The 52974-nt window shown below is 70.5% G+C and carries 68 protein-coding genes (2 of these 68 running past the window's edge); 48 read left to right on the top strand and 20 right to left on the bottom strand.

Annotation, left to right across the window (positions count from 1 at the left end):
• Together IH48_RS0115530 and IH48_RS0115525 are read right to left on the bottom strand one after the other, a co-directional pair.
• Positions 1 to 415 carry the 5' portion of a cytochrome P450 gene (locus tag IH48_RS0115530; RefSeq protein WP_030903915.1) on the bottom strand. It extends 842 nt beyond the left edge of the window, so the window shows 415 of its 1257 coding nt (coding positions 1–415); it begins with the start codon at positions 413 to 415; its stop codon lies beyond the left edge, outside the window.
• Positions 416 to 460: 45 nt separating this feature from the next.
• On the bottom strand, positions 461 to 658 hold the full coding sequence (locus tag IH48_RS0115525; RefSeq protein WP_030903913.1) for a ferredoxin: 198 nt from the start codon (positions 656 to 658) through the stop codon (positions 461 to 463).
• Between the two features lie 127 nt (positions 659 to 785).
• Between IH48_RS0115525 and IH48_RS0115520 the strand changes: the two genes are divergently transcribed.
• Positions 786 to 1310 (top strand): MarR family winged helix-turn-helix transcriptional regulator, encoded by a 525-nt coding sequence (locus tag IH48_RS0115520; RefSeq protein WP_158710300.1) that lies wholly within the window; start codon positions 786 to 788, stop codon positions 1308 to 1310.
• 85 nt (positions 1311 to 1395) lie between these two features.
• Here the strand turns inward: IH48_RS0115520 and IH48_RS0115515 are convergent, their stop codons facing one another.
• The gene (locus IH48_RS0115515) at positions 1396 to 2061 is read right to left on the bottom strand and encodes a LuxR family transcriptional regulator (RefSeq protein ID WP_030903908.1); all 666 of its coding nucleotides are present in this window, start codon (positions 2059 to 2061) and stop codon (positions 1396 to 1398) included.
• A gap of 67 nt (positions 2062 to 2128) precedes the next feature.
• Here IH48_RS0115515 and IH48_RS0115510 point away from each other — a divergent pair, with 67 nt between their 5' ends.
• From IH48_RS0115510 to IH48_RS0115490, 5 genes are all read left to right on the top strand, one after another.
• On the top strand, positions 2129 to 2995 hold the full coding sequence (locus IH48_RS0115510; RefSeq protein ID WP_030903906.1) for an aldo/keto reductase: 867 nt from the start codon (positions 2129 to 2131) through the stop codon (positions 2993 to 2995).
• Between the two features lie 12 nt (positions 2996 to 3007).
• Entirely contained in the window at positions 3008 to 3793 is a 786-nt protein-coding gene (locus tag IH48_RS0115505) for a metallophosphoesterase family protein (protein WP_234434257.1), read from the top strand.
• 23 nt (positions 3794 to 3816) lie between these two features.
• Positions 3817 to 4410: a TetR/AcrR family transcriptional regulator gene (locus tag IH48_RS0115500; protein ID WP_030903902.1), complete on the top strand. Its 594-nt coding sequence runs from the start codon at positions 3817 to 3819 to the stop codon at positions 4408 to 4410.
• Between the two features lie 160 nt (positions 4411 to 4570).
• On the top strand, positions 4571 to 6061 hold the full coding sequence (locus IH48_RS0115495; protein WP_078849744.1) for a DHA2 family efflux MFS transporter permease subunit: 1491 nt from the start codon (positions 4571 to 4573) through the stop codon (positions 6059 to 6061).
• Positions 6062 to 6236: 175 nt separating this feature from the next.
• A complete protein-coding gene (locus tag IH48_RS0115490; protein ID WP_030903897.1) occupies positions 6237 to 7199 on the top strand; it encodes a hypothetical protein in 963 nt (320 codons plus the stop codon).
• Here IH48_RS0115490 and IH48_RS0115485 read toward each other — a convergent pair.
• From IH48_RS0115485 to IH48_RS0115470, 4 genes are all read right to left on the bottom strand, one after another.
• Positions 7135 to 8052 (bottom strand): helix-turn-helix domain-containing protein, encoded by a 918-nt coding sequence (locus IH48_RS0115485; RefSeq protein WP_234434256.1) that lies wholly within the window; start codon positions 8050 to 8052, stop codon positions 7135 to 7137. The two genes, IH48_RS0115490 and IH48_RS0115485, sit on opposite strands and share 65 nt — an antisense overlap.
• Positions 8053 to 8267: 215 nt before the next feature.
• Positions 8268 to 8978: a hypothetical protein gene (locus IH48_RS0115480; protein WP_051839811.1), complete on the bottom strand. Its 711-nt coding sequence runs from the start codon at positions 8976 to 8978 to the stop codon at positions 8268 to 8270.
• Between the two features lie 46 nt (positions 8979 to 9024).
• Positions 9025 to 9417, bottom strand: a complete 393-nt coding sequence (locus tag IH48_RS0115475) for a Rid family hydrolase (protein WP_030903890.1) — start codon at positions 9415 to 9417, stop codon at positions 9025 to 9027.
• 14 nt (positions 9418 to 9431) lie between these two features.
• Positions 9432 to 9797, bottom strand: coding sequence for a winged helix-turn-helix transcriptional regulator (locus tag IH48_RS0115470; RefSeq protein ID WP_030903888.1), 366 nt, complete (start codon positions 9795 to 9797; stop codon positions 9432 to 9434).
• 77 nt (positions 9798 to 9874) lie between these two features.
• Between IH48_RS0115470 and IH48_RS0115465 the strand changes: the two genes are divergently transcribed.
• Positions 9875 to 10801, top strand: coding sequence for an NADP-dependent oxidoreductase (locus IH48_RS0115465; protein WP_030903886.1), 927 nt, complete (start codon positions 9875 to 9877; stop codon positions 10799 to 10801).
• Between the two features lie 28 nt (positions 10802 to 10829).
• Here IH48_RS0115465 and IH48_RS0115460 read toward each other — a convergent pair whose 3' ends face one another.
• Positions 10830 to 11213, bottom strand: coding sequence for a MerR family transcriptional regulator (locus IH48_RS0115460; RefSeq protein ID WP_030903884.1), 384 nt, complete (start codon positions 11211 to 11213; stop codon positions 10830 to 10832).
• Between the two features lie 110 nt (positions 11214 to 11323).
• Between IH48_RS0115460 and IH48_RS33350 the strand changes: the two genes are divergently transcribed.
• Positions 11324 to 12259, top strand: a complete 936-nt coding sequence (locus tag IH48_RS33350; protein WP_199809950.1) for an SDR family NAD(P)-dependent oxidoreductase — start codon at positions 11324 to 11326, stop codon at positions 12257 to 12259.
• 17 nt (positions 12260 to 12276) lie between these two features.
• Here the strand turns inward: IH48_RS33350 and IH48_RS0115450 are convergent, their stop codons facing one another.
• The gene (locus IH48_RS0115450) at positions 12277 to 13338 is read right to left on the bottom strand and encodes a M91 family zinc metallopeptidase (RefSeq protein ID WP_158710299.1); all 1062 of its coding nucleotides are present in this window, start codon (positions 13336 to 13338) and stop codon (positions 12277 to 12279) included.
• 266 nt (positions 13339 to 13604) lie between these two features.
• Here IH48_RS0115450 and IH48_RS0115445 point away from each other — a divergent pair, with 266 nt between their 5' ends.
• The 32 genes from IH48_RS0115445 to rplQ all read left to right on the top strand — a co-directional run bounded on the left by IH48_RS0115445 (position 13605) and on the right by rplQ (position 33438).
• Positions 13605 to 14753: a cytochrome P450 gene (locus IH48_RS0115445; RefSeq protein WP_030903879.1), complete on the top strand. Its 1149-nt coding sequence runs from the start codon at positions 13605 to 13607 to the stop codon at positions 14751 to 14753.
• Between the two features lie 153 nt (positions 14754 to 14906).
• Positions 14907 to 16322 carry a DUF4157 domain-containing protein gene (locus IH48_RS34400; protein ID WP_051839809.1) on the top strand — a complete coding sequence of 472 codons (1416 nt, stop codon included), beginning with the start codon at positions 14907 to 14909 and terminating at the stop codon, positions 16320 to 16322.
• Between the two features lie 566 nt (positions 16323 to 16888).
• Positions 16889 to 17197, top strand: coding sequence for a 30S ribosomal protein S10 (gene rpsJ, locus IH48_RS0115435; RefSeq protein WP_030903875.1), 309 nt, complete (start codon positions 16889 to 16891; stop codon positions 17195 to 17197).
• A 14-nt stretch (positions 17198 to 17211) separates the two neighbouring features.
• Positions 17212 to 17856, top strand: coding sequence for a 50S ribosomal protein L3 (gene rplC, locus IH48_RS0115430; protein WP_030903873.1), 645 nt, complete (start codon positions 17212 to 17214; stop codon positions 17854 to 17856).
• An 8-nt stretch (positions 17857 to 17864) separates the two neighbouring features.
• A complete protein-coding gene (rplD, locus tag IH48_RS0115425; protein ID WP_030903871.1) occupies positions 17865 to 18521 on the top strand; it encodes a 50S ribosomal protein L4 in 657 nt (218 codons plus the stop codon).
• Positions 18521 to 18934 carry a 50S ribosomal protein L23 gene (gene rplW, locus IH48_RS0115420; protein ID WP_030903869.1) on the top strand — a complete coding sequence of 138 codons (414 nt, stop codon included), beginning with the start codon at positions 18521 to 18523 and terminating at the stop codon, positions 18932 to 18934. Before rplD ends, rplW begins: the two co-directional genes overlap by 1 nt.
• 47 nt (positions 18935 to 18981) lie before the next feature.
• Positions 18982 to 19818, top strand: coding sequence for a 50S ribosomal protein L2 (gene rplB, locus IH48_RS0115415; RefSeq protein ID WP_030903865.1), 837 nt, complete (start codon positions 18982 to 18984; stop codon positions 19816 to 19818).
• Positions 19819 to 19832: 14 nt separating this feature from the next.
• Positions 19833 to 20114, top strand: coding sequence for a 30S ribosomal protein S19 (rpsS, locus tag IH48_RS0115410; protein WP_030903863.1), 282 nt, complete (start codon positions 19833 to 19835; stop codon positions 20112 to 20114).
• A gap of 43 nt (positions 20115 to 20157) precedes the next feature.
• Entirely contained in the window at positions 20158 to 20505 is a 348-nt protein-coding gene (rplV, locus tag IH48_RS0115405; RefSeq protein ID WP_030903860.1) for a 50S ribosomal protein L22, read from the top strand.
• Complete coding sequence (gene rpsC / locus IH48_RS0115400) at positions 20505 to 21356, top strand: 30S ribosomal protein S3 (protein WP_030903857.1); 852 nt, start codon at positions 20505 to 20507, stop codon at positions 21354 to 21356. The genes rplV and rpsC overlap by 1 nt, the downstream gene beginning before the upstream one ends.
• A gap of 5 nt (positions 21357 to 21361) precedes the next feature.
• Positions 21362 to 21781, top strand: coding sequence for a 50S ribosomal protein L16 (gene rplP, locus IH48_RS0115395; RefSeq protein ID WP_030903854.1), 420 nt, complete (start codon positions 21362 to 21364; stop codon positions 21779 to 21781).
• Entirely contained in the window at positions 21781 to 22008 is a 228-nt protein-coding gene (gene rpmC / locus IH48_RS0115390; protein WP_030903853.1) for a 50S ribosomal protein L29, read from the top strand. Before rplP ends, rpmC begins: the two co-directional genes overlap by 1 nt.
• Positions 22008 to 22295: a 30S ribosomal protein S17 gene (rpsQ, locus tag IH48_RS0115385; RefSeq protein WP_030903851.1), complete on the top strand. Its 288-nt coding sequence runs from the start codon at positions 22008 to 22010 to the stop codon at positions 22293 to 22295. Before rpmC ends, rpsQ begins: the two co-directional genes overlap by 1 nt.
• Before the next feature lie 107 nt (positions 22296 to 22402).
• On the top strand, positions 22403 to 22771 hold the full coding sequence (gene rplN / locus IH48_RS0115380; protein ID WP_003966950.1) for a 50S ribosomal protein L14: 369 nt from the start codon (positions 22403 to 22405) through the stop codon (positions 22769 to 22771).
• A gap of 2 nt (positions 22772 to 22773) precedes the next feature.
• Positions 22774 to 23097 (top strand): 50S ribosomal protein L24, encoded by a 324-nt coding sequence (gene rplX, locus IH48_RS0115375; RefSeq protein WP_030903850.1) that lies wholly within the window; start codon positions 22774 to 22776, stop codon positions 23095 to 23097.
• Positions 23097 to 23654: a 50S ribosomal protein L5 gene (gene rplE / locus IH48_RS0115370; RefSeq protein WP_030903848.1), complete on the top strand. Its 558-nt coding sequence runs from the start codon at positions 23097 to 23099 to the stop codon at positions 23652 to 23654. The genes rplX and rplE overlap by 1 nt, the downstream gene beginning before the upstream one ends.
• A 5-nt stretch (positions 23655 to 23659) precedes the next feature.
• Positions 23660 to 23845, top strand: a complete 186-nt coding sequence (locus tag IH48_RS0115365) for a type Z 30S ribosomal protein S14 (RefSeq protein ID WP_003948630.1) — start codon at positions 23660 to 23662, stop codon at positions 23843 to 23845.
• 241 nt (positions 23846 to 24086) lie between these two features.
• Entirely contained in the window at positions 24087 to 24485 is a 399-nt protein-coding gene (gene rpsH, locus IH48_RS0115360; RefSeq protein WP_030903845.1) for a 30S ribosomal protein S8, read from the top strand.
• Positions 24486 to 24509: 24 nt separating this feature from the next.
• Complete coding sequence (gene rplF, locus IH48_RS0115355; protein WP_030903842.1) at positions 24510 to 25049, top strand: 50S ribosomal protein L6; 540 nt, start codon at positions 24510 to 24512, stop codon at positions 25047 to 25049.
• 3 nt (positions 25050 to 25052) lie between these two features.
• Positions 25053 to 25436: a 50S ribosomal protein L18 gene (gene rplR / locus IH48_RS0115350; RefSeq protein WP_030903839.1), complete on the top strand. Its 384-nt coding sequence runs from the start codon at positions 25053 to 25055 to the stop codon at positions 25434 to 25436.
• Positions 25437 to 25482: 46 nt separating this feature from the next.
• A complete protein-coding gene (rpsE, locus tag IH48_RS0115345; RefSeq protein WP_030903837.1) occupies positions 25483 to 26085 on the top strand; it encodes a 30S ribosomal protein S5 in 603 nt (200 codons plus the stop codon).
• Positions 26085 to 26267 carry a 50S ribosomal protein L30 gene (gene rpmD / locus IH48_RS0115340; protein ID WP_030903834.1) on the top strand — a complete coding sequence of 61 codons (183 nt, stop codon included), beginning with the start codon at positions 26085 to 26087 and terminating at the stop codon, positions 26265 to 26267. Before rpsE ends, rpmD begins: the two co-directional genes overlap by 1 nt.
• Before the next feature lies 1 nt (position 26268).
• Positions 26269 to 26724, top strand: a complete 456-nt coding sequence (gene rplO / locus IH48_RS0115335; RefSeq protein WP_030903832.1) for a 50S ribosomal protein L15 — start codon at positions 26269 to 26271, stop codon at positions 26722 to 26724.
• A 220-nt stretch (positions 26725 to 26944) separates the two neighbouring features.
• Positions 26945 to 28258 carry a preprotein translocase subunit SecY gene (gene secY / locus IH48_RS0115330; protein WP_030903830.1) on the top strand — a complete coding sequence of 438 codons (1314 nt, stop codon included), beginning with the start codon at positions 26945 to 26947 and terminating at the stop codon, positions 28256 to 28258.
• The gene (locus IH48_RS0115325; RefSeq protein WP_030903828.1) at positions 28258 to 28917 is read left to right on the top strand and encodes an adenylate kinase; all 660 of its coding nucleotides are present in this window, start codon (positions 28258 to 28260) and stop codon (positions 28915 to 28917) included. The genes secY and IH48_RS0115325 overlap by 1 nt, the downstream gene beginning before the upstream one ends.
• Before the next feature lie 142 nt (positions 28918 to 29059).
• A complete protein-coding gene (gene map, locus IH48_RS0115320) occupies positions 29060 to 29896 on the top strand; it encodes a type I methionyl aminopeptidase (protein ID WP_030903825.1) in 837 nt (278 codons plus the stop codon).
• Between the two features lie 272 nt (positions 29897 to 30168).
• Complete coding sequence (infA, locus tag IH48_RS0115315; protein ID WP_003956442.1) at positions 30169 to 30390, top strand: translation initiation factor IF-1; 222 nt, start codon at positions 30169 to 30171, stop codon at positions 30388 to 30390.
• A gap of 57 nt (positions 30391 to 30447) precedes the next feature.
• The gene (gene rpmJ, locus IH48_RS0115310) at positions 30448 to 30561 is read left to right on the top strand and encodes a 50S ribosomal protein L36 (protein WP_030903823.1); all 114 of its coding nucleotides are present in this window, start codon (positions 30448 to 30450) and stop codon (positions 30559 to 30561) included.
• Between the two features lie 179 nt (positions 30562 to 30740).
• The gene (gene rpsM / locus IH48_RS0115305) at positions 30741 to 31121 is read left to right on the top strand and encodes a 30S ribosomal protein S13 (RefSeq protein WP_030903822.1); all 381 of its coding nucleotides are present in this window, start codon (positions 30741 to 30743) and stop codon (positions 31119 to 31121) included.
• 79 nt (positions 31122 to 31200) lie between these two features.
• Positions 31201 to 31605, top strand: a complete 405-nt coding sequence (rpsK, locus tag IH48_RS0115300; protein WP_003948617.1) for a 30S ribosomal protein S11 — start codon at positions 31201 to 31203, stop codon at positions 31603 to 31605.
• A 116-nt stretch (positions 31606 to 31721) separates the two neighbouring features.
• Complete coding sequence (locus IH48_RS0115295) at positions 31722 to 32744, top strand: DNA-directed RNA polymerase subunit alpha (protein WP_030903820.1); 1023 nt, start codon at positions 31722 to 31724, stop codon at positions 32742 to 32744.
• A 184-nt stretch (positions 32745 to 32928) separates the two neighbouring features.
• The gene (gene rplQ / locus IH48_RS0115290) at positions 32929 to 33438 is read left to right on the top strand and encodes a 50S ribosomal protein L17 (RefSeq protein WP_030903818.1); all 510 of its coding nucleotides are present in this window, start codon (positions 32929 to 32931) and stop codon (positions 33436 to 33438) included.
• 104 nt (positions 33439 to 33542) lie between these two features.
• Here rplQ and IH48_RS0115285 read toward each other — a convergent pair whose 3' ends face one another.
• A complete protein-coding gene (locus IH48_RS0115285; protein ID WP_030903816.1) occupies positions 33543 to 34451 on the bottom strand; it encodes a UTP--glucose-1-phosphate uridylyltransferase in 909 nt (302 codons plus the stop codon).
• A 193-nt stretch (positions 34452 to 34644) separates the two neighbouring features.
• Between IH48_RS0115285 and truA the strand changes: the two genes are divergently transcribed.
• A complete protein-coding gene (gene truA / locus IH48_RS0115280) occupies positions 34645 to 35514 on the top strand; it encodes a tRNA pseudouridine(38-40) synthase TruA (protein WP_051839807.1) in 870 nt (289 codons plus the stop codon).
• Between the two features lie 493 nt (positions 35515 to 36007).
• On the opposite strand, the gene IH48_RS0115275 is transcribed toward truA, so the two are convergent.
• From IH48_RS0115275 to IH48_RS0115260, 4 genes are all read right to left on the bottom strand, one after another.
• Positions 36008 to 37657 (bottom strand): GMC family oxidoreductase, encoded by a 1650-nt coding sequence (locus IH48_RS0115275; RefSeq protein WP_234434255.1) that lies wholly within the window; start codon positions 37655 to 37657, stop codon positions 36008 to 36010.
• A 127-nt stretch (positions 37658 to 37784) separates the two neighbouring features.
• Positions 37785 to 38615 carry an ammonia-dependent NAD(+) synthetase gene (nadE, locus tag IH48_RS0115270; RefSeq protein WP_030903810.1) on the bottom strand — a complete coding sequence of 277 codons (831 nt, stop codon included), beginning with the start codon at positions 38613 to 38615 and terminating at the stop codon, positions 37785 to 37787.
• A gap of 436 nt (positions 38616 to 39051) precedes the next feature.
• Positions 39052 to 40092 carry a hypothetical protein gene (locus IH48_RS0115265; RefSeq protein ID WP_420705488.1) on the bottom strand — a complete coding sequence of 347 codons (1041 nt, stop codon included), beginning with the start codon at positions 40090 to 40092 and terminating at the stop codon, positions 39052 to 39054.
• Positions 40093 to 40101: 9 nt separating this feature from the next.
• The gene (locus IH48_RS0115260; RefSeq protein WP_051839805.1) at positions 40102 to 40572 is read right to left on the bottom strand and encodes a winged helix-turn-helix transcriptional regulator; all 471 of its coding nucleotides are present in this window, start codon (positions 40570 to 40572) and stop codon (positions 40102 to 40104) included.
• A 136-nt stretch (positions 40573 to 40708) separates the two neighbouring features.
• Here IH48_RS0115260 and IH48_RS0115255 point away from each other — a divergent pair, with 136 nt between their 5' ends.
• From IH48_RS0115255 to IH48_RS0115235, 5 genes are all read left to right on the top strand, one after another.
• Positions 40709 to 41434 carry an alpha/beta hydrolase gene (locus tag IH48_RS0115255; protein ID WP_030903804.1) on the top strand — a complete coding sequence of 242 codons (726 nt, stop codon included), beginning with the start codon at positions 40709 to 40711 and terminating at the stop codon, positions 41432 to 41434.
• 72 nt (positions 41435 to 41506) lie between these two features.
• Positions 41507 to 43147: an ABC-F family ATP-binding cassette domain-containing protein gene (locus IH48_RS0115250; RefSeq protein WP_030903801.1), complete on the top strand. Its 1641-nt coding sequence runs from the start codon at positions 41507 to 41509 to the stop codon at positions 43145 to 43147.
• A 278-nt stretch (positions 43148 to 43425) separates the two neighbouring features.
• Positions 43426 to 43590 (top strand): hypothetical protein, encoded by a 165-nt coding sequence (locus IH48_RS36255; protein WP_158710298.1) that lies wholly within the window; start codon positions 43426 to 43428, stop codon positions 43588 to 43590.
• Positions 43591 to 43851: 261 nt separating this feature from the next.
• Complete coding sequence (locus tag IH48_RS34395; RefSeq protein WP_051839803.1) at positions 43852 to 45297, top strand: hypothetical protein; 1446 nt, start codon at positions 43852 to 43854, stop codon at positions 45295 to 45297.
• A complete protein-coding gene (locus tag IH48_RS0115235) occupies positions 45294 to 45632 on the top strand; it encodes a hypothetical protein (RefSeq protein ID WP_030903799.1) in 339 nt (112 codons plus the stop codon). The genes IH48_RS34395 and IH48_RS0115235 overlap by 4 nt, the downstream gene beginning before the upstream one ends.
• A gap of 314 nt (positions 45633 to 45946) precedes the next feature.
• Here IH48_RS0115235 and IH48_RS0115230 read toward each other — a convergent pair whose 3' ends face one another.
• The 4 genes from IH48_RS0115230 to IH48_RS0115215 form a co-directional block, all read right to left on the bottom strand.
• Positions 45947 to 46834, bottom strand: coding sequence for an amino acid ABC transporter permease (locus IH48_RS0115230; RefSeq protein ID WP_030903797.1), 888 nt, complete (start codon positions 46832 to 46834; stop codon positions 45947 to 45949).
• Entirely contained in the window at positions 46831 to 47499 is a 669-nt protein-coding gene (locus IH48_RS0115225; protein WP_030903795.1) for an amino acid ABC transporter permease, read from the bottom strand. Before IH48_RS0115225 ends, IH48_RS0115230 begins: the two co-directional genes overlap by 4 nt.
• 84 nt (positions 47500 to 47583) lie before the next feature.
• Entirely contained in the window at positions 47584 to 48423 is an 840-nt protein-coding gene (locus tag IH48_RS0115220) for a glutamate ABC transporter substrate-binding protein (protein WP_030903793.1), read from the bottom strand.
• A 52-nt stretch (positions 48424 to 48475) separates the two neighbouring features.
• Positions 48476 to 49252, bottom strand: a complete 777-nt coding sequence (locus tag IH48_RS0115215; RefSeq protein ID WP_030903790.1) for an amino acid ABC transporter ATP-binding protein — start codon at positions 49250 to 49252, stop codon at positions 48476 to 48478.
• A 359-nt stretch (positions 49253 to 49611) separates the two neighbouring features.
• Here IH48_RS0115215 and IH48_RS0115210 point away from each other — a divergent pair, with 359 nt between their 5' ends.
• Complete coding sequence (locus IH48_RS0115210) at positions 49612 to 50310, top strand: response regulator transcription factor (protein ID WP_030903789.1); 699 nt, start codon at positions 49612 to 49614, stop codon at positions 50308 to 50310.
• A complete protein-coding gene (locus IH48_RS0115205) occupies positions 50307 to 51716 on the top strand; it encodes a sensor histidine kinase (RefSeq protein WP_030903787.1) in 1410 nt (469 codons plus the stop codon). The genes IH48_RS0115210 and IH48_RS0115205 overlap by 4 nt, the downstream gene beginning before the upstream one ends.
• Here IH48_RS0115205 and IH48_RS0115200 read toward each other — a convergent pair.
• Together IH48_RS0115200 and IH48_RS0115195 are read right to left on the bottom strand one after the other, a co-directional pair.
• Positions 51713 to 52708 carry a TAXI family TRAP transporter solute-binding subunit gene (locus tag IH48_RS0115200; RefSeq protein ID WP_030903785.1) on the bottom strand — a complete coding sequence of 332 codons (996 nt, stop codon included), beginning with the start codon at positions 52706 to 52708 and terminating at the stop codon, positions 51713 to 51715. The two genes, IH48_RS0115205 and IH48_RS0115200, sit on opposite strands and share 4 nt — an antisense overlap.
• A 152-nt stretch (positions 52709 to 52860) precedes the next feature.
• Positions 52861 to 52974 carry the end of an alpha/beta hydrolase family protein gene (locus IH48_RS0115195; RefSeq protein WP_030903782.1) on the bottom strand. It continues 933 nt past the right edge of the window, so 114 of the gene's 1047 nt are visible here — the last part of the coding sequence; the start codon falls outside the window, past its right edge — the gene reads right to left on this strand; it ends in the stop codon at positions 52861 to 52863.

Raw genomic sequence — 52974 nt, 5'->3', positions numbered from 1 at the left:
CGATGATCTCCGTCAGGCGCGGTACCAGCGCGCGTGCCCGCCGCACCGAGAAGTACGAGGTGAACATGCGGCGCACCCGGTTGTGGTCCGGGTCGTCCGTGGCGATGAAGGGGGACGGCCTGCCGTTCTTGCGGCGGGCCTCGAACCCGGCGCTCTGCGACGGGAAGCCGGGACGCAGCACGTCGGCGCTGAACCGGTTGTCGGTGAGGATCGCGCGCTGGTCCTGGTAGCGGGTGACAAGCCAGGCGGAGGTGCCGTTCCATATCCGGACGTGCGAGAAGGGCTCGTGCTCGCGCAGCCCGGCGAGCTGCGGGGGCGGGTCGAAGGGACAGCCGGTGGCGCGGCTGAACGGGAAGGACGGGTGCGGCGCGCTCTCGGCGACGTCGCTGCTGCCTGACAGGGCTGTGTCGGTCATGTGCCGTGCTCCTGACGCAGGTGGGGGGTGGGGTGAGGGGTGGGCCTAGGCGCGGACCGTGATGGCCCCCGCCGGGCAGAGTGCTGCCGCCTCTTCGGCGCGTGCCCGGGCGTCGGCGTCGTCGGGGGCGTCGTCGAGCAGGGTGACGACGCCGTCCTCGTCGCGCTGGTCGAAGATGTCGTCCGCCGTGAGGACGCACTGCCCGGAGGCGCAGCACCGGTCCTGGTCGATTTCGATGTGCATCGCGCTCGCTCTCCTTCGTTACGTACCCTAAGTACGTGATAACCCCGTGGCCGGTGTCCGTGCAATGGGGCCTCCGGCATTCGCGTCAACGGTTGGCCGGAAACGGTCGGCCCGGCATGATGCGACTGTGGAAACCACCCCAGGCCCGCCCCCGTCACGTGCGGAATCCATCGCCGAGTTGCAGTCCGTGCTGAGCGCACTGGCCTACAGCCTGACGCGATCCGGCACGCACGCCCGATTGACCGCGGCGGCGGGGACGCCCATCGACAGGTCGGGGATCGCGCTGCTGCGTGTCCTGGCGGAGGGACAGGAGCCACTGCGCGTGGGGGAGTTGGCTCAGCGCCTCGGCGTCCGTCATCCCCATGTGACGCGCCAGGTCAGGCAGTTGGCGGAGCAGGGCCTGGTGGAACGTGCGGAGAACGGCGGCGACCGCCGCGTACAACTCGTCTCCCCGACGCAACACGGGCGGGACACGCTGGCCCGGCTGGTGGGCACGGTCGAGGCGAAACTGGCCGAAAGTCTCGCCGACGTGGACCCGGAGCGGATCATGGCGGCGGTGGACGTGCTGAGCCGGGTCGGCAAGTGGAGCTGGGACTCGGCCGCCACACCCCCGGACGCGCAGGCGCCCGAGGACGCGGAACCCGGCGGCTAGGGCGGCGCCCGGCGGCGTGCGGCGCCGTGCCGCCGGGGTCCACGCGCGCCCGCTCTCCGTCCCAGCGGGCGGCGGGCAGCGGGCTTCAGCGCGGCAGGCCCAACTCGCCTGCTCGCAGGCCTGCCTGGAAGCGGGAGTCCGCTTCCAGCGTGGCCATCAGTTCGGCCACCCGCCGCCGGTACGTGCGCAGCGAGACGCCGAGCCGCCGCGCCGCCGACGCGTCCGTCAGGCCGGAGCCGAGCGCTTCGAGGACCGTGCGGCTGTCCGTGTCGAGGTGGGGGACGTCGCCGCGCAGGTACGTGTCGAAGTCCGCGGCGCTGTCCCAGATCGCCTCCCACAGCGAGTGGACGCCGTCGATCAGGGACTTCGACGTCGTGACGGTGTACTCGCGGCCCCCGGGCGCGTCACGGCCGGCGAGGATCATCACCCTGCGGTCGATGAGGATGGTCTCGTGGGGCAGCAGCGAGCCGCTGATCCGGACGAGCGTCCCCTCGCGCCGCACCTGCCGCAGGTGGGCCCGTGCCCCCTCGTCGGCGAGCGCCACCGGGCTGAGCAGCTTGCTCGACACGAAGCCGGCCGGCACCGCCCCGCGCACCCGGCTGCTGATCGCGGCCCTGGCCGCAGGCTGCGCCCATGTGTCGAGGTCCCGGGCCGCGCACAGGAACTCGCTCCGGGTGGTTTCGAAGAAGTGGCCGGCGCGCTCGATCAGCTCCGCGTCACCGTGGACGGAAAACACCTTCTCGCTCCGCATGCTTCCAGTGTGGCAGCAAGCTGTCACGCCCTCGCCCGCCGCCGTGGCCCCGCACACCATGGAACACATGACGACCAAGACTTTCTCCCTCGGCGGAGACCTGACCATCAAACGTCTCGGCTTCGGCGCGATGCGCCTGGCGATGAGCACCTTCGGGGGCCCGCTGCGGGCCCCGGAGAGCGGGGTCGCCGTCCTCAGGCGAGCGGTCGATCTCGGCGTGGACCACATCGACACCGCCGGCTTCTACGGCGGGGGAGACGTGCGCGCCAACGAGCTGATCCGCACGGCGCTCGCCCCCTACCGCGACGGCCTGGTCATCGCGACGAAGGTGGGCCCGATGATGGCGCCGGACGGCGTGCCCAGCCTCCAGGCCACGCCCGACCAGCTGCGCGGACTCGTCGAGGCGGACCTGCGCGCCCTCGGCCTCGACCGGCTCGACCTCGTCTACCTGCGGGTGGGCGGCCTCTCCGGCGCGGGCGGCGAGTCGATCGCCGAACGGTTCGCGGTCCTGGCCGGGCTGCGCGACGAGGGCCTGATCCGCCACCTGGGCGTCAGCAACGTCGACGCCGCGCAGCTCGCCGAGGCGAGGGCGATCGCGCCCGTCGCGGCGGTGCAGAACCAGCACGCGAGCGACTCCGGCCTGCCGGCGCAGTGCGAGGCGGCGGGCATCGCGTTCGTGCCGTTCTTCCCGCTCGGCGGCGGCACGGGACCCGTGGACCGCGGCACCACCGACCCGATGGACGCCGAGCGCCTCCGCAAGGTCGCGGAACGCCTGGGCGCGACGACCGCGCAGGTCTCGATCGCGGCGCTGCTGGCGGCCTCGCCGTCGATGCTCGCGATCCCGGGCACCGGCTCGCTCGACCACCTGGAGGAGAACATGGCGGCGGGCTCGCTCGACCTGAGCGAGGAGGACCTGGCCGAGCTGCGCGGCTGAGCGCACCCCGCGGTGCCGCCCCGCCGGGCATTCTGGGGGCATGACCGCACCATCGCCGTCCTGTCCGACATCCACGGTGTGCTGCCCGCCCTGCGCGCCGTCCTCGACGAGCCCGACGTGCGGGCCGCCGACCGCGTCGTCGTCACCGGCGACATCGCCGCGGGGCCGCAGCCCCGCCAGGTGCTCGACGTGCTCGAAGCGCTCGGCGAGCGCGTGGTGTGGGTGCGCGGGAACGCCGACCGCGAGCTCGTCGAGTTCCGCCGCGGGCCGCGCGCGGGCGTGGATCCCGGCGACCCCGTCTCGCCGTGGGCCGCAAGGCAGCTGGGCGACGCCCACCTCGACCGCCTCCAGGCCCTGCCCACCTCCGTGACGCTCGGCGACACCCTCTTCTGCCACGCCACACCGCGCGACGACGAGGAGGTCGTCCTCGTCGACTCGTCGCTGGAGCGCTGGTCCGAGGTGCTCGACGGGGTCGCGCCCGCCGTGCGCACCGTCGTCTGCGGGCACACCCACATGCCCTACGTGCGGCTCGCGCACGGCCGCCTCGTCGTCAACCCCGGCAGCGTCGGCATGCCCTACGGGCGCACCGGCGCGCACTGGGCCCTGCTCGGCCGGGGCGCCGAGCTGCGCGTCACCGGCTACGACGTCGAGGCCGCGATCGCGGAGGTCGTCGCCGGATCGTCCTACCCGGATGCCGCGGAGTGGGCCGACTACTTCCTCCGCGCCCGCGCTTCCGACGCCGAGGCGCTCACGACGTTCGCGCCGAGGGACGGGCGGTCCGGGACTTGCGTTCAGTAAGTATGTGAGCGCATACTCACAACATGGTCAAGGAGAAGGACAGGGTTCGTTCCACGGCGTCGTCGCGGCGTGGCCAGGTGCTCGACGCCGGGCTTGCGGTGTTCGCGCGGTCGGGGTATCAGGCGACGCCGGTGACCGAGGTGGCGACGGCGGCAAAGATCTCGCAGGGCTATGTGCTGCGACTGTTCGGCACGAAACTGAACCTGTTCGTCGCGGTGCTCGATCACTGCTACCAGCGGATCTGTGACACCCTCGCCGCCGCGGCCGACGAGGCGGCGGGCGAGCCGGCCGAGGCGATGCTCGCGGCGATGGGCGACGCCTACGCGGAGCTGATCGCCGACCGGTCGCTGCTGATCCTCCAGGTTCACGCGCAAAGCGCTTCGGACGTCCCCGAGATCAAGGCGGCGATGCGCCGCGGGCTCGGCGACATCGTCGAGCTGGCGCGGCAGCGGACCGGGGCCGGCGAGGAGCAGGTGCAGCGCTTCATGGCCTTCGGCCAGCTGTGCCACCTGATCGTGACCGCGGACCTGGACTCGGTCGACCGGAGCTGGGCGCGCACCCTGACCAACGGCATGCGCCACGTGGCTGCGCCGCGGGCCGGGGAGGGGGCGGGGTGAGCGGATCGCACGGCACGTCCGATGGGGCCACCGGCCCCGTGGGCGACCACGGAACGCCATGGAACAGCAAGGCTGAGGACGTGCCCTATCGCATGCCTTCAGAAGTATGTGTTCACTCACATAATCGACCTCAGCGCAGGCCGTGAAGAAGGGAAACACCATGTCGACGGAGTCGATCAGCACCGAGACGGCGCCTCCTGACACCCCGATGGCGTCGCGCCGGTGGCAGGGGCTGGGCGTGCTGGCGGTGGCGCAGTTCATGGTCGTGCTCGACGCGACGATCGTGAACATCGCTCTGCCCGCGATAGGCACCGGCCTCCACATCGGCCACCAGAGTCTGGCCTGGATCATCACCGCGTATGTGATCGCCTTCGGCGGGCTGCTACCGCTGGGCGGCCGGTTGGCGGACCTTTTGGGCCGCCGACGGGTCTTCGCCATCGGTGTCGGCGTCTTCACCGCCGCTTCCCTGGCCGGCGGCCTGGCGCAGAACGGGGCCATGCTCATCACCACACGCGCCCTCCAGGGCGCCGGGGCCGCACTGCTGGCGCCGGCCGCACTCTCGCTCGTCACCGCGATGTTCCCGATCGCCGCCGAGCGAGCCAAGGCGCTGAGCATCTGGGGTGCGGTCGCCGCCGGCGGATCAGCCGCCGGAGTGCTGCTCGGCGGGCTGCTCACCGGCGGGCTCGGCTGGCGGTCGGTGTTCCTGATCAACGTGCCCGTCGGAGCCGCTGTGCTGGCCGTCGTACGGACCGTGGTCGCGGAAAGCCGCGCTCGTCGATCCGTGCCGCTGGGTGCGGGCAGCTTCGACCTGCCCGGCGCCGCGACGGTGACCGGCGGCCTGGTGGCCCTGGTCACGGCCCTGTCCGAAGGCGGCACCTGGGGCTGGGCATCGGCCGCCACCCTGACCGGCTTCGCCGTCGCCGCCGCCTTGCTCGTCACGTTCGTGATCGCCGAGTCGCGGGCGGCCCATCCGCTCGTTCCGCTGCGGTTGCTGCGTATCCGCACGGTCGGCGCGGGAAACGCGGTCATGCTGCTGACCGGCGCGGCGATGTTCGGGGCCTTCTACTTCCTGTCGCTGTACGAGCAGATCGTGCTCGGCTACGGGCCGATCGCCGCGGGCGTCTCGCAACTGCCGCTGGCCGCCGCACTGATCGTCGCGGCCGGCGCCGCGGCCCCGCTGATGGCCCGGCTCGGTGCTCGCGCCGTGCTCGCCGGATCGCTGCTGGTCTTCGCCGCCGGCCTGGCCTGGCTCGGCCTCGCCCCGGTGCACGGAAGCTTCCTCGCGGACCTGCTCGGCCCGACGATGCTGCTCGGGCTCGGCCTCGGGGCCGCGTTCGTCCCCGCGACCGCCGTCGCCGTCGCGGGCGTACCCGCCGACCAGGCCGGCATCGCCGGCGGGCTGGTCAACACCAGCCAGCAGGCCGGCGGCGCCCTCGGCCTGGCCGCGCTCGTGGCGCTGGCCACCACCCGCACCGCCGCCGCGGCACACCACGGCACCGCACAGATGGCCGCGCTCCAACACGGCTACTCCTGGGCCTTCTACGGCGCCGCCGTCATAGCGGCCCTCGCCGCCGCCCTCGCCGCGGCCGGCATCCACCGCCACGACGCCGCCGACGCCCCCACCACCGCCGACGCTCCCACCACCGCCTGACCCGCACAGCGGGAAACGCGGTGGTGCCCACAGCGCCGGTACGTCAGCAGCCGGGGTCCTTCCTCCGCCGGAGGGGGCCCCGGTCGCCAACCGGGCCACGCCCCGGGAACCCCGTGCGCATGTCACGGCGTCTTGCCTGCCGTCACCACACACCGCACGGAGGTAACGCCAGGGCATGGCACACGACGGAAACGGAAACGGCAGCACTGTCCGGAGAGCGGCGCGCGGCGTCGCCGACTGCTATCGCGGTGGGCCGTACCGCTTCACCCTCGTCGTGTCCGCCGGGACGGCCGTGCTCGCCTGCGCGATCCTGGCGGGCGGATTCGCCGCGACGTGGGGCGACTTCGAGCACGTCCGGCAGTACGCGGACGAGAACATCGCCAACGAGGATTCGTACGCGGCGTACGCCGACGGCAGTTGGTGGCCGCTGGTGAGGGTCGGGTTCGTCGTCTTCGCGCTGGCGCTCGTGCTCGCGCTGCTCACCCTCACCGTCCTGCACACCGGGTACGCGGTCGGGAGCCGTGGGGAGCCGCAGACCCGCCGCGAGTTGTGGCGGCGCATACGGCGGCGCTTTCCGGCGGCCCTCGTGGTCAACGCGCTGACCGGTGTCGTTGTGGGGGCGGTTGAGGTCGCCGCTTATGCCTGGTGGGCCTTCGTCGAGAGCGACGAGATACCCGGCATCGAGCCCACGCCACTGCACGAAACGGCGACCCCGCAGTACGCGCTGGTGGGCTGGGTGCTGCCGGTAGTTGTCTGGTGTCTCGCGCCCGTGTTGTACTTCCGGCTCTCGGCGGCCACGGCGGAGACGGTGCTTGAGCGGCGATCGCCGTTCGTTGCGCTGTACCGCTCGTGGGTGCTGACGCGCCGCGCGCGGTGGCGGTGTTTCTGGCAGGGCCTGCTGGTCACCGGTGCCGCCGTGCTCGTCTTCCTGGCGGGCAGGCTCGCGGCAGCACCCGTCGCGCACTTCGCCGGACTCGGCATGCTGTGGCTCAGCGACGGCAACGTGTGGATCACGGGCGTGCTGGTGAAGGTCCTGCCCACCGTCGTGGCCTTTCTCCTGCTGACCCCGCTCGTCATGCCGCCGGCGTGCACAGTGGCCGTCCGTCTCCACGGAGACCTGGGCGCGGGAGAGGGCTGACCGCCGCAGCCTCGTGCGGACGGCAGTCCCCGCACAGGCCGGGCTCCGGCGAGCGAAACGCACGGTCGCACGCGTCGCACGTCTGGAACGGCGGCGGCCCACCGCGCGGGGCGTCCGGTGGCGCCGACACCGGCAGCGGTGGCGGTACGAGTTCGGCGAGCCGGTAGCGCAGAACAGCCACGGGACTGTGCAGGTCGGACGGGAGCCCGGTGGTCAGGGCGATGCGTACGGCCTCGGGCGACGCGTCCCGCGCGAGCCACTCCGCGACGGCGGGGGCCAGGCGGCGGATGTCGCGCTCGGAGAGCATGAGCCGGGGATCGCGCGTGCGCAGGCCCGCGAGGAGCGCGGCGGCGGGGGCGTGTTCCGGCGACGGGGGCGGCGCTTCCCGTGCGGGTGGGGCCGGTGGTGTGTCCGTCGTGGCCGGTTCGGCCGGTGGATCGGCGGGCGGTTCGACCGGTGGCGGCGCGACGGTGTCTCGAACAGGCGGACGTCTGCGGCATGTTGAGCCCACCGGTTTACCGCACTCGGAGCGCGTTGCGGCAGGGTTGTCGTACACGTAGATGCGTGTGATGACACGCCCGTCCGCCGTGCGCTCGCGTGGCCGCGCCAGATAGCCGTACTCCTCCAACTCCCTTAGCGCGGCGGCGATTCGGATGCGCCCTTCGCGCAGACGTCTGGACAGTGTGCGGACGTCCGCGCGGGCGCCGTCGGGCAGCGACTGCAGGTGCGTGGCGAGCCCAATCGCGAGGCCCGAGAGGTGCGGGTGCTGGGCGAGGTGGTTGCCGACGACGGTGAAGTTACGGGCGTGGGGCGCGCTGATCTTCACCAATCCGGAGGGGGATCGGCGATCCACGGAACGAGCGCGCTGTGGCGCGTTAAGCTGCTTCAAAGCCATAGGGAAGGTCCATTTCTGCTTCCTGAGTGGTCAGGCCCTCGTCCGGGATGTCAGCCCGGCGGGGGCCGTCTTTGGTTGTCGGTGGTCGGGCGCCTGGCCGAAGTGCTCGGCAGGTGCCTTTGCGGCCGAACTTGCCTGCCGAGCCGCGCCGGAAGCGAGTATTCCGGAGATGATCACTCTCCCAGGTGACCTGCGGGGTCGGTCGGGCCGGGAGGGTCGGGTGGGTGGGTCGGTGGGTTCTTTCTCCCGGGTGATCGTCGGCTGCCGGTACCACTACGGCAAGTAGACGGGGCAGCCGGACGCCACGGCGTCAGGCCGTCCGCGGCCGTCCCGGCGCGCCACGCGCGGAACTCGTCGTAGGTGCGGACCCCATGGTCCAGGACCGCCTGGTAGACCCACACGCCTTGTGTCGCCTCGCCCCGTGCCGCCGCGTCCTCCTTGATCGTGAGGACCGCGTCGCGTGTCGAGGCGTCCAGGGCGGCGCGTATCGGGGCGACGAGGTCCGCCGCGCGCGGGCCGGGGTGGTCGTCGGGCAGCCACCACATGTCGATCTGCCAGGTCTCGTCGGGCGTGAACTCGTAGTCGAGACGCCAGTAGAGCCCCCGGTCGGGCAGGTCGAGGGCGTTGGCGAAGCGCAGTTTGCGCACCCCGGGGAGCCCCGCGCAGGGGGCGAGTGCGGCGAACCCGTCGGCGACGGACGGGGCGGGGGAGTAGACCTCCATGTCGATGTCGGGCTCCACCACCAGATCCAGGGCGACCGATCCGACGAGCACGGGCGAGCCGAGGGGGCGCCAGCGCTCGAACAACGCGAGCCGGTCGAGGATCGTGTGTGCGGTGGCTCGGCGTCGGCGGGCGCGATCCAGGCGGGTCTCGGGGGCGTCCATCCGGCGATCCTGGGTCGCCCCGGCGGACGCGGCGGCTCCTCCGGGGTCAGCCGACGATCGCGTCGATCTCGACCTCGACCAGCCAGTCGGGGTCGATGAACCGTGAGACCTCGACGAAGGTGCAGGCGGGCCGGACGGACGCGAATCGCTCGCCGTGTGCCCGCGCGGCGTCCCGCCAACTGGTCACGTCCGTCAGCATGATGCGGGTGCGTACGACGTCGCGCACCGATGCCCCGGCTGCCTCCAGCGCCGCCTGCGCGATGTCCAGGCACCTCACCGTCTGGGCGTAGACGTCGCCTCGCCCGACGGTCGTCCCGTCGTCGCCGATGGGGGCGGTGCCGGCGACCGCGACGTGTGCTCCCTTGCGTACCGCACGCGAGAAGCCGATCTGGGGTTCGAGTGGCGAGCCGGAAGCGACCACCTGCCGTGAGAGGTCCATCGCACCAGCATGCCTCAGCCGGCGTCCGCGTCGAGCGCGTCCAGGACCGCTTCGCCGTTCGCCCTCGCCCATTCCGTCAGCGTGTGGATCGGGTCGATCAGCGTCGCCCCGAGCGGCGTGAGCTCGTACTCGACGCGGGGCGGCGCCTCGGCGTAGGCGTGGCGGCGGATGAGCCCGTGCGCCTGGAGGCGCCGGAGCGTCTGCGTGAGCACCTTGCGGGAGATGCCGCCGCCGATCAGCCCGATCAGATCCCCGTGGCGCACGGGGCCCTCGCTGAGGCCGTAGAGCACGACCACCGTCCACTTGTCGGCGATCAGCTCGACCGCCATACGCCCCGGACAGTCGGCGAGAAAGAGATCACCGGGACCGCAATCGCTCATGGCACCAACGGTACCTGGCGGTTCCTATCGAAAACCTAGCGTGGATGCTCTTCCCCCTTACCTGTGCAAGGAGAGTCATGCGAGTCATCACGCAGCAGACGCTCGGCGGTCCCGAGGTGCTCACCGTCGTGGACGCGCCCGAGCCGCAACCGCTGCCGACCGAGGTCCTCGTCCGCGTCAAGGCGATCGGGTTGAACCCGCTGGAGGCGCGGTTGCGCGCCGGCGAGTTCCCGCTGATCGGCAAGCCGCCGTTCGTCCTCGGCTGGGACATCAGCGGCGTGGTCGAGCAGGCGCAGACGTGGCGGTTCAGGCCAGGCGACGAGGTGTTCGGGATGCCGCTCTTCCCGCGGATGGCGAGCGCGTACGCCGAGGCCGTGGTGTCGCCCGCGCTGCACCTGGTGCGCAAGCCGGCGTCGCTGTCGCACGTCGAGGCGTCGGCGCTGCCGGTCGTCGGGCTCACGGCGTGGCAGGGCCTCGTCGATCTGGGCGAAGTGAAAGAGGACGACCGGGTCCTGGTGCACGGCGGTGGCGGCGGGGTAGGGCATGTCGCGATCCAGATCGCGAAGGCGCTCGGGGCGCACGTGATCACCACTGCGGGCGCGAGCAAGCGGGAGTTCGTCGAGGGCTGCGGCGCCGACGAGGTGATCGACTACACGGCCGTCGACTTCGCCGAGTCGGTCCGCGACGTCGACCTCGTACTCGACACGATCGGCGGCGATACCGCCGAGCGCTCGCTCGGCGTGCTCAGGCCGGGCGGCCACCTGGTGACGGCGGTCGCCGAGGAGGACGCGGCACTCGCCGCCAGGTACGCGGCGGCCGGCCTGCGCTTCAGCGGCATCGGGGTCGAGCCCGATCCCGTCGCCCTGCGAGGCCTCGTCGACCTCGTCGAACAGGGCAGGCTCCGGGTGCACGTGCAGGAGACGTTCCCGTTCGAGCGCGTCGCGGACGCGCACCGGCTGCTCGACGGCGGCCACCTGCGGGGCAAGCTCGTCCTCACCCTCTGAGAGGCCGTCGGCCATCGGCCACCGCACGCTACTGAGAGCGGCAGCCGAGGTCACCGAGGCCGGCAGGGGTCGCCGTGCCCGCGAGGTACCGGTCGAGCATCTCGCGGCGCTGGGCGATCTGCCGCTCCTGGCGGGCGAGTTCGTCGCGGACCTCCCGGACGCGGGCCAGGAGTCGCGTGCAGTCGCCCGCGGGCGGTGCCGACGCGGTGCAGGGGAGGACGTCCCGGATGATCCGGGACGGCAGCCCCGCGCGGTAGAGGTCCTGGATGAAGGCGACCTGGCGCACGGCCTGCTCGCCGTACTCCCGGTATCCGTTGGCGCGGCGCTCGCTGGAGAGCAGCCCCTGGTCCTCGTAGTACCGCAGCGAGCGGGTGCTGACCCCGGTGGCCCTGCTGAGTTCACCGACGCGCACGCCGTACCTCCCTCGATGCCCTGGAATCAGGCTTGACATTGACGTCAATGTCAAAGTTTACCGTTCCTGGCATGAGGACGAAAGAAGAGCCGAGGCGGCGGACCGCGGTCGTGACCGGCGCCGCGACAGGCATCGGGGCCGCGATCACCGAGCGGCTGGCCGGGCAGGGCATGGACGTGGTCCTGGTGGCGCGGGACGGCGCGCGCCTGGAGGCGGCGGCCGAGCGGCTGCGGGCCGAGCGCGGGGTCCAGGTGTCGACGCTCGCGCTGGACCTGTCGCACCCGGGTGCCCCCTTCCGGCTGGCCGAGTGGCTGGCGGGAGCGGGGACCGAGGTCGACGTGCTGGTCAACAACGCCGGCGTCGACATGCTGGGGCCGGTCGCCGGCAGCGATCCCGTGCGGGTGCGGGGCCTGGTCGACCTCAACGCCGGGGCCGTGGCGGAGCTGACGGCGCTCCTGCTGCCCGCCATGGTCGCGCGGGGACGCGGAGCGATCGTCAATATCGCGAGCACCGGTGCGTACGCGCCCGCCCCCTACATGGCCGCCTACGCGGCCTCGAAGGCGTTCGTGCTGTCCTTCACCCAGGCGGTGTGGGCCGAGACGAGGGAGACGGGCGTGCGGGTCGTGGCGGTCAGCCCGGGACCTTACCGCCACCGCGATGAACACGCGGCGCATGCCAGGAAAGCGCGAGCCCGGTTCCGTCGCGGGCACCGTGATGTCCGCCCTGCGCGGCCGCGGCCCCGCGGTCGTCGACGGCCGTCTCAACACCCTCCAGACCTGCGTCTTCAGCCGCCTGCTGACCGCGTCGGCGGCTGCCCGGGTCGCGGAGCGGGCCCTGCGCGGGGCGGCGCACGGGGGTTGAGTTTCCGCGATCGCCCGGTGGCCCCGGGGCCCCCGGCCGGGCTCAGTCGACGATCGCACCGATCCCGATCTCGATCCCGATCCCGACGAGCCGGTCGGGTTCGGTTACCACGCGGCGAAGAACGCGACGGTGGTGGTGGCCTTTTCGTCGGACAGGGGCTCGGTACAGGCCGGGCGCCGAGGTGAGGAGGAGCACGAGAAGGTCAGGTGTATCCGCCTCGGCGTGGGAGGTTGTGCTCGTCCCTGAGCATCTCCTCCGTGGTCGGGCGCAGGCCTTTCTCCATGTGCAGCAGGCCCGACTTCTCCGTACCGGAGACCGTCGCCTTCTCTTCGTTGTCGATGTCTCTGACGTTGATGCCGTGTTTGTTGTGTTGCGCGTGGATCAGTTCGTGGCCGTACACCAGGAAGGCGGGGGAAATGGACTCGTCCTTCTTCGCTCCTTCGCTGTCCTTGAAGTCGTGAGGTACAGCGATCAGGCTGCTGGAACCGGCGCCCGGTTCCTTGTCGCCCCGCGCCAATGCCTTCGGGGCGTCGTCCGCCAAGGCCTCCGCACCGGCCCCGGTGGCGCCGCCCATGAATTCGAGCTGTTCGGGGTGGTAGGGGATGACGTTGACGCCGGTCGGCGCGGGGGTCGAGGCCAGATCGCCCACCAGGGCACGGCCGCGCTGCCGGGAGAGAAGCCGGGCATGGGCGGAGAGCATCTGGGTGTCGAAGCCCTTGAGCGGGGCGGGGTCGCGGTCCTCGCCGAAGGGGCGCGGTTTCGTCGACGTGCTGATCGCCTGCCCGGCGACGACTTTCGACCACGTTCCCGACAGTTCGTCAAGGGCTTCGGAGTCGTCGGGATCGACATCCGCGCCGAAGGGGCGCAGCCGGCCGGCGTGCAGGATCTCCACATACGCGAGATGCCGCTTCTGGATTTTGTCCAGCAATTCCTTCAGACCGGTGTTGCGCGGGTTGTCCTTCTTGCCCTCGGGATCACTGCGAAACTGGCGGTAGATCATGTGCTCGGCCGTGTCCAGAGCTCTGCCGAGTTCGTCGCACTGCTTCTGTTTTTCCGTTTTTCCGGTGAAGCGCCAGCGGAACGACTTCGCCTCGGCGATCAGTCTGTCCGACGTGCTGAGCGTCTCCGTCACGAAGTCGTGGATGTGCCGGACCTCCGGATCCGCCGGGGCGGCCGCCGGCGCGCGCTGCACGGTCGCGAGGGGGTGGGCGGGAGCCGGGTAGCGCTGTTCCCCGACCACGCGGGAGACGGCGGAGTTGCCCACGGCACGTTGCAGGGCCAGTACCCCAGCGGGGCTCCTGTCACCCGCGAGCAGCCTGTCCGCCGCGGGCCGCGGGCGCGTCACCGGTCGCGGTCCAGGACCCGCCTCCTTGGCCTTGGACGGCTGTCCCTGTGCGCGCACGATGCTCCTTCAGTTGTTCCACGGGCTGCGCGACCATGACTACCGTCGGGGTCTCAGCGGCGCAAGGTTCTTGAGGGCACTCCGAGAGGCAGAGCGGGCGCGACGCGTGGGCGTAATACGCTCGTCCGATGGTCGACTCGCCCACCCTCGCCGATCTCGCGGCCGATCCCCACCCGCATCTCGCCCGGCTGCGCGGCGAGGGGCCCGTCGTGTGGCTGGACGCGCTCGGCGGGTGGGTCGTGACGCGGCGGGAGACCGCCGTCGACGTGATGCGGGACGCGGAGACCTTCACCGTGGACGATCCGCGCTTCACCACCGCGCAGGTCGTCGGCCCGAGCATGCTCTCCCTCGACGGGGCGGAACACGCCCGCCACCGCGAGCCGTTCGTCGAGCCCTTCAAGCCGCGTGCCGTGCGCGCCGCCTTCGCCGAGTCGATCGAGCGCGAGGCGGCGCGGCTGCTCGACGGGCTCGCCCCACGGGGCCGCGGCGAGCTGCGGCGCGGGTTCGCCGGGCCGCTCGCGGCCGTCGTCATGGCCGACGTGCTGGGGCTGGCCGACGTGCCCGTGGCCGACGTGCTCGGCTGGTACGACGAGATCGTGCGGGCCGTCGACCGGCTCACGCACGGCGAGGACGCCGGGGCGGAGGGGCCCGCCGCGTATGCCGCGCTGCGGGACGCCGTCGCGGCCACCCTGCGCGCCGAGCGCGCCGAGTCGCTGCTGGTGAGCGCCGCCGGCCGGCTCGGCCTGCCGGAGATCGCGTCCAACGCGGCGGTGCTGCTGTTCGGGGGCATCGAGACGACCGAGGGCATGATCGCCAACGCGCTGTTCCACCTGCTGTCCGAGCCCGCGCTCGCCGCCGGGGTGCGTGAGGAGCCGGGCCTGCTCGACGGCGCCGTGGAGGAGTCCCTGAGGCTGGAGCCGGGCGCGGCCGTGGTGGACCGGTACGCGACGCGCGACGTCGAACTCGCCGGGGCGCGCATCCGCGCCGGCGATCTCGTGACCGTGTCGCTGGCCGGCGCGAACCGCGACCCCGAGGTGTTCGACGACCCCGACCGGTTCGACCCGCGCCGCGCGAACGCACGGCTGCACCTGGCGTTCGCCTACGGGCCGCACTACTGCCTCGGTGCCCACCTGGCCCGCCTCGAGGCCGTGATCGCGCTGCGCGCCTGCTTCGAGCGGCTGCCGGGGCTGCGCCTCGACGCCGACCGCCCGCCGAGCGGCCCGCGCGGCCTGGTCTTCCGCAAGCCGTCCGCGCTCGACGTGCGCTGGGACACCTGACCCCGGCGGACGGGAAGGGAGCGCCGGGGCACCAGTGGGCAGCCTCCGGTGTCCGTACGCCTGGCAAGGTGTGCCTCTTCTGCCCTTGTCACCGCTCCCGAGGGGCGGTTGGCTGTGCGAGCATGAACACCGCTGTCTGACAGGGAGCCCCCCATGCCCGCATTCCAACGGGGCGTCGCGTCCCAGCCACGGGACGCCGCGCAGCGCGCCGCGCGCGCCGCCGTGCCGGTCCCGCCGATGCTTGCCCTGCAGCGCTCCCTGGGAAACACGGCGGTGTCGCACCTGGTCGGCGTGCAGCGGCGCATGCAGGTCGAGGAGCGTGCCGAGGAGCTCGACGAGCACGAGCACGGCGCCGGGTGCGGTCACGACCAGCCCGTGCAGAGCGAGTCCGTGCAGAAGGTCATCGCGTCCAAGGGCCAGGACGTGGACCCGGCGATCCGCTTCAAGGCGGAGCAGGGCCTGGGCGGCCACTCACTCGCCGACGTGGAGATGCACACCGGCGAGGCCGCGCGGCGGTCGGCGGCCGAGCTCGGGGCACGCGCCTACACCACGGGCCGGCACATCGTGGTCGGCGAGGGCGGCAACGACGAGCACACCATCCTGCACGAGCTGCGCCACGCCTGGCAGCAGCAGCAAGGGGCCGTGGCGGGCAAGAACAACGGCGGCAACATCAACCTCTCGGACGCGAACGACAAGGACGAGAGGGACGCGGAGTCCTGGGCCACGAGCATGCGCAGCGCCCCCGCGCAGCCGCAGGCCGCCGAGGGCGCGCAGGCCGACGCCGGGGGCGCGCACGAGGCGTCCGCCGCGATGCCGTCCGTGCAGCGCGCGCCGGAGATCGTCACCATCACCCGGAGCCCCAGGTGGGCGGACGACGACATCGAGGACACCCACTCCCGCACCCCGCGTTACCAGGAGAACGGTGTCACCTACATCACCGCCGACTCCAGGTCGAACAGGCCGCGTACCAGGAACCCCGACCAGAACACGCTGATGGGCGGGTCCGCGGGGGACGCGGTGGCGAGGTCCGGTGGCCCGAGGCGCAGCGACTTCAGCTGGCTGCACCGCGAAGCGGCCTGGGCGAGCGGGGACCCGGTGGGCGGCACACCGCAGCGCCGCGACAACATGCTCGCCGGCACGCAGTCGACGAACATGCACCACCTCCGCTACGAGAACCCCGCGCGCATGGACGGCGTCGACATGCTGGGCGCGCCCATCACGCAGATGGGCTCGAACGGGTACCGCGGCCCGAACCAGTACAGGGAGGCGGAGTACAGCGTCCGCAGCCCGTACGACCCGCTGAGCCGGAGGCTCAGCACGAGGCTCGACCCCTACGACTCGCGTTCCGTCAGCGCACGCGAGCGCGCCGGGGAGGTGCCGTCGACCCGCAGGATCCGCGAGGACGCCCGCCGCGAGTTCGCGCACATGACGATGGACGCGATCCCCGAGTCCGAGTGGCCGCCGGAATACCGCAGGTCCCGGCGCGACCGGCGGGATGAGGACGACGACCGCGACCGCTCGGCGTCCCCGCGGATCGTCACGGTCGCGCCGCGCGGAAGCCGCCGCTGACCGTCTCCCGCCGGTGCCGCGTTTCGGCGGGCGTGCCGCCACGGCCGGTGTCACGCGCGCCGGTCCGCTGGGAGCGCGGGCCGGTGGCCGCCCGGTCCCCGGCTCGGGGGCGGCCTTGGCGCCGGGGGTGCCGCATCGACCGGGTCACGCGCCCGAAAGGGCGCCCCGCGGGGCGCTGACGATTCGGACGTGTGCGCGTGGGGTAGGGTTCTTCGCCGCGATTGGCCAGGCCCCGGGGCGCTATGGCACACTGGTCCGGTTGCTCGGTTGAGTGCCGATGCTGCGCGCCTCCCGCCGGGGGGACCGGAAGCGAGTCCCACAGTACTCGTCGCCTCAACTGCCCCCGGGCAGCGCTGGGGCGGACGTACGGGAATCTTCCGGGAAGCGTCGCGGGGTACCAGCCAGGCACCGGTGGTGGTCGGTCTCCTCTGATCGGCCCGGTTCCGTTTCCCCCGCTCGTGGGTTCCCGCAAGGGACTCGGCCGTAAGGGGAACGCGACACGCCCGACCGCGTGGGTCGGCCAGCGGTGGCAGAGCGGTAAGACAGAGACAGGAATTCGAAGAAGCATGCCGGGACAGAAGATCCGCATCCGGCTCAAGGCCTACGACCACGAGGTCATCGACTCCTCGGCGAAGAAGATCGTCGAGACGGTGACCCGCACTGGTGCGTCGGTCGCGGGCCCGGTGCCGCTGCCCACAGAGAAGAACGTGTACTGCGTCATCAAGTCGCCGCACAAGTACAAGGACGCTCGCGAGCACTTCGAGATGCGCACGCACAAGCGCCTGATCGACATCCTCGACCCGACGCCCAAGACCGTTGACTCGCTGATGCGCCTGGACCTTCCGGCCGGCGTCGACATCGAGATCAAGCTCTGAGAGGCGCGGAAGAGATGACCAAGCAGATCAAGGGCGTCCTGGGCGAGAAGCTCGGCATGACCCAGGTCTGGGACGAGAACAACCGTGTCGTCCCGGTGACCGTCGTCAAGGCCGGACCCTGCGTCGTGACCCAGGTCCGTACGAATGACTCCGACGGCTACGAGTCGGTCCAGATCGCCTTCGGCGAGATCGACCCGCGCAAGGTGAACAAGCCCCTCAAGGGCCACTTCGCCAAGGCCGACGTGACCCCCCGCCGCCACCTCGTGGAGCTCCGCACCTCGGACGCGTCCACGTACACGCTCGGCCAGGAGGTCAAGGCCGACGTGTTCGAGTCCGGGATCAAGGTCGACGTCACCGGCAAGAGCAAGGGCAAGGGCTTCGCCGGTGTCATGAAGCGTCACAACTTCAAGGGCCTCGGCGCCGGTCACGGTACCCAGCGCAAGCACCGCTCTCCCGGCTCCATCGGTGGCTGCGCCACCCCGGGCCGCGTGTTCAAGGGCCTCCGCATGGCGGGCCGCATGGGCAACGAGCGGGTCACCACCCAGAACCTGACCGTGCACGCCGTGGACGCGGAGAAGGGCCTGCTGCTCATCAAGGGCGCGGTTCCCGGTCCGAACGGCGGTCTCGTTCTGGTTCGTACCGCGGCCAAGGGGGCCTGAGGTAAACCATGAGCACCATTGACATCCTTTCGCCCGCGGGCGAGAAGTCGGGCAGCGTCGAGCTTCCCGCGGAGATCTTCGACGCCAAGGTCAGCATCCCGCTGATCCACCAGGTCGTCGTCGCGCAGCTGGCCGCCGCCCGCCAGGGCACGCACAAGGCCAAGACGCGTGGCGAGGTCCGCGGTGGCGGCAAGAAGCCGTACCGCCAGAAGGGCACAGGCCGGGCCCGCCAGGGTTCGACCCGCGCGCCGCAGTTCGCCGGCGGTGGCGTCGTCCACGGCCCCGTGCCGCGTGACTACTCGCAGCGGACCCCGAAGAAGATGAAGGCCGCCGCGCTGCGTGGCGCCCTCACCGACCGTGCCCGCAACGCGCGCGTGCACGTCGTCTCCGGCGTCATCGAGGGCGACACCGCGTCCACCAAGGCCGCGAAGACCCTGTTCGGCAAGATCAGTGAGCGCAAGAACCTGCTCCTGGTCGTCGAGCGCGCCGACGAGGCCGCGTGGCTGTCCGCGCGCAACCTGCCCCAGGTCCACATCCTGGAGCCGGGCCAGCTCAACACGTACGACGTGCTCGTCTCGGACGACGTGGTCTTCACCAAGGCCGCCTTCGAGTCCTTCGTCGCCGGCCCGAACAAGGCCAACGAAACCGAAGGGAGCGAGGCCTGATGGCTACGCGTCACCCCAGCATCGCGCCCAAGGCGGCCAAGGCCGCCAAGGCGAAGCGCCTGGCCAAGGCCAGGAGCGGCGTCAAGGGCCCGGTCGTCGAGACCCCGCTGAGCAAGTCCCTCGCGGACCCGCGCGACATCCTCGTCAAGCCGGTCGTCTCGGAGAAGAGCTACGCCCTGCTCGACGAGAACAAGTACACGTTCGTCGTCGACCCGCGCGCCAACAAGACCCAGATCAAGCAGGCCGTCCAGGCGGTCTTCCAGGTCAAGGTCACCGGCGTCAACACGATCAACCGGCAGGGCAAGCGCAAGCGCACCCGCACCGGTTTCGGCAAGCGGGCTGACACCAAGCGCGCCATCGTGACCCTCGCCGAGGGCGACCGCATCGACATCTTCGGCGGCCCGACCTCCTGACGGAGGCCGGATCGTTTCGAAGTCCGGAATCTTCCGAGGACTTAAGAATGGGTATCCGCAAGTACAAGCCGACGACCCCGGGCCGTCGTGGCTCCAGTGTCGCCGACTTCGTCGAGATCACGCGGTCCACGCCGGAGAAGTCGCTGGTCCGTCCCCTGCACAGCAAGGGCGGCCGCAACAACGCCGGTCGTGTGACCGTCCGCCACCAGGGCGGTGGCCACAAGCGCGCCTTCCGTGTCATCGACTTCCGTCGGCACGACAAGGACGGCGTCCCCGCCAAGGTCGCGCACATCGAGTACGACCCCAACCGCACCGCGCGCATCGCGCTGCTGCACTACGCGGACGGCGAGAAGCGCTACATCCTCGCCCCCGCGGGCCTGGAGCAGGGCGCCCGCATCGAGGCCGGCGCAGGCGCCGACATCAAGTCGGGCAACAACCTGCCGCTGCGCCACATCCCCGTCGGTACCACGGTGCACGCCATCGAGCTGCGCCCCGGCGGCGGCGCCAAGTTCGCCCGCTCCGCGGGCTCCTCGGTGCAGCTGCTCGCGAAGGAGGGCTCCATGGCCACCCTTCGCATGCCGTCCGGCGAGGTCCGCATGGTCGACGTGCGCTGCCGCGCCACGATCGGTGCCGTCGGCAACGCCGAGCAGTCGAACATCAACTGGGGCAAGGCCGGCCGCATGCGCTGGAAGGGCGTCCGCCCGACCGTCCGCGGTGTCGCCATGAACCCGGTCGACCACCCGCACGGTGGTGGTGAGGGCAAGACCTCCGGTGGCCGCCACCCGGTCTCGCCGTGGGGTCAGAAGGAAGGTCGTACTCGGGCTCCCAAGAAGGCGAGCAACAAGTACATCGTCCGCCGCCGCAAGACGAACAAGAAGCGCTAGGAGCGGGTTTCAAGATGCCGCGCAGTCTCAAGAAGGGGCCCTTCGTCGACGACCACCTGATCAAGAAGGTGGACGTGCAGAACGAGGCAGGCTCCAAGAACGTCATCAAGACCTGGTCCCGTCGCTCGATGATCGTCCCGGCCATGCTGGGCCACACGATCGCGGTGCACAACGGCAAGATCCACGTCCCGGTGTTCATCACCGAGTCGATGGTCGGCCACAAGCTCGGCGAGTTCTCGCCGACTCGCACCTTCCGCGGCCACGTCAAGGACGACCGGAAGTCGAAGCGCCGCTAGCAGCGGGGTGGAACCGATCATGACAAACACCGAAGGGACAACCATGGAAGCCAGGGCCCAGGCGCGGTACATCCGCGTCACGCCCATGAAGGCCCGCCGTGTGGTGGACCTCATCCGTGGCATGGACGCCACGGAGGCTCAGGCGGTCCTGCGTTTCGCCCCGCAGGCCGCGAGCGAGCCCGTTGGCAAGGTGCTCAACAGCGCCATCGCCAACGCGAGCCACAACTACGACCACACCGACGCCACCACGCTGTTCATCAGCGAGGCGTACGTCGACGAGGGCCCGACCCTGAAGCGGTTCCGGCCGCGCGCCCAGGGCCGCGCGTACCGGATCCGTAAGCGGACCAGCCACATCACCGTGGTCCTCAGCAGCAAGGAAGGAACCCGGTAATGGGCCAGAAGGTTAACCCGCATGGGTTCCGGCTCGGCATCACCACGGACTTCAAGTCCCGCTGGTACGCCGACAAGCTGTACAAGGACTACGTCAAGGAAGACGTCGCCATCCGCAGGATGATGACGAAGGGCATGGAGCGTGCCGGCATCTCCAAGGTGGAGATCGAGCGCACCCGCGACCGCGTCCGCGTCGACATCCACACCGCCAGGCCGGGCATCGTCATCGGCCGCCGCGGCGCGGAGGCCGACCGCATCCGCGGCGAGCTGGAGAAGCTCACCGGCAAGCAGGTCCAGCTGAACATCCTCGAGGTCAAGAACCCCGAGACGGATGCCCAGCTGGTCGCGCAGGCCGTCGCCGAGCAGCTGTCCTCCCGCGTCTCCTTCCGTCGCGCCATGCGCAAGAGCATGCAGTCGACGATGAAGGCCGGCGCCAAGGGCATCAAGATCCAGTGCGGTGGCCGCCTCGGCGGCGCCGAGATGTCCCGCTCGGAGTTCTACCGCGAGGGCCGCGTGCCCCTGCACACGCTCCGCGCCAACGTCGACTACGGCTTCTTCGAGGCCAGGACCAGCTTCGGCCGCATCGGCGTGAAGGTCTGGATCTACAAGGGCGACGTCAAGAACATCGCTGAGGTCCGCGCGGAGAACGCCGCGGCTCGCGCAGGCAACCGCCCGGCCCGGGGCGGCGACCGCCCGGCCGGCCGTGGTGGCCGCGGTGGCGAGCGCGGCGGCCGTGGCCGCAGGCCGCAGCAGCAGACCGACCGGCAGAGCCAGGCGACCGAGGCCCCCAAGGCCGAGGAAGCCACCGCTGCCGCGCCGGCCCCTGCCGAGAGCACCGGAACGGAGGCCTGACCGCCATGCTGATCCCGCGTAGGGTCAAGCACCGCAAGCAGCACCACCCGAAGCGCAGCGGTATGTCCAAGGGTGGTACGCAGGTCACGTTCGGCGAGTACGGCATCCAGGCGCTGACCCCGGCGTACGTGACGAACCGCCAGATCGAGGCCGCTCGTATCGCCATGACCCGCCACATCAAGCGTGGTGGCAAGGTCTGGATCAACATCTACCCGGACCGCCCGCTCACCAAGAAGCCCGCCGAGACCCGCATGGGTTCAGGCAAGGGCTCGCCCGAGTGGTGGATCGCGAACGTCAAGCCCGGTCGGGTGATGTTCGAGCTGTCGTACCCGAACGAGAAGACCGCTCGTGAGGCGCTCACCCGCGCTGCTCACAAGCTCCCGATGAAGTGCCGGATCGTGCGGCGCGAGGCAGGTGAAGCGTGATGTCGGTCGGCACCAAGGCCTCTGAGCTGCGCGAGCTGGGCAACGAGGAGCTTGTCGGCAAGCTCCGGGAGTCCAAGGAAGAGCTGTTCAACCTCCGCTTCCAGGCGGCGACGGGGCAGCTTGAGAACCACGGCCGCCTCAAGGCCGTGCGCAAGGACATCGCGCGGATCTACACCCTGATGCGTGAGCGCGAGCTGGGCATCGAGACAGTGGTGGAGAGCGCCTGATGAGCGAGAGCAACGTGACTGAGACGAACACCGCCGAGCGCGGTTTCCGCAAGAGCCGTGAAGGCCTGGTCGTCAGCGACAAGATGGACAAGACCGTCGTCGTCGCCGTCGAGGACCGCGTCAAGCACGCCCTGTACGGCAAGGTCATCCGCCGTACGAACAAGCTCAAGGCCCACGACGAGCAGAACGCCGCCGGCGTCGGCGACCGCGTACTCCTGATGGAGACCCGGCCGCTGTCGGCGACCAAGCGCTGGCGCGTCGTCGAGATTCTCGAGAAGGCCAAGTAACCCCCTCCGAGGGGGAGTTCGCCCCCTCGGAACAGTTCCGCCAGGCTCCGGGGGCCGCTCGCCAAGCGGCGGCCCCCGGGGAACCGGCAGACGATCAGGAGATAGACGTGATCCAGCAGGAGTCGCGACTGCGTGTCGCCGACAACACGGGTGCGAAGGAAATCCTCACCATCCGTGTTCTCGGTGGCTCCGGTCGCCGCTACGCGGGCATCGGTGACGTCATCGTCGCCACCGTCAAGGACGCGATCCCCGGCGGCAACGTGAAGAAGGGTGACGTCGTCAAGGCGGTCATCGTTCGCACCGTCAAGGAGCGCCGCCGTCAGGACGGGTCGTACATCCGCTTCGACGAGAACGCCGCCGTCATTCTCAAGAACGACGGCGACCCCCGCGGCACCCGTATCTTCGGCCCGGTGGGTCGTGAGCTGCGCGAGAAGAAGTTCATGAAGATCATCTCTCTCGCGCCGGAGGTGCTGTAGGTATGAAGATCAAGAAGGGCGACCTGGTCCAGGTCATCACCGGCAAGGACAAGGGCAAGCAGGGCAAGGTCATCGTGGCCTACCCCAAGCAGGACCGCGTCCTCGTCGAAGGTGTCAACCGGGTCAAGAAGCACACCAAGACCGGCCAGACCTCGCGCGGTTCGCAGACCGGCGGCATCATCACCACCGAGGCGCCCGTCCACGTCTCCAACGTCCAGCTGGTCGTGGAGAAGGACGGCAACAAGGTCGTGACCCGCGTCGGTTACCGCTTCGACGACGAAGGCAACAAGATCCGCGTTGCCAAGCGGACCGGTGAGGACATCTGATGGCTACCACCACTGCGCCGCGTCTCAAGACGCGCTACCGCGACGAGATCGCGGGCAAGCTGCGTGACGAGTTCAAGTACGAGAACGTCATGCAGACCCCCGGTCTCGTGAAGATCGTGGTCAACATGGGTGTGGGCGACGCCGCCCGCGACTCGAAGCTGATGGACGGCGCGATCCGGGACCTCACCGCGATCACCGGCCAGAAGCCCGCCGTCACCAAGGCCCGCAAGTCCATCGCGCAGTTCAAGCTGCGCGAGGGCCAGCCGATCGGTTGCCACGTCACGCTGCGCGGCGACCGCATGTGGGAGTTCCTGGACCGTACGCTGTCGCTCGCGCTGCCGCGTATCCGTGACTTCCGCGGCCTGTCCCCGAAGCAGTTCGACGGCCGTGGCAACTACACCTTCGGTCTCACCGAGCAGGTCATGTTCCACGAGATTGACCAGGACAGGATCGACCGGGTCCGGGGCATGGACATCACCGTGGTCACCACGGCGACCAATGACGACGAGGGTCGTGCCCTGCTGCGTCACCTCGGCTTCCCGTTCAAGGAGATGTGACCGACGTGGCGAAGAAGGCTCTGATCGCTAAGGCCGCCCGCAAGCCGAAGTTCGGCGTGCGCGGGTACACGCGCTGCCAGCGCTGTGGCCGGCCCCACTCCGTGTACCGCAAGTTCGGCCTGTGCCGTGTGTGCCTCCGTGAGATGGCGCACCGCGGCGAGCTGCCGGGCGTGACCAAGAGCTCCTGGTAGTCCTCCGCCTCGTACGGAGAACGACCCGGAGTCTCTCGGTAGGCAACTGGTTGGCAGGAGCCCTTCCCCGCATGGCTTAGGCTTGTGGGGTTGGGCCCCTGCCGCCCGACATCAGCGGGCACCGTCCCGCACGTGCTGCTTACTACGCCGTAGGTCCCCGCGTCACACCTGCCCCGTCTCGGATCGGGGAGAGGGACGACGCATACAGGAAACCCCGGCGAGAGAGGCCGAAGGCCAATTCATGACCATGACTGATCCCATCGCAGACATGCTCACGCGTCTGCGTAACGCGAACTCGGCATACCACGACACCGTCGTGATGCCGCACAGCAAGATCAAGTCGCACATCGCTGAGATCCTCCAGCAGGAGGGCTTCATCACCGGCTGGAAGACCGAGGACGCCGAGGTCGGCAAGAACCTCGTCCTTGAGCTGAAGTTCGGCCCGAACCGCGAGCGTTCGATCGCCGGCATCAAGCGGATCTCCAAGCCGGGTCTCCGCGTGTACGCGAAGTCCACCAGCCTGCCGAAGGTTCTCGGCGGCCTGGGCGTGGCGATCATCTCCACGTCGCACGGTCTCCTGACCGGCCAGCAGGCGGGCAAGAAGGGCGTGGGTGGGGAAGTCCTCGCCTACGTCTGGTAACTCGGGAACGGAAGGAGAAAGCTCATGTCGCGTATCGGCAAGCTCCCCATCCAGGTTCCCGCCGGTGTGGACGTCACCATCGACGGCCGTACGGTCTCCGTGAAGGGCCCCAAGGGCTCCCTCGCGCACACCGTTGCGGCTCCGATCGAGGTCACCAAGGACGACGACGGCGTCATCAGCGTCACGCGTCCGAACGACGAGCGTCAGAACAGGTCGCTGCACGGCCTGTCCCGCACGCTGGTGGCGAACATGATCACCGGCGTGACCCAGGGGTACAGCAAGGCGCTCGAAATCAGCGGTGTCGGTTACCGCGTCCAGGCGAAGGGCTCCAACCTGGAGTTCGCGCTTGGCTACAGCCACCCGATCACGGTCGAGGCGCCCGAGGGCATCAGCTTCAAGGTCGAGTCGGCCACGAAGTTCTCGGTCGAGGGCATCGACAAGCAGAAGGTCGGCGAAGTCGCTGCCAACATCCGCAAGCTGCGCAAGCCCGACCCGTACAAGGCCAAGGGCGTCAAGTACGCGGGCGAGGTCATCCGCCGCAAGGTCGGAAAGGCTGGTAAGTAAGCCATGGCATACGGTGTGAAGATCGCCAAGGGCGACGCGTACAAGGCCGCTGCCATCAAGCGCCGTCACATCCGCGTCCGCAAGAGGATCTCGGGTACGTCGGAGCGTCCGCGCCTCGTCGTGACGCGTTCCAACCGCCACATGGTGGCGCAGGTCGTCGACGACATCGCGGGCCACACGCTCGCGTCGGCGTCGACCCTGGACACCTCCATCCGCGGTGCGGACGGTGACAAGAGCGACCTGGCGAAGAAGGTCGGTTCCCTGGTCGCGGAGCGCGCCAAGGCCGCCGGCATCGAGGCCGTCGTGTTCGACCGTGGTGGCAACAAGTACGCCGGGCGCATCGCCGCTCTGGCTGACGCCGCCCGCGAAGCCGGTCTGAAGTTCTGATTCCGGTTCCCACGCACAGCGGACGTAACAGAGAGAGGTAATTCCAATGGCTGGACCCCAGCGCCGCGGTAGCGGTGCCGGTGGCGGCGAGCGGCGGGACCGGAAGGGCCGTGACGGTGGCTCCGGCGCCGACAAGACCGCATACGTTGAGCGCGTTGTCGCGATCAACCGTGTCGCCAAGGTTGTGAAGGGTGGTCGTCGCTTCAGCTTCACCGCGCTGGTCGTGGTGGGCGACGGTGACGGCACCGTCGGTGTCGGCTACGGCAAGGCCAAGGAGGTGCCGGCCGCCATCGCCAAGGGCGTTGAGGAGGCCAAGAAGCACTTCTTCAAGGTCCCCCGTATCCAGGGCACCATCCCGCACCCCATCCAGGGTGAGAAGGCCGCGGGCGTCGTCCTGCTGAAGCCTGCTTCCCCCGGTACGGGCGTCATCGCCGGTGGCCCGGTGCGTGCCGTCCTGGAGTGCGCGGGCGTGCACGACATCCTGTCGAAGTCGCTCGGCTCGGACAACGCGATCAACATCGTGCACGCGACGGTCGCGGCCCTGAAGGGCCTGCAGCGTCCCGAGGAGATCGCGGCCCGCCGCGGTCTGCCCCTCGAGGACGTCGCTCCCGCGGCCCTGCTGCGTGCGCGTGCGGGAGCGGGTGCGTAATGGCTCGCCTCAAGATCACGCAGACGAAGTCGTACATCGGCAGCAAGCAGAACCACCGCGAGACGCTGCGTTCGCTCGGGCTCAAGCGCCTGAACGACGTGGTCGTCAAGGAGGACCGCCCCGAGTTCCGCGGCATGGTGCGAGCCGTCCGCCACCTCGTGACGGTCGAGGAGGTCGACTGACATGGCGGAGCAGAAGCCGCTGAAGGTCCACAACCTCCGTCCTGCTCCGGGCGCCAAGACCGCCAAGACCCGTGTGGGTCGTGGTGAGGCGTCCAAGGGCAAGACCGCTGGTCGTGGCACCAAGGGCACGAAGGCCCGCTACCAGGTTCCGGAGAACTTCGAGGGCGGGCAGATGCCCCTCCACATGAGGCTCCCGAAGCTGAGGGGCTTCAAGAACCCGTTCCGCACCGAGTACCAGGTCGTCAACCTGGACAAGCTCTCGGCCCTCTACCCGGAGGGTGGCGAGGTCACCGTTGACGACCTCGTCGCCAAGGGTGCGGTGCGCAAGAACAGCCCGGTCAAGGTTCTTGGCCAGGGCGAGGTCTCCGTGGCGCTGACGGTGTCGGTGAACGCCGCCTCCGGCTCCGCCAAGGAGAAGATCACCGCCGCCGGCGGCAGCGTCACCGAGTCCGCCTGAGCGGAACGGATGGCCTGAAACATCTGACCGGGGATACCTCTGTGAAGGGGGTATCCCCGGTTGGTCGTTCCGCCGAAGCCATTGCCCCCGGTATGGTGGCGTGGATTGTTGCTGCAACCACCGGGCCTCCCGTCCGCTCACAGGGCGGTCCGGCACCGAATCCGTCGATCCTCAAGACCGTCACCTCTGACGCACTGGCGCGGGGGTCGCAGGAGGCACCGTGCTCACCGCGTTCGCCCGGGCGTTCAAGACGCCCGACCTGCGCAAGAAGCTGCTCTTCACGCTCGGCATCATCGTGCTGTACCGGCTCGGCGCACACATCCCGATCCCCGGGGTGAGCTACGAGGCCGTACAGACGTGTGTGAACGCGGCCCAAAAGGGCAACAGCAGCCTTTTCGGGCTGGTCAACATGTTCAGCGGTGGGGCGCTGCTGCAGATCACGCTCTTCGCGCTCGGCATCATGCCGTACATCACGGCGAGCATCATCCTCCAGCTGCTGACCGTGGTCATCCCCCGGCTGGAGGCCCTCAAGAAGGAGGGCCAGTCCGGGCAGACGAAGATCACGCAGTACACCCGCTACCTGACGGTCGCCCTCGCCATCCTCCAGGGCACCGGCCTCGTCGCCACCGCCCGCAGCGGCGCGCTGTTCCAGGGCTGCCCGACCGCGTCGAGCATCGTCCCCAACCACTCGATGTTCACGACCATCGTGATGGTCATCACGATGACCGCGGGCACCGCGGTGGTCATGTGGTTCGGTGAGGTGATCACCGACAAGGGCATCGGCAACGGCATGTCGATCCTGATGTTCGTCTCCATCGCCGCGGGCTTCCCCGGCACGCTGTGGTCCATCAAGGAGGCCGGTTCGCTGGCCGGCGGCTGGATCAACTTCGGCGGCGTCATCCTGATCGGCTTCGTCATGGTCGGCCTGATCGTCTTCGTCGAGCAGGCGCAGCGGCGCATCCCCGTCCAGTACGCGAAGCGCATGATCGGCCGCCGCTCGTACGGCGGGACCTCGACGTACATCCCGCTCAAGGTGAACCAGGCCGGTGTGATCCCGGTCATCTTCGCCTCTTCGCTGCTGTACATCCCCGCCCTGATCGCGCAGTTCTCCAGCTCCACCTCGGGCTGGAAGACGTGGATCCAGGACAACTTCGTCAAGGGCGACCACCCCTACTACGTGGTGACCTACTTCCTGTTGATCGTGTTCTTCGCCTTCTTCTACGTGGCGATCTCGTTCAACCCCGAGGAAGTGTCCGACAACATGAAGAAGTATGGTGGCTTCATCCCGGGCATCCGGGCCGGCCGTCCCACCGCCGAGTACCTGAGCTACGTGCTCAACAGGATCACCTGGCCGGGATCGCTGTACCTGGGTCTTGTCGCTCTCGCGCCGACAGTGGCGTTGGCGAGTTACGGCGGAGCCGGCAACGCGATCGGCGGCACCAGCATCATCATCATCGTCGGTGTGGGCCTGGAGACCGTCAAGCAGATCGAGAGCCAGCTCCAGCAGCGCCATTACGAAGGGTTCCTCCGCTGATGCGAATCGTCCTGGTCGGTCCTCCGGGCGCCGGCAAGGGTACGCAGGCCGCGTATCTCGCCAAGAACCTGTCGATCCCGCACATCTCCACGGGCGACCTCTTCCGCGCCAACATCAGCCAGGGCACGCCGCTCGGCAAGCAGGCGAAGCAGTTCATCGACGCCGGCGACCTGGTGCCCGACTCGGTGACCATCGGCATGGCGCGCGAGCGCATGGCACAGCCCGACGCGGCCGGGGGCTTCCTGCTCGACGGCTTCCCGCGCAACGTGGCGCAGGCGGAGGCGCTGGACGCGGCGCTCGGCGAGGACGGCCTCGCACTCGACGCGGTCCTCGACCTCGAGGTCCCGGAGGACGAGGTCGTCAAGCGGATCGCCGGCCGGCGGATCTGCCGCAACGACAGCTCGCACGTGTTCCACGTGAGCTACAACCCGCCGAAGCGCGACGGCGTGTGCGACGCGTGCGGCGGCGAGCTGTACCAGCGCGAGGACGACAACGAGGACACCGTCCGCAAGCGGCTCGAGATCTACCACACGCAGACCGAGCCGATCATCGACTACTACAAGGCCCAGGGCCTGGTGGTCACCATCTCGGCGCTCGGCAAGGTCACCGAGGTGACGGACCGGGCCATGGAGGCGCTCAAGCGCGACGCGGCCGCGTAGCCGCGCGCACGTCGGCCGGCCCGCCGCGGCCGTGGTGTCCTACCGGGCACCACGGCCGTACGTGTGCGGTCGCACGAGCACATCCTCGGGCACACACGTGCACGCAGGTGCAGGGACGTACTGGGAAGGCGCAGGAACGGACATGGTGGAGATCAAGACCCCTGGGCAGATCGCGAAGATGCGCGAGGCGGGGCTGGTCGTCGCCGCGATCCACGCGGCGACCGCGCAGGCCGCGGTGCCGGGCGCCACCACCAGGGACCTGGACCAGGTCGCGCGCAAGGTGCTCGCCGAGCACGGCGCGAAGCCGAACTTCCTCGGGTACGGCGGCTTCCCCGCCACGATCTGCACGTCGGTGAACGACGTGGTGGTGCACGGCATCCCCGACGACGAGACCGTCCTGAAGGACGGCGACATCATCTCCGTCGACGCGGGCGCCATCGTGGACGGCTGGCACGGCGACGCGGCGTACACGGCGTTCGTCGGCAGCGGCCACTCGCCTGAGCTCGTCGAGCTCTCCCGGGTGACCGAGGAGTCGATGTGGGCCGGCATCGCGGCGATGCGCGGCGGCAACCGCCTCGTCGACGTGTCGCGCGCGATCGAGTCGTACATCCGCCGCCAGCCGAAGCCGGGCGGCGGCAAGTACGGGATCATCGAGGACTACGGCGGCCACGGCATCGGCACGGCCATGCACATGGACCCGCACCTGCTGAACTACGTGTCGCGCGGGCGCGGCAAGGGCCCGCGCCTTGTGCCGGGCTTCTGCCTCGCGATCGAGCCGATGGTCTCGCTCGGCACGCCGAAGACGGAGGTCATGCCCGACGAGTGGACGGTCGTTACGCTCGACCGCACCTGGTCGTCGCACTGGGAGCACTCGATCGCGCTGACGGAGGAGGGCCCGCTGGTCCTGACCGCCGTCGACGGCGGCCGCGCGAAGCTCGCGGAGCTCGGCGTCACGGCCGCCCCCGACCCGCTGGCGTAGCGGTCGTCGCCCCTGGGGTGCGGGCCCGGCCCGCAACGGGTACGGCGCCCATGCTGGACGGGGTCGGCAGGCGGCCTGCCGCAGGCGGTCACCTGTACCGCCACCCGCGGCGGTGAGCGGCACGGGGCTTAGGGATCTCTCCCCCTGGGCAGACTGAACGGATTCGTCTTTTCGAGGGCCCTGCCGTAGACTGACGCGTCGGCTCTGGTGCGCCCGTGTGTCCGCGCACGGCGGCCGGAATCGATCAAGGCAGCCGATTCGAAGGGCGAAGCGTGGCCAAGAAGCAAGGTGCCATCGAAATTGAGGGCACCGTGATCGAGTCCCTCCCGAACGCCATGTTCAAGGTGGAACTCCAGAACGGTCACAAAGTCCTCGCGCACATCAGCGGCAAGATGCGGATGCACTACATCCGTATCCTCCCGGATGACCGGGTCGTCGTGGAGCTCTCCCCGTACGACCTGACGCGCGGCCGGATCGTCTACCGATACAAGTAGATCTTGCGGGTCCCTGTTCGCAGGGGCGCCCGCACTGACCCGGAGAACCTCAATCCCATGAAGGTCAAGCCGAGCGTCAAGAAGATCTGCGACAAGTGCAAGGTGATCCGCCGTAACGGCCGGGTCATGGTCATCTGCGACAACCTGCGCCACAAGCAGCGCCAGGGCTGACGCGGACCCTCGTCCGTACGCACTTCTCGCACGTCTTCGCGCGACGCACAGCATCCCCAGTAGAAACGCAGAGCCCAGGGCCCATAGCGGGACCCTGACACCTCCGGCGGAGGCCGGAGACCCGGGCGCCACCCGGGAGCGGCACTGCGGCAGACCTCCGCATCCATCAGGAGCCATGAATGGCACGCCTCGCAGGCGTTGACCTCCCGCGCGAGAAGCGCGTCGAGGTCGCCCTCACCTACGTCTTCGGCATCGGGCGCACCCGTGCCCAGGAGACGCTCGCCGCCACCGGCGTCAGCCCCGACGTCCGCGTCCGCGATCTCGCCGAGGAAGACCTCGTCAAGATCCGCGAGTACGTCGACGCCAACCTCAAGACCGAGGGTGACCTCCGTCGCGAGATCGCCGCCGACATCCGCCGCAAGGTGGAGATCGGCTGCTACCAGGGCATCCGTCACCGCCGTGGCCTGCCCGTGCACGGTCAGCGCACGAGCACGAACGCGCGTACCCGCAAGGGCCCGCGTCGCGCCATCGCCGGCAAGAAGAAGCCGGGCAAGAAGTAGTCCGCAGCAGGACACCACGCTTCACCAGCGGTCTTCGCTGTAGGACCGACCACCTCCCCTCCGTAGGAGAACACCCGACATGCCCCCTAAGGGACGTCAGGGCGCTGCCAAGAAGGTGCGCCGCAAGGAAAAGAAGAACGTCGCTCACGGCCACGCGCACATCAAGAGCACGTTCAACAACACCATCGTCTCGATCACGGACCCCACGGGCAACGTGATCTCCTGGGCCTCCGCCGGCCACGTCGGCTTCAAGGGCTCGCGCAAGTCGACCCCCTTCGCCGCGCAGATGGCCGCCGAGTCGGCCGCCCGCCGCGCGCAGGAGCACGGCATGCGCAAGGTGGACGTCTTCGTCAAGGGCCCCGGCTCCGGCCGTGAGACCGCGATCCGCTCCCTCCAGGCCACGGGCCTCGAGGTGGGTTCGATCCAGGACGTGACGCCGACCCCGCACAACGGCTGCCGTCCGCCCAAGCGCCGCCGCGTCTGACGCGGGCAGCACCACCGGGTACGGGCGGGTACGGCGCGTTCGCGCCGGCTCGCCCGTACCCTTGGCAGTACTGAAGGGCGTCAAATAGCGGGCGCCCCCAACAGAAGGACTGACCCATGCTTATCGCTCAGCGTCCGTCGCTGACCGAAGAGGTCGTCGACGAGTACCGCTCCCGGTTCGTCATCGAGCCGCTGGAGCCGGGCTTCGGCTACACCCTCGGCAACTCGCTCCGCCGCACGCTCCTCTCGTCGATCCCCGGTGCCGCGGTCACCAGCATCCGGATCGACGGCGTCCTGCACGAGTTCACCACCGTGCCGGGCGTCAAGGACGACGTCACGGACCTCATCCTCAACATCAAGCAGCTCGTCGTCTCCTCGGAGCACGACGAGCCCGTCGTGATGTACCTGCGCAAGCAGGGCCCCGGCCTGGTCACCGCGGCGGACATCGCGCCGCCCGCCGGCGTCGAGGTGCACAACCCCGACCTGGTGCTCGCCACGCTGAACGCCAAGGGCAAGCTGGAGATGGAGCTGACCGTCGAGCGCGGCCGCGGCTACGTCTCCGCCGTCCAGAACAAGCAGGTGGGCCAGGAGATCGGCCGCATCCCGGTCGACTCCATCTACTCGCCCGTGCTGAAGGTCACGTACAAGGTCGAGGCCACGCGTGTCGAGCAGCGCACCGACTTCGACAAGCTGATCGTCGACGTCGAGACCAAGCAGGCCATGCGGCCGCGCGACGCCATGGCGTCCGCGGGCAAGACGCTGGTCGAGCTGTTCGGCCTGGCCCGCGAGCTCAACATCGACGCCGAGGGCATCGACATGGGCCCGTCGCCGACGGACGCGGCGCTCGCCGCCGACCTGGCGCTGCCGATCGAGGAGCTGGAGCTCACGGTCCGCTCGTACAACTGCCTCAAGCGCGAGGGCATCCACTCGGTGGGCGAGCTCGTCGCCCGCTCCGAGGCGGACCTGCTCGACATCCGCAACTTCGGCGCGAAGTCGATCGACGAGGTCAAGGCGAAGCTGGCCGGCATGGGCCTGGCGCTCAAGGACAGCCCGCCCGGATTCGACCCGACCGCCGCCGCCGACGCGTTCGGCGCGGAGGACGACGCGGACGCCGGGTTCGTGGAGACCGAGCAGTACTGAGTGCGGACCGGTGCCGCGCGGCCATGATCGGCCGCGCGGCACCGCCGTGCTCGCGGCGTCACGGGGCGGCGTGCTGAACGCCGCACGCCGTACGCCGCACACACGAAGCCTCCGGCGGGCGACCGCTCGCCGGACCTGACACCGGTACCTGACACGGCCGGTGCAGACCGATAGGAGAACCACCATGCCGAGGCCCACCAAGGGTGCCCGACTGGGCGGCAGCGCCGCGCACGAGAAGCTGCTCCTCGCGAACCTCGCGAAGTCGCTCTTCGAGCACGGCCGCATCACCACGACCGAGGCGAAGGCCCGCCGCCTGCGTCCGGTCGCGGAGCGCCTGATCACCAAGGCGAAGAAGGGCGACATCCACAACCGTCGCCTGGTGCTGCGCACGATCACCGACAAGAGCGTCGTCCACACGCTCTTCGCCGAGATCGGCCCGCGCTACGAGAACCGCCCGGGTGGCTACACCCGGATCACCAAGATCGGCAACCGCAGGGGCGACAACGCGCCCATGGCGGTCATCGAGCTGGTGGAGGCCCTGACCGTCGCCCAGCAGGCGACGGGCGAGGCCGAGGCCGCGACGAAGCGCGCGGTCAAGGAGGACAGCGCCAAGAAGGACGCCGCTGCCGAGGCCGCTCCGGCCGAGGACGCGAAGTCCGAGGAGGCCGCCTCCTCCGAGGACGAGGCGAAGTAGGCCCCGTCCTGCCCCGTGCCCGGCTTCCGGGCTCGCGGGAAGGGCTCGCGAGAAGGCCCGTACCCACTGCGTGAGCAGCGGGTACGGGCCTTCCGCCGTTCATCTCACGGGGTCGGCGCGACGCCGTCCGGGTCCTGCGTCAGGCCGCGCAGCAGAGGCCCGTACTCCGGGTGCGACAGGGCGCTCGCGAACTGGGCGACCAGGTAGTCGGCGGGGTTGCCGGTGTCGTACCAGCGCCCCTGGATGACCTGCCCGTACACGGCCCGGGTCGCCGCGTAGGCGTTGATCGCGTCGGTCAGGTAGATCTCGCCCGTCCTGTGCTCGTACCAGCGCTTCGTCTGCTCCCGCAGCTCCTCCACGATGGCCGGCGTGATGACGTAGCCGCCGATCGCGGCGAACAGGGACGGCGCGTCCTCCGGGGCGGGCTTCTCGACCAGGCCCGTGATGCGCAACTGCCCCTCGCCCAGATCCTCCTTGACGACGGGGACGCCGTAGCGCCCCGAGTCGGCGGCACGCATCGGCAGCAGCGCGAGGACCGGGCAGTTCGTGGCCTCGTACGCGTGGATCAGCTGCTGGGCGCGCGGCACGTCGGCGACGAAGACGTCGTCGGGCCACAGCACCAGCATCGGCTCGTCGCCGAAGTTGCGTGCGGCGTTCAGCACGGGCGTGCCGTTGCCGTACGGGCCGTGCTGGTCGAGGTAGGTGATGTGGCCCGACCTGGACAGCTCGCCGACCTCCTCGACGGCGTCCGCGTAGGCGGCCTTGCCGTCGGCGCGCAACTGCGCGACCAGGGCGGGGTTGGGGCGGAAGTGGTCCTGGATGAGGTTCTTGCCGCCCGAGACGACGATGGTGATGTCGGTGATGCCGGAGGCCACCAGTTCGCGCACCGTGTGCTCGATCACCGGCTTGTCGCCGACCGGGAGCATCTCCTTCGGGATGGCCTTGGTCAGCGGCAGCAGGCGGGAGCCGAGGCCGGCTGCGGGGATCACTGCCCTGCGGATGGTGGTCTCCATGGGGTGGTGGTCTCCTGTTTCGGTACGTACGTTCTGGTGGGATGACCGTACCGCCCCGGGTTGTCGGGACGCTGTGCGGGAGGCCGTACGCATGGGCCGGGAGCCTGGGAGTATGGGCCGTGTGAGCGGTCTGAACGGTCTGAACGGTGTCGACGGTTTGAGTGGTGTGGATGGTCCACGTGGTGCGCGCGGGGTGGGCGCCGATCCCGCGGACGGCGAGGGCCCTGCGCCCGGGTTCGTGCGGGTGCGGCTCGACCTCTCCTACGACGGGGCCGGCTTCTCCGGCTGGGCGAAGCAGACCGCGCGGCGCACGGTGCAGGGCGAGATCGAGGACGCACTGCGCACGGTGACGAGGTCGGCCGGGACGTGGGACCTGACGGTCGCGGGACGCACCGACGCGGGCGTCCACGCGCGCGGTCAGGTGGCGCACGTCGACCTTCCTCAGACGCTGTGGGAGGCCCACGAGGACAAGCTCCTGCGGCGGCTCGCGGGGCGGCTGCCGCACGACGTACGGGTGTGGCGGGCGCGGCCCGCGCCCGCCGGGTTCAACGCACGGTTCTCGGCGGTGTGGCGCCGCTACGCGTACCGGGTCACCGACCACCCGGGCGGGGTGGACCCGCTGCTGCGCGGCCACGTGCTGTGGCACGACTGGACACTCGACGTCGAGGCCATGAACGAGGCGTCGGCGCGTCTTGTGGGCGAGCACGACTTCGCCGCGTTCTGCAAGCGGCGCGAGGGCGCGACGACGATCCGCACGCTCCAGCGTCTCGACTGGACGCGCGGCGGTGACGGCGTCGTCACGGCGACGGTCAGGGCGGACGCCTTCTGCCACAACATGGTGCGCTCGCTGGTGGGCGCGCTGCTGTTCGTCGGCGACGGACACCGCGGCCCGGAGTGGCCGGCGAAGGTACTCGCGGCGGGCGTCCGCGACTCGGCGGTGCACGTCGTACGTCCGCACGGCCTGACGCTCGAGGAGGTGGGCTACCCGCCGGACGATCAACTGGCGGCCCGCAACCGCGAGGCCCGCAACAGGCGCACGCTGCCGGGCGCAGGCTGCTGCTAGGCCCCCCGGGCGGAGCCCGCGCCCTGCGTCCCGCCCGCTGCGGTCCGCCCTTGGCGGGCATGAGCGGCCCGCCGCCCGTCGGTCCGGCGCCGGGCCGGCTGCGGGCGGCGTTCGACGGCACACGGCCGGTGGCCGGATCTGCGGGTCGCTGATTCTGCCCTGCCGGGGCGGCGAGCGGTTGGCCGCTGGGCTTCCGGCGCCGCGCCGGATTCGCTTGCCCGCGGGCCGGCCCGGTTGCCGTCTTCCGGGCCGGTGACCGGCGGCCGCCGGGGGTCGCGATCGGTGAGCCGCCGAGGTCTCCGGGCCGCTTGCCGGGTCGCGCTGGGCGCGGCATCTCTGGGGCGGGCCCCGGTGGCGGCCTTCCGGGTCCGTAACCGGCGGGTCGCCGGGCCCTGGTGCCGCCGCCTCCGGGGCCGTGCCGAGTTCGGTGTCCGCGGTGTGGCGCCGGGGCGCCGCCTTCCCCGCTTCCGGGCCCGGGCGGGCGGGCGCGGGGTCAGTGGGCCAGCAGGTCCGAGGCGCGTTCCGCTATCGCGTAGACCGTCGCTTCCGCGTTGGCGGAGACGATCGTCGGCATCACGGACGCGTCCGCCACGCGCAGGCCGTCCACGCCGCGCACCCGCAACTCCGTGTCGACGACAGCCCCCGCGTCCGTGTCCGTGCCGATCGCGCAGGTGCCGGCGTAGTCGTGCGCGCTGTGCAGGTTGCTGCGGAGGTAGGCGCGCAGCCCCTCCTCGTCCGCGATGTCGCGGCCCGGCAGCTCCTCCTCGCCGCGCCACAGCGCCAGCGCGGGCGCCATGCCGATCTCGCGCGCCGCGCGCAGCCCCGCCGTCATCAGGCCGAGGTCGTGGTGGTCGGCGTAGTAGCACGGGTCGATGGACGGCGGGGTGGCCGGGTCCGCGTCCGCGAGGCGCACCGTGCCGCGGCTGTAAGGGGACAGCAGTGCGACCGTGATCGTGTACCCGGCGCCAGGTCCCGGCCCGGGCAGGCCTGCGGCGCGCACGGGGAGGTCGGCGATCCCGAGCTGGAGGTCGGGTGCGGTGCAGGTCGTCGCGCGGGGGTCGCTGCGCATCAGGCCCTGCACCTCGGCATGGTTGTTCTCCGACTCGGGCACCGGCCGGGCCGAGCGGTGGACGACACCCGAGACGACGTGGTCCTGGAGGTTGCAACCGACGCCCGGCAGATCGAGGTGTGCGGTGATCCCGACGTCCTGGAGATGCTCCCGCGGTCCGAGCCCCGACGACATCAGCAGCCTCGGCGACCCCACGGCGCCCGCCGTGAGCACGACCTCGCCGCCCGGGGAGCAGCGCGCCGTGTGCGAGGACGCGTGTCGCGGCGCGTCCTCGGCAGGCGTCTCGTCCGCCACCGTGTAGGCGACGCCCGTGCACCGCGGTGACGTGCCCGTCTCGTCCAGCAGCAGGCGCTGCACGAACGCGTCCGTGATCACCCGCATGTTCGCGCGCTCGCCGAGCACCGGACGCAGGTACGCGCGGGCCGCGTCCTGCCGTGCGCCGTCCGCGATGGCGAGGTCCGCCCAGCCGAACCCCGTCTCCAGGCCCGCGGCCAGGTCACACGCCCGGGGGTGGCCCGCCTGCACCGCCGCCGCGAGGAACGCCTGGGCGAGCGGGTGGCGGTGGCGGCGCGCCGCCGGGGCGACGCGCAGCGGGCCGTCCGTGCCGCGCGAGGCGGGGTCGCGGCGGCGGACCCCGGTGACGTTCTCGCTGCGTTTGAAGTACGGCAGGAGGTCGTCGTAGCCCCACCCCTTGGCGCCGCCCGCAGTCCACGCGTCGCAGCCGGACCTGTGGCCGCGCAGGAACGTCATCCCGCCGATCGCGGACGAACCGCCGAGTCCGCGGCCGCGCGGCCAGGGGATGGGCGAGCCGCCGGTGTTCTGCGGGACGGTCGTGCCGCCCCAGTCGGCCGCCGTGCCGAGGAGGGACGGCCACGCGGCCGGCGCGGGGACCGGCTCGGCGGGCACCGGCCGCCCGGCCTCCAGGAGCAGCACGCGGTGGGTGCGGTCCTCGGAGAGGCGCCGCGCCAGGACGCATCCGGCCGTGCCCGCCCCGACGACGATGTACTCGTACGTCTCGGGGGTTGCGTCCTGCTTCTGCTTCCGCTGCTGCCGCTGGCTCTGCTTCTCGGGCACCGCTGATCGACCTCCCGACATGTCCCATGGCGCCGGCCGGGTGTGCAACGGGTTGCCCGTTTCGCGGCAGAACAAACCTCGTGAAGGCTGATCTTTCGGGTCATTCCGGGCGGCGGTCGCCGCCCGCTCAGGGTGCGGTGGGCAACTGCCGCTTGTGCTCGGTCGAGTGGTAGCGGCGGACGATCGACTCGAAGGCCGCCTCGCTGACGGGCTTGCCCTCAAGGAAGTCGTCGATCTCGTCGTACGTCACCCCGAGGGCGTCCTCGTCGAGCTTGCCGGGGGCGAGGGTCTCCAGGTCGGCCGTCGGCTTCTTGGCCACCAGCTCGGCGGGTGCGCCGAGCGTCTGCGCCACGGCACGCACCCGGCGCTTGGTCAGCCCCGTCAGCGGCACGACGTCGGCGGCGCCGTCCCCGTACTTCGTGAAGAAGCCGGAGACCGCCTCGGCCGCGTGGTCCGTGCCCACGACCAGGCCGTGGTGCGCGCCCGCGACGGCGTACTGGGCGATCATGCGCTGCCGTGCCTTGGTGTTGCCCTGGACGAAGTCCTGGTGGTGCTCGTCGCGGAAGGTCGCACCGCTGTCGAGCAGCGCGGCCAGCATGGCGTCGCTCGCGGCCTTCACGTCCACGGTCAGGACGCGGTCGGGCTTGATGAACCCGAGCGCGAGCTGGGCGTCCTTCTCGTCCGCCTGAACCCCGTACGGCAGGCGCATGGCGTAGAACGTCGCGTCGTGCCCGGCGCCGCGCGCCCGCTCCACCGCGAGCTGGCACAGCCGGCCCGCGGTCGTGGAGTCCACGCCGCCGCTGATGCCGAGCACCAGGGACTTGAGCCCCGTCGAGGTCAGCCGCTCGGCCAGGAACGCCACGCGGCGCTCGATCTCCTGCTCGGGGTCGAAGCTCGCGGACACCTGGAGAGTCCGGGCGATCTCCTGCTGCACGGTGCTGGGCGCCGGGTCTGTCACGGGGGCTCCTCGTGGAAGGTCGTGGTGGCGTCGGCCTCGGCGTTCGCCTCGGCGCCGGCCTTGGCGTTGGCGTTGCCGGGGAGCGGACGGCACGGCGGCGGGCCTCCGCCCTCCCGACTCTATGCCGCGCGGCGGCTCGGTCGCCGATGAGGGGCGGCCGCGCGGCTCGCGGGCCCAGCGGGCGCGGCCGTGGCCTCCGAGCCCGGTGCTCATGCCTCGGGCCCGCGCGACTGGTGGCCCCGTGGCTCGGCGATCCGGTGGCTGCCCGCAGCCTGCGGCTGCGTGTACCGAGCGGCTGCGCGCTCGGGCGGCCCCGGGCCAAGGTCGGCCCCGGGCCAAGGTCGGCCCCGGGCCAAGGTCGGCCCCGGGCCAAGGTCGGCCCCGGCCAAGGGCGGCCCCGGCGCCCGGGCCGCGGCGCCGGACTCCGTCGGCGCGCCTACCCGTTCCGGGACGCCGCGGCCGCCGAAGCCTGGGCCTGGCCGCGTGCCGCGATCTGGCGGAACGCGAACTCCGCGATGTCGTCGCCCGCCGTGAACACCTGCTTGTCCTTCGACGTCACCGCGCGGCGCGTCTCGAAGCCGCCGACAGTGAAGTAGGCGTACCTCCCGTATGAGTTGGCCGTCGTGCGGCACACCGTCACCCGGCAGAACGTCGGCACGCCGGCGCCGGACAGCGACGCGACGCCGCCCTGGGCCGACTGCTTCTTCACCGCGAGGGCCTCGGCCTCCTTGTCGAAGACCGCGACGCCGACCGTGACCGCCACCCCGTCCCTGCTGTAGGTGGCGCGGAAGACCTGCGTGCAGCCGTGCGCGGTGAGGGAGGCGCCGAGGGCGCCCTGCGTCGCGGCGGCGCAACTGCCGGTGGCGGCCGTGGCGTCCTTGACGTACGTGCGGTTCCCTATCGTCAGCTTCTTGCCGGGGAACAGCGTCGCCGCGCTGAGCGGCGCCTTGTCCTTGGCGGCGCTGTCGATGAAGTCCTTGGGGTCAGGCGGCGGCTTCGGAGCGACGGACGAGAACGACGGCTGCTGCGAGGCGGACGGCTCGGGCAGCGGCGGCAGCGCCTGCGTGCCGCCGGGCGCCGGGCTGCCGGACGCGCTCGCGTCAGCGTCACCGTTGCCGGCGGAGACGACGGCGGTCGCGACGATGGCTCCGACCGCGCACGTCGCGAGGGCGATCCCGCCGATCATGAACCACCGCTTGCGCCGCCCCTGCGCGGCGGACGCGTCGGCCATGGCCGACCAGTCGGGTGTCGAGGACGACGCCTGGGCGTACGGCGCCTGCTGCGCCTGCTGCCCCGCCGCCCCGGGCATGTCCTGACCGTGGCCGTACGCGGGCCCGAACGGGTCCGGCTGCCCGCCGTACCCACTCTGACCACCTTGACCACCCTGACCGGCCTGCCCGCTCTGCCCGCCGTACGGGTTCTCGTCCCGCGGCTCCCCTTCGCCGCCCCACCGGGGCGCCCCCTGCCCGAAGCTCATGCCGCGAGTTTACGGCCTGGCGCGAGTCACGGGAGGGCCCGGCGGGCGCAAGGGACTTGGCCCCTGGGGGGCCTCCGGCGGCTGCGCGCGCGCGTCGTACGCGGCGCGTGCGTCGTCGATACGGGCGAGGTGCGCGACGCTCCATTCGAGCAGCGGCATGCTGGCCTCGCGCAGGGTGACACCCATCTCGGTCAGCTCGTAGCTGACGTGCGGCGGCATCACCTGGTGGACGGTCCGCGTCAGGATGCCGTCGCGCTCCAGGCCGCGCAGCTTCACCGTCAGCACGCGCTGGCTGATGCCGTCGATGTTCTTCTTCAACTCGGTGAAGCGGCGCGGCCCGTTCCTGAGGTTGCGCACGATCAGCAGCGACCACTTGTCGCCGACGATGCCGAGCACCACCCGGGTCCGGCATCCGGTGCTGTCCTGACTGTCCTGACTGTTCTGGCTGCTCCGACTGCCCCGACCGTCGGACGGGTTCATGGTTACCTCCAGAGAACCGGGTCACCGAAAAGTGCCTTATTGCCCGTGATGCGCCGTCGTACAAGCATGGCTTGCGGTACTCAAACAGTACCGAGGTACGAATCGTAACCGTCACGCGGAAGAAGATGATCTGCGCATGTCCACATTCCTGCTGGTCCACGGCGCATGGCACAGCGGACGCTGCTGGGACCGCGTGGTCCCGCTCCTTGAGGCCGCCGGCCACCGGGTATTCGCGCCGTCCCTGACCGGCTACGGCGACAAGGCGCATCTGCTCGGACCGGAGGTGGGCCTGGAGACGCACGTCGACGACGTGGCAGGGCTGATCACGCGGCACCGGCTCGACGACGTCGTGCTCGTCGGCCACAGCTACGCGGGCCTCGTGATCTCCTCCGCGGCCAACCGGGTCCCGGACCGCGTCGGCCACCTCGTCCACCTGGACGCGATGGTCCCGGTGGACGGCGAGAGCGCCGCCGACGTCCAGCCGGCCACCCTGCACATGATCGAGCAGGCCGAGCGGTCCGGGGAGGGCTGGCGCGTGCCGCCGATGCCCGAGCGGCCCGCCCCCTTCGGCCTGTTCGGCGTGACGGACCCGGCGGACGTCGCCTGGCTGCGCACGATGCTCTCGGACGGGACGGTGCGCTGCCTCCAGCAGCCCGTACGCCTCGACAACCCGGCCGTGAACGCGATCCCGCGCACCCACATCCACAACGTCGGCGCCACGCCCCCGGGCGTCGTCCGCCGCCCCGTTCCCCCGGTCCAGCCCAACGGCACGCCCGCGCAGGTCTGGGAACTGCCGACCGGCCACGACTGCATGATCACCATGCCGGCCGAGCTCGGCGAGCTCCTCCTCAAGCTCGCGTAGCGGGGGACGGCCCCCGGTCCCGTCACCAAAACGATTGGTCAGCGCGGCCCCGCCGCCCCGACAATGCCCACCATGGGACATCTGGAAGCCGCGCACCTCGAGTACTACCTGCCGGACGGGCGCGTGCTGCTCGGCGACGCCTCCTTCCGGGTGGGCGAGGGCGCGGTCGTGGCCCTCGTCGGCGCCAACGGAGCGGGCAAGACGACGCTCCTCCGCCTCCTCTCGGGCGAGATCCAGCCGCACGGCGGGAAGGTCACGGTCAGCGGCGGGCTCGGCGTGATGCCGCAGTTCGTCGGCTCCTCGGTGGCCGGCGAGGCGGGCGGGGACGACGAGCGGACCGTGCGCGACCTGCTCGTATCCGTGGCGCAGCCCAGGATCCGCGAGGCGGCGCGTGCCGTCGACGCGGCAGAGCACGCGATCATGACCGTCGACGACGAGCGCGCGCAGATGCGGTACGCGCAGGCGCTCAGCGACTGGGCGGAGGCGCGCGGCTACGAGGCCGAGACCCTGTGGGACGTCTGCACGGTCGCGGCGCTCGGCGTGCCCTACGAGAAGGCGCAGTGGCGTCTCGTGCGCACCCTCAGCGGCGGCGAGCAGAAGCGGCTCGTACTGGAGGCGCTGCTGCGCGGCCCCGACGAGGTGCTGCTCCTCGACGAGCCGGACAACTACCTGGACGTACCGGGCAAGCGGTGGCTGGAGGAGCGCCTGCGGGAGACCCGCAAGACCGTGCTCTTCGTCTCCCACGACCGGGAACTGCTGGCGCGCGCCGCCGAGAAGATCGTCAGCGTGGAGCCGGGCCCTGCGGGGTCGGACGTGTGGGTGCACGGCGGCGGGTTCGCCACGTACCACGAGGCACGCAGGGAGCGCTTCGCGCGGTTCGAGGAGCTGCGGCGGCGCTGGGACGAGGAGCGCGCCCGCCTCAAGGCCCTCGTGCTGCGGCTGCGCCAGCAGGCGGAGAACAGCCCCGACATGGCGTCGCGCTACCGGGCCATGCAGACCCGCTTCAAGAAGTTCGAGGACGCGGGCCCGCCGCCGGAGCCGCCGCGCGAGCAGGACATCCGCATGCGGCTCGGCGGCGGGCGCACGGGGGTGCGGGCCGTGGTGTGCGAGGGGCTCGAACTGACCGGGCTGATGAAGCCGTTCTCGCTGGAGGTCTACTACGGCGAGCGCGTCGCGGTGCTCGGCTCGAACGGCTCGGGCAAGTCCCACTTCCTGCGGCTGCTCGCCGGGGACGACGTCGCACACACGGGCGCCTGGCGTCTTGGCGCGCGCGTCGTGCCGGGGCACTTCGCGCAGACGCACGCGCACCCGGAACTCGTCGGCCGCACCCTCGTCGACATCCTGTGGACGGAGCACGCGCGCGACCGCGGCCGCGCGATGTCCGCGCTGCGGCGCTACGAGCTCGCCCCGTCGGGCGACCAGCCCTTCGACCGCCTCTCGGGCGGCCAGCAGGCGCGGTTCCAGATCCTGCTGCTCGAACTGAGCGGTGCGACGGCGCTGCTGCTCGACGAGCCGACGGACAACCTGGACCTGGAGTCGGCGTCCGCGCTGCAGGACGGCCTTGAGGCGTTCGACGGCACGGTACTGGCGGTCACGCACGACCGCTGGTTCGCGCGCTCCTTCGACCGCTACCTGGTCTTCGGCGCGGACGGGGTGGTGCGTGAGACGTCGGAGCCGGTCTGGGACGAGGCGCGGGTGGCCCGCGCCCGCTGACGCCGCGGGGGGCGCACCGGCGCCCGCTGACGCCCCTGGGCGGTATCAGGCCGCGAAACCGGCCGCACTCGGCGGGGCCCCTCCTCCGCCGAGTACCAACACGAACCAGACGCACTTGCCGCGCGCCCCGAACGTCGGCTTCCCGACGGGGCAGGCACCCCATGAGTCGGCCGGCACCGGACGCAGGGGAAGGGCCGGACTGTCGTCCAGGGGCGCACGGCGTTGGGGGTCAGCTCGGCGGCGAGCAACTCGGCCCGGTCGGTGAGCTCTCCCAGCCCGTGGCCGTGTATGCCTCCGCGCCCGATCCGCACCTGGACACCGTCGAAGTAGGCTCGCCCACGGGTGCGGTCTTCTTCGACTCGCCCACCCACCCGGCCGACTTCCGCACCCGCCTGGACCTGGCCGCGCGGGTGGCGTTGACGCGCGAGGAGGCGAGCGACTGAGGAGACCTGCGCTGTCTGGTCGATCACAACTGCCTTGTCCGGCCCACCGTTTGCTGTGACGCTGGCGTTCGAGTCGAACAACCGCACAGTCAGGGGGAGTGGGGCCATGCCGCACGCACTGCGTGGTGAAGCCGGTCGCTTCTTACGGAGACCGTCCACACTCACCGGCAATACGGTGCGGCGATGCCGTACTCCCCGCCGCCGCCCGGTGGTGGACGGCGCCGGGGAGTACGGCACACGGCTGCCGTCCGGGGACCTCCGATGAGCCGCCCGGAACCGCGTGGCGACTCGCTGGGGTCGATCGACCTGTACCCGGACGACCTCGACTCCGTCGCGAAGAAGTTCGCCACGGGCCAGACCCGTCTGGACACGATCGCGACGACCCTCAACGGTGCGTTGCAGAACGCGGCCGGTATGGCGGGGGACGATTCCTACGGCAAGAAGTTCGGCGGGAAGTACGACCCGGCGGCCAAGGCCCTCTTCCACACGTTCTCCGCGGCCGGACGCGCCATCGGCCAAGCGGCCAGTGGCCTGGTGACGACGGCGAACAACTACCTCAAGGCCGACCACCACTCCAACCCGAAGCACGGCAAGAGCGCGCCCGCGCTCTACCCGCCGGCCCTGGTCTTCCTCGACGTCTCCTACCCCGACCCGGACTCGGCGATAGGCCCAGGCCACTCCTCCGTACCGTCCGTCCTCGCGAAGTACTGGCCCAACGGCCACCAGGACAAACTCCGCGACGCCGCCACGGCTTACCGCACGGCGTCCACGGCCCTCCACACGCTGGGCCACTCCCTGCACCAGCAGGTGATGGCCCTCACCGACAACAACTCCGACGACTCCGTCCACGCGATGGCCGACTTCTGGGCCAAGATCTGGCAGGACGGCACGAACGCCAAGAAGGCGCCCCTGTCCGCGGCCCGCGAGGCCTGCGACAAACTCGCCGCCGCCTGCGACAAGTTCGCCCACGCCATCGACGAGGCGCACAGCAGCACCGAGCACAGACTCTCGGGCGCGGGCATCGCCATCGGCCTCACGTCGGCCGCCGGCGCCCTCCTGACCCTCTTCACCGGCGGCGGCTCCGACGCGGGCGCGGCAGCCCTGGACGGCGCGGAAGCCACCGCGATACTCGGCAGCGTCGAGGTCACCCTGGACGCCGCCGTCACCGACATCAGCGCCGACATGATCGCCGACGTCGAGACCTACCTCCAGGCCGCCGCCGACGGCGTCCCCGAAATCGAAACCGTCGACGCCGAAACCACCGAGGTCAGCCAGACTCTCGACCGCGAACTCGCCCGAACGGAAGCCCGCGAACCCGCGGGCGTCGGCGGCCGAGGCGGCTCAGGCGGCGGGCGGAGTGGCTCAGGTGGCCGAGGTGGCTCTCCGGAAGAACCAGGAGGTGGCGAGGACAGCCCAGGCGATGGCGGGGCTACCCCGACGGGCAACTGGCAGTCGGATTTCGATGGCCTCCCGAAGGGCGACAACAGCCACGTCAGATTGGCCAGTAGCCGCGAAGAGCTCCGCCACCTCTTTGACAAGTGGACAGACGGGTCAAAAGAGCTGCCCCCTCGGGGCCCCAAAGTCCCCGAGGTGCGCAAACTCGACGATGGTACCGTCATTCAATGGCGTCTCGGCTCCAAGTCCGGCGGCGAAACTGTAGATATAGTGAAACCCGGCACTAAACCCTTTAAGGTGCACCTCAAATGACTCAAGCGCTGGCTATATCGGAGGAGCTCCTGGAAGACGGTCTGGACGATTGGAACCTCGTTGACAGTCTGATTGCCCTGGCGTATCAGGCCGGAGGGGAAGAACGGTTCAGAACCCTCTTCCGTCAGTCTCTCGATTGGTTGCTGGAAAACCAGTACATTGAGGCAGGAACCTTGGAGGAAGAAGGATTCCGTGCATGGGTCGGGGCGCCGAAGGTGATCGCTGAACGCGTAGTCAAGTTGTGTGAGTCGCTCGAGTGGCAACCCATGGGTGATGGGTGCTGGTTGTCCAACACGGCTTCCGGAGACGCGTACGCCAGAGCACACCGTTCGTGAGCGGATACTTTCAGCGGCGAGAGACGGGGAGCACGTGTAGGCGGTGCCGACGATGGCGTCGTCCGGTCCTCGACTGCGGACAGCGTGCGACTGCGTTCGTGGCGGGCATCGGCAGGATGCGCAGCCGCGGCGTACGGGTGCCTGTCGCGTGGGGTGCGCCCTCGCGGCGAGGAGGGCCGGCTCGCACCGGACTCGCGTGCCGCGCGGGATGCCGTGATGTATGCCTCGGCGCTCGATCCGCACCGACGGAGGCCGTGGCGATCATGCCACGGCCTCCGTCGATGAGCATGCGGGGCGACCGGGTGCCAGATGTGTCAGACCTTGCCGACGATTCCGGCGTCGGCGGTCTCCACGTCGTCCGCGTGCAGCACGGCACCGGTCGACTTCTTCCCCCGCCGCAGCCGGCGCTCCAGCCGGCTCGCGAAGGTGGTGAGGGAGAAGTTGAGCGCGATGTAGATCGCGGCTACCACCGTGTAGCTCGCGATCACGTTGGCGCCGTAGTAGCCGCTCATCGTGTTGGCCGAGGCGAGCAGCTCGGGGAAGGTGAGGATGGCGCCACCGAGCGCGGTGTCCTTGAGGATCACGACCAGTTGACTGACGATGCCCGGCAGCATCGCCGTGACCGCCTGCGGCAGCAGGATCAGCCGCATGACTTGGCCCTTGCGCAGCCCGATCGCCATCGCACCCTCGGTCTGGCCCTTGGGGAGGGCCAGGATGCCGGACCGGACGATCTCGGCGAGGACGGAGGCGTTGTACAGCACCAGGCCGGTGACGACGGCGTAGAGCGGGCGGTCATCCGAACTGACGTCCGTGTACTGCGCGAACAGCGCGAGACCGAAGATCATCAGGACCAGCACGGGGATCGACCGGAAGAACTCGACCACGATCGCGGCCGGAACCCGGACCCAGCTGTGGTCGGAGAGCCGGGCGATGCCCAGCACGGCGCCGAGCGGCAGGGCGATGACCACCGCGAGAACCGCGGCCTTCAGGGTGTTCTGCAGGCCCGGCCAGATGTACGTCGACCACGCCTCGGTGCCGGTGAAGAACGGCTTCCACAGAGCCCACTCCAGCTGGCCCTTGTCGCCCAGGGTGCTGAACACCCACCACAGCAGGGCGGCGAAGGCGGCCAGGAAGACGACCGTGAAGAGGATATTGCGACGCTTGGCACGGGGGCCCTGGGCGTCGTGGAGGACCGAGCTCATCGCTTGACCGCCACCTTCTTGCCCACCCAGCCGAGTATCAGGCCGGTCGGCAGCGTCAACACCACGAAAACGAGAGCGATGACGGCGGCGATCAGCAGCAACTGAGCCTCGTTCTCGATCATCTCCTTCATCAGCAGCGCCGTTTCCGCCACACCGATGGCGGCGGCGACCGTGGTGTTCTTGATCAGCGCGATCAGCACGTTCGCCAGCGGACCGACGGACGAGCGGAACGCCTGTGGCAGCACCACCAGTCGGAGCACCTGACCGAAGCTCAGGCCGAGGGCCCGAGCCGCCTCCGCCTGGCCGACCGGCACCGTGTTGATGCCGGAGCGCAGCGCCTCGCACACGAATGACGACGTGTAGAGGATCAGGCCCAGGACGGCGAGCCGGAAGTTGATCGTCTTGAAGTCACCTCCCGCGCCGAGCGTGACCCCCAACGTCTGGTTCAGCCCCAGGGACGCGAACAGAATGATCACGGTCAGCGGGATGTTCCGCACGATGTTCACGTACGCGGTTGCGAAGGCGCGCATCAACGGAACCGGGCCGACCCGCATGGCGGCCAGCATGGTGCCCCAGACAAGGGAGCCGACGGCGGAAAGAACAGCGAGCTGCACTGTCGTCCAGACGGCACCCGCCAGGTCGTAATCCTGAAGAAAGTCGAACACGATCTCCCGCGCTTCCGGGTGTAGGAATGCCCGCCCCGGTGCGCCGCCCCTGCCGCGGGCCGGCGCACCCTGTCAGGCCCGGCCTCAGCTCTTGATGTCGCCGATCTCCGGCGCCGGCTCGTTCTTGTAGCCGGCCGGGCCGAAGTTGTCCTTGACGGCCTTGTCCCAGGACTTGTCCGTGACCATTTCCTCCAGGGCCTTGTTGATCTTGCCCTTGAGGTCGCTGCCCTTCTTGACGCCGATGCCGTAGTTCTCGTTCGTCAGCTTGAAGCCGCCGAGCTTGAACTTGCCCTTGAACTGCGCCTGGGAGGCGTAGCCGGCGAGGATCGAGTCGTCCGTGGTGAGCGCGTCGATGGCGCCGTTCTGCAGACCGGGCAGGCAGGCCGAGTACGTCGGGTACGGCTGCAGTTGGGCCTTGGGAGCCAGCTTCTTCTTGACGTTCTGGGCCGAGGTCGAGCCGGTGACCGAGCAGAGCTTCGCGGCGTTCAGGTCCTCGGGCGACGTGATCTTGTCGTCGTCGGCACGGAGCAGCACGTCCTGGTGGGCGAGCAGGTAGGGGCCGGCGAAGTCGACCTTCGCCTGGCGCTCAGGAGTGATCGAGTACGTGGCGGCGATGAAGTCGACGTCGCCGCGCTGGAGCATGGTCTCGCGGTCGGCGCTCTTCGACTCCTTCCACTCGATCTGGTCCTCGGTGTAGCCGAGCTTCTTGGCGACGTACGTGGCGACGTCCACGTCGAAGCCGGCATAGCCGTCCGGGGTCTTCTGGCCGAGGCCGGGCTGGTCGAACTTGATGCCGATGGTGATCTTCTTCTTGCCACCGCCGCCGGACGAGCCGTTGTCCTTGTGACCGCCGCCGCACGCGGTGGCGGTCAGGGCCAGGGCGAGCACGGCGGCCGAGGCAGCGGAGACCTTGCGAAGCTTCATGGTGGACATCCTTTGGCTGTGATCGAGCTGCGATCGGACGATCAGCGGGAAATCAGTGGTGCAGGATCTTCGACAGGAAGTCCTTGGCACGGTCGCTGCGCGGATTGCTGAAGAACTGGTCCGGCGTGGCTTCCTCGACGATGCGGCCGTCCGCCATGAACACCACGCGGTTGGCCGCCGAGCGGGCGAAGCCCATCTCGTGCGTGACCACGATCATGGTCATCCCGTCCTCGGCGAGCTGTTTCATGACCTCGAGGACCTCATTGATCATCTCGGGGTCGAGGGCCGACGTCGGCTCGTCGAAGAGCATGACCTTGGGGCCCATCGCCAGCGCCCGCGCGATGGCGACACGCTGCTGCTGACCGCCGGAGAGCTGCGCGGGGTACTTGTCCGCCTGGGCGCCGACGCCGACCCGGTCGAGCAGGGCGCGGGCCTTCTCCTCGGCCTTCTTGGCGTCGACCTTGCGGACCTTGGCCTGGCCCAGTGTCACGTTCTCGAGCACCGTCTTGTGTGCGAAGAGGTTGAAGGACTGGAAGACCATGCCGACGTCGGCCCGCAGCCTGGCCAGCTCCTTGCCCTCGGCGGGCAGCGGCTTGCCGTCGATCGTGATCGAACCGGAGTCGATGGTCTCCAGGCGGTTGATGGTGCGGCACAGAGTGGACTTGCCGGACCCCGAGGGTCCGATGACCACGACGACCTCGCCGCGGTGAATCGTCAGGTCGATGTCCTGGAGCACGTGCAACGCGCCGAAGTGCTTGTTGACACCGTTCAGGACGACCAGTTCGCCGGTCGCAACCTTGTCTTCCTTGGCCACCGATACTTCGGTCATCGCTCTCCGGCTCCGTCCTCCTGGGTTTCGCAGGACGGTAGTGATCCGGGCCACGCCGCGTCTCTACATCTGAGCGAGATCTGAGCATCACGATCCGATAGCCGTCGGGCCCGAGTCGTGGCACTTGTGAGCCGGCCGCATATCGGCCGGATAACTTCGCGCGGCCACGACCAAAAGCCTCTTGACGCCGTCCCCTCGCATCGGCGTCACTGCACAGGACGCACTGGCGCGTGCCCGTGGCGCGTGCCTGTGGTTCGAGCCCGCCGTTCCGCCCGCCCGACTTCCGCCCGCCCGACTTCTGCCCCGCCCTGATTCCTACCCGCGCCGAGCGTACGGCCGTTGAACCGAAGGGAGCCCGGATGAGACTGCTACTGGTCGAGGACGACAACCACGTGGCCGCCGCCCTGTCCGCGATCCTGGCGCGGCACGGCTTCGACGTCGTCCATGCGCGCAGCGGCGAGGAGGCGCTCAAGGCGCTCGTCGCCGAGGCCGACGGCTTCGGCGTCGTCCTGCTCGACCTGGGCCTGCCCGACCAGGACGGCTACGAGGTCTGCGGCAAGATCCGCAAGCGCACCGGCACCCCGGTCATCATGGTCACCGCGCGCTCCGACGTCCGCTCCCGCATCCACGGCCTCAACCTGGGCGCTGACGACTACGTGGTCAAGCCGTACGACGCCGGGGAACTGCTCGCCCGGATCCACGCGGTCAGCCGGCGCACCGTCCACGAGGACACCACCGGGAGCACCGAGACCGCCGTACTCCTCGGAGCCGTGCGCATCGAGCTGCCGACCCGTCAGGTGAGCGTGAACGGTTCGGTTGTCCAACTCACCCGCAAGGAGTTCGATCTGCTTGCCCTGCTCGCCCAGCGCCCCGGTGTGGTCTTCCGCCGCGAGCAGATCATCAGCGAGGTCTGGCGCACCAGCTGGGAGGGGACCGGGCGCACTCTGGAGGTGCACGTCGCCTCTCTGCGCTCCAAGCTCCGCATGCCCGCGCTGATCGAGACCGTCCGCGGCGTCGGCTACCGCCTCGTCGCCGCCAGCGCCCAAGGGGCAGGGTGAGCACACGCCTGCTCCCGCTGCTCATCGTCCTGATGGCGGCCGTACTGCTCGCGCTCGGCGTGCCGCTCGGCGTCAGCGTCGCCCGCGCGCAGCAGCAGAAGGTCGTCATCGACCGCATGGACGACACGGCACGCTTCGCCGCGCTCGCCCAGTTCGTCACCGAGGACGGTCCCGGCGGCCCACGCCGGACCAGCACGGACGAGCGCCTGGAGACCCTGCAGACCGAGCTGACCAGCTACTACGAGGTCTACGGCATCAAGGCGGGCGTCTTCTACCGCAACCACATCCCGATGGCCAACGCGCCCACGACGTGGTTCCTGCCCCAGACCGGTGAGGTCCGCGACTCCTTCGACGAGGCGCTGCTCAGCCGCCGCAGCCACGATCCCGAGCAGGTGTGGCCCTGGCAGGCCGGCCGGCTCGTGGTGGCCTCGCCGGTCATCCGGGACGGCGACGTGGTCGCGGGCGTGGTCACCGAGTCGCCGACCGACTCGATGCGATCGAGCACCCTGCGCGGCTGGCTGGTCATCGGTGCCGGGGAGTTCGCCGCGATGCTGCTCGCCGTCGGCGCCGCACTGCGGCTGACCGGCTGGGTGCTCAGACCGGTGCGGGTGCTCGACGCCACCACCCACGACATCGCCACCGGACGGCTCAAGTCCCGGGTCGCGCCCGCCGGGGGGCCGCCCGAGCTCAGACGTCTGGCGGGGTCCTTCAACGAGATGGCGGACCACGTGGAGGACGTGCTTGAGCAGCAGCGCGCCTTCGTCGCCGACGCCTCGCACCAGCTGCGCAATCCGCTCGCCGCGCTCCTGCTCCGCATCGAACTGCTCGCCCTCGAACTGCCCGAGGGGAACGGGGAGATCGCCTCCGTCCAGACCGAGGGCAAGCGTCTGGCCCGGGTCCTGGACGACCTGCTCGACCTGGCACTGGCCGAACACAGCCAGGCCGACCTTGAGGTGACCGACGTCGGCGCGCTGACCGCCGAGCGCGTGGCGGCCTGGGCACCGACGGCCGCGGCCAAGGGAGTACGGCTGGTCGGCGACTGCCGGCCGACCACGGGCTGGGCCGACCCGGTGACCCTGTCAAGCGCCCTGGACGCGGTCATCGACAACGCGGTGAAGTTCACGCCCCCCGACGAGACCGTGCGGATCGAGGTCGCCGCCACCGGGGACGCCGCCACCGTCGTCGTCACCGACAACGGTCCCGGGCTGACCGACGAGGAGCTCGCGCGCGTGGGGGACCGTTTCTGGCGCAGCGGGCGGCACCAGAACATCAATGGCTCCGGTCTGGGCCTGTCCGTCTGCCGGGCACTGCTCGCGGCGGGCGACGGTTCGATCTCCTTCGGCCACCACGAGCCGCACGGTCTCGAGGTCACGGTCAGGGTGCCCAGGACGGGTACCGCGCCCTAGGGCTTGACCGACCGGTAGTAGCGCCGGGCGCCCTCGTGCAACTCCAGCGGGTCGGTGTATATCGCCGTGCGCAGGTCCACCAGCTGCGCGGAGTGCACGTGCGCGCCGATGTCGTCGCGGCTGTCGAGTACGGTCCGGGTCAGCCACTCGGTGAGCCGCGGATCGACGTCCGCGCGGGTCACCAGCAGGTTGGACACCGCCATGGTGGGCACCTCGGTGCCGTTCTGCACGGTCGGGTAGGCCGACTCCGGCATGTTGGTGGTGCGGTAGTAGCGGGTCGCACTGCCCGACTCGTGCAGCTTGGTGACCAGGTTGTCGCCGATCGGCACGAACCGGAACGCGGAGTTCTCCGCTATTTCCTTGAGGCCGTCCGTGGGCACCCCACCGGACCAGAAGAACGCGTCGAGCTCGCCGCCGAGCCGCCCGGGGCCGGTGTCGATCCCGTCCGCCCGCGGTGTGATGTCCGTCTCCGGGTCGATGCCCGCGGCCTTCAGCAGTCGGGTGGCGATCAGCCGCACCCCCGAGTCGGGCGGCCCGATGGCCACCCGCTTGCCGTGCAGGTCGGTCACCGACCGGACGTCCGAGTCGTTCGGCACGACCAGCTGCACGTAGTCGTCGTAGAGACGGGCGACCCCGCGCAGCTTTTCAGCACCCGGGCCACCGGCCAGCTTGTACGTCTCGACCGCGTCGGCCGCCGCGATCGTGAAGTCGGCCTTGCCGGTCGCCACCCGCTGGACGTTCTCCTGTGAGCCCGCGCTGGTCATCAGCCGTACGTCCAAATCCGGCATGTCCTTGCGCAGTTCGGTGCGCAGCAGCTCTCCGTACTTCTGGTAGACGCCCGCGCGGGTGCCCGTGCTGAACGTGATCGTCCCGCTCGGTGGTTTCTCGCCCAGCGGCAGCAGCCACCACAGCAGCAGTCCGAGCACGACGGCACCGGTGACCGCGCCCCGCACGGCCCGGCGCCTGCCGATACAGGAGAGCAGCGTGGACATGGGGCGATCCTGCCAGCCCGCACCCGCGCCGACCAGGGCCGGGCACACAAGGGACGCCCCCGCTGATCGGTCCGCACCCGGGCCGCGACGACGTCAGTCGCCACACCCGGGTCAGCCGAACTGCCGAGCCCTGTAGCCGGATTGGAAAAGGATCAGTGCCGGGCCCACCGGTGCAAGGCGCCGAGTACGGACGGCGCGAGCGTGCTCGGGTGGTCGGGGTCGTGCATCAGATGGTCCACCGCCGGCAGTGTCACCCGGCCAGGTCC

The organism is Streptomyces sp. NRRL F-5126 (assembly GCF_000721265.1).
Classification (GTDB): Bacteria; Actinomycetota; Actinomycetes; order Streptomycetales; family Streptomycetaceae; genus Streptomyces.
The sequence above is the reverse complement of the archived record's forward strand: the minus strand, read 5'-3'. Positions and strand labels throughout refer to the sequence as shown.

Excerpts from the sequence above, each read along its gene's own strand:
- IH48_RS0115525 (WP_030903913.1), bottom strand. The coding sequence starts at position 658 with ATGCACATCGAAATCGACCAGGACCGGTGCTGCGCCTCCGGGCAGTGC.
- IH48_RS0115515 (WP_030903908.1), bottom strand. The coding sequence starts at position 2,061 with ATGCGGAGCGAGAAGGTGTTTTCCGTCCACGGTGACGCGGAGCTGATC.
- IH48_RS0115510 (WP_030903906.1), top strand. The coding sequence starts at position 2,129 with ATGACGACCAAGACTTTCTCCCTCGGCGGAGACCTGACCATCAAACGT.
- IH48_RS0115500 (WP_030903902.1), top strand. The coding sequence starts at position 3,817 with ATGGTCAAGGAGAAGGACAGGGTTCGTTCCACGGCGTCGTCGCGGCGT.
- IH48_RS0115495 (WP_078849744.1), top strand. The coding sequence starts at position 4,571 with ATGTCGACGGAGTCGATCAGCACCGAGACGGCGCCTCCTGACACCCCG.
- IH48_RS0115490 (WP_030903897.1), top strand. The coding sequence starts at position 6,237 with ATGGCACACGACGGAAACGGAAACGGCAGCACTGTCCGGAGAGCGGCG.
- IH48_RS0115480 (WP_051839811.1), bottom strand. The coding sequence starts at position 8,978 with ATGGACGCCCCCGAGACCCGCCTGGATCGCGCCCGCCGACGCCGAGCC.
- IH48_RS0115475 (WP_030903890.1), bottom strand. The coding sequence starts at position 9,417 with ATGGACCTCTCACGGCAGGTGGTCGCTTCCGGCTCGCCACTCGAACCC.
- IH48_RS0115470 (WP_030903888.1), bottom strand. The coding sequence starts at position 9,797 with ATGAGCGATTGCGGTCCCGGTGATCTCTTTCTCGCCGACTGTCCGGGG.
- IH48_RS0115465 (WP_030903886.1), top strand. The coding sequence starts at position 9,875 with ATGCGAGTCATCACGCAGCAGACGCTCGGCGGTCCCGAGGTGCTCACC.
- IH48_RS0115445 (WP_030903879.1), top strand. The coding sequence starts at position 13,605 with ATGGTCGACTCGCCCACCCTCGCCGATCTCGCGGCCGATCCCCACCCG.
- IH48_RS34400 (WP_051839809.1), top strand. The coding sequence starts at position 14,907 with ATGCCCGCATTCCAACGGGGCGTCGCGTCCCAGCCACGGGACGCCGCG.
- rpsJ (WP_030903875.1), top strand. The coding sequence starts at position 16,889 with ATGCCGGGACAGAAGATCCGCATCCGGCTCAAGGCCTACGACCACGAG.
- rplC (WP_030903873.1), top strand. The coding sequence starts at position 17,212 with ATGACCAAGCAGATCAAGGGCGTCCTGGGCGAGAAGCTCGGCATGACC.
- rplD (WP_030903871.1), top strand. The coding sequence starts at position 17,865 with ATGAGCACCATTGACATCCTTTCGCCCGCGGGCGAGAAGTCGGGCAGC.
- rplW (WP_030903869.1), top strand. The coding sequence starts at position 18,521 with ATGGCTACGCGTCACCCCAGCATCGCGCCCAAGGCGGCCAAGGCCGCC.
- rplB (WP_030903865.1), top strand. The coding sequence starts at position 18,982 with ATGGGTATCCGCAAGTACAAGCCGACGACCCCGGGCCGTCGTGGCTCC.
- rpsS (WP_030903863.1), top strand. The coding sequence starts at position 19,833 with ATGCCGCGCAGTCTCAAGAAGGGGCCCTTCGTCGACGACCACCTGATC.
- rplV (WP_030903860.1), top strand. The coding sequence starts at position 20,158 with ATGGAAGCCAGGGCCCAGGCGCGGTACATCCGCGTCACGCCCATGAAG.
- rpsC (WP_030903857.1), top strand. The coding sequence starts at position 20,505 with ATGGGCCAGAAGGTTAACCCGCATGGGTTCCGGCTCGGCATCACCACG.
- rplP (WP_030903854.1), top strand. The coding sequence starts at position 21,362 with ATGCTGATCCCGCGTAGGGTCAAGCACCGCAAGCAGCACCACCCGAAG.
- rpmC (WP_030903853.1), top strand. The coding sequence starts at position 21,781 with ATGTCGGTCGGCACCAAGGCCTCTGAGCTGCGCGAGCTGGGCAACGAG.
- rpsQ (WP_030903851.1), top strand. The coding sequence starts at position 22,008 with ATGAGCGAGAGCAACGTGACTGAGACGAACACCGCCGAGCGCGGTTTC.
- rplX (WP_030903850.1), top strand. The coding sequence starts at position 22,774 with ATGAAGATCAAGAAGGGCGACCTGGTCCAGGTCATCACCGGCAAGGAC.
- rplE (WP_030903848.1), top strand. The coding sequence starts at position 23,097 with ATGGCTACCACCACTGCGCCGCGTCTCAAGACGCGCTACCGCGACGAG.
- rpsH (WP_030903845.1), top strand. The coding sequence starts at position 24,087 with ATGACCATGACTGATCCCATCGCAGACATGCTCACGCGTCTGCGTAAC.
- rplF (WP_030903842.1), top strand. The coding sequence starts at position 24,510 with ATGTCGCGTATCGGCAAGCTCCCCATCCAGGTTCCCGCCGGTGTGGAC.
- rplR (WP_030903839.1), top strand. The coding sequence starts at position 25,053 with ATGGCATACGGTGTGAAGATCGCCAAGGGCGACGCGTACAAGGCCGCT.
- rpsE (WP_030903837.1), top strand. The coding sequence starts at position 25,483 with ATGGCTGGACCCCAGCGCCGCGGTAGCGGTGCCGGTGGCGGCGAGCGG.
- rpmD (WP_030903834.1), top strand. The coding sequence starts at position 26,085 with ATGGCTCGCCTCAAGATCACGCAGACGAAGTCGTACATCGGCAGCAAG.
- rplO (WP_030903832.1), top strand. The coding sequence starts at position 26,269 with ATGGCGGAGCAGAAGCCGCTGAAGGTCCACAACCTCCGTCCTGCTCCG.
- IH48_RS0115325 (WP_030903828.1), top strand. The coding sequence starts at position 28,258 with ATGCGAATCGTCCTGGTCGGTCCTCCGGGCGCCGGCAAGGGTACGCAG.
- map (WP_030903825.1), top strand. The coding sequence starts at position 29,060 with ATGGTGGAGATCAAGACCCCTGGGCAGATCGCGAAGATGCGCGAGGCG.
- rpmJ (WP_030903823.1), top strand. The coding sequence starts at position 30,448 with ATGAAGGTCAAGCCGAGCGTCAAGAAGATCTGCGACAAGTGCAAGGTG.
- rpsM (WP_030903822.1), top strand. The coding sequence starts at position 30,741 with ATGGCACGCCTCGCAGGCGTTGACCTCCCGCGCGAGAAGCGCGTCGAG.
- rpsK (WP_003948617.1), top strand. The coding sequence starts at position 31,201 with ATGCCCCCTAAGGGACGTCAGGGCGCTGCCAAGAAGGTGCGCCGCAAG.
- IH48_RS0115295 (WP_030903820.1), top strand. The coding sequence starts at position 31,722 with ATGCTTATCGCTCAGCGTCCGTCGCTGACCGAAGAGGTCGTCGACGAG.
- rplQ (WP_030903818.1), top strand. The coding sequence starts at position 32,929 with ATGCCGAGGCCCACCAAGGGTGCCCGACTGGGCGGCAGCGCCGCGCAC.
- IH48_RS0115285 (WP_030903816.1), bottom strand. The coding sequence starts at position 34,451 with ATGGAGACCACCATCCGCAGGGCAGTGATCCCCGCAGCCGGCCTCGGC.
- IH48_RS0115265 (WP_420705488.1), bottom strand. The coding sequence starts at position 40,092 with ATGAGCTTCGGGCAGGGGGCGCCCCGGTGGGGCGGCGAAGGGGAGCCG.
- IH48_RS0115260 (WP_051839805.1), bottom strand. The coding sequence starts at position 40,572 with ATGAACCCGTCCGACGGTCGGGGCAGTCGGAGCAGCCAGAACAGTCAG.
- IH48_RS0115255 (WP_030903804.1), top strand. The coding sequence starts at position 40,709 with ATGTCCACATTCCTGCTGGTCCACGGCGCATGGCACAGCGGACGCTGC.
- IH48_RS0115250 (WP_030903801.1), top strand. The coding sequence starts at position 41,507 with ATGGGACATCTGGAAGCCGCGCACCTCGAGTACTACCTGCCGGACGGG.
- IH48_RS34395 (WP_051839803.1), top strand. The coding sequence starts at position 43,852 with ATGAGCCGCCCGGAACCGCGTGGCGACTCGCTGGGGTCGATCGACCTG.
- IH48_RS0115235 (WP_030903799.1), top strand. The coding sequence starts at position 45,294 with ATGACTCAAGCGCTGGCTATATCGGAGGAGCTCCTGGAAGACGGTCTG.
- IH48_RS0115230 (WP_030903797.1), bottom strand. The coding sequence starts at position 46,834 with ATGAGCTCGGTCCTCCACGACGCCCAGGGCCCCCGTGCCAAGCGTCGC.
- IH48_RS0115220 (WP_030903793.1), bottom strand. The coding sequence starts at position 48,423 with ATGAAGCTTCGCAAGGTCTCCGCTGCCTCGGCCGCCGTGCTCGCCCTG.
- IH48_RS0115215 (WP_030903790.1), bottom strand. The coding sequence starts at position 49,252 with ATGACCGAAGTATCGGTGGCCAAGGAAGACAAGGTTGCGACCGGCGAA.
- IH48_RS0115210 (WP_030903789.1), top strand. The coding sequence starts at position 49,612 with ATGAGACTGCTACTGGTCGAGGACGACAACCACGTGGCCGCCGCCCTG.
- IH48_RS0115200 (WP_030903785.1), bottom strand. The coding sequence starts at position 52,708 with ATGTCCACGCTGCTCTCCTGTATCGGCAGGCGCCGGGCCGTGCGGGGC.